Source organism: Pedobacter sp. UC225_61 (assembly GCF_044452285.1).
Lineage (GTDB): Bacteria > Bacteroidota > Bacteroidia > Sphingobacteriales > Sphingobacteriaceae > Pedobacter.
The window spans coordinates 173015-230685 of record NZ_JBIOAL010000001.1; the positions used below are offsets into that span (position 1 = coordinate 173015).

A 57671-nucleotide genomic window follows, 5' to 3' on the forward strand; every position below is an offset into this window, starting at 1 on the left:
TGCGATCAATCTATCCGCGTTGCAGGAGATAATTTCGATAGTGATATTGTGAATTATATTCGTCGTCAACACAACATTATGATTGGTGATCGTACTGCGGAAAAAATCAAGATTGAAGTTGGTGCAGCTTTACCAGAATTAGCTGATCCACCTGCAGATTTCGCTGTACAAGGAAGAGATTTAATGACAGGTGTGCCAAAACAAATTACGGTTTCTTACACTGAAATTGCGCATTGTTTAGATAAATCAATCTCAAAAATTGAAGAAGCGATTTTAAAAGCGTTAGAGATTACACCCCCAGAACTTTCAGCTGATATTTATCAAACGGGTATATATTTAACCGGTGGTGGTGCATTGTTGCGTGGCTTAGACAAACGTGTTGCTGCTAAAACAAAATTACCCGTTCACGTTGCAGAAGATCCACTTCGTGCAGTTGTTCGTGGTACTGGTATCGCTCTGAAAAACATTGGTAATTTTAAATTTTTAATGCAATAATAATCACGGAAAATGGAAGATGTAAAATGGAAGGATGTTTTGACCCATTTTACATCTTACTTCTTCCATCTTACATCGAGATATGCGTAACCTTTGGATTTTCATAAGCAGATATAACGCATTTTTCTTTTTCATCATTTTCTTTACTGCTGGAATTATTATTACATTAAAAAATAATGTTTTTCAACGCAGTGTAACCTTAAATTCTACAAATGAAGTAGTAGGTAGTGCTTACGAGCGTTTAAATGTTTTAAAACGTTATTTAAATTTAGGGCAAGTTAACGATAGTCTTGCTATAGAAAACGCAAAGCTTAAAACAGAGCTACTTTCCTTAAAAAACATCGACAGTAGTAAAACAGTTATTGTAAGGGACACTGTAAATCAGCAACAATACACATTACTTTCAGCCAAAGTGATTAAAAATTCCGTTACTCAACGCAATAATATTATCACAATAAATAGAGGTAGTGATGATGGTATTGTAAAAGATATGGCAGTTATTTCTCCAAATAAAGGTGTTGTTGGCTTTATATTAAATGTTTCACCGCATTTGGCTACTATTAGATCTTTATTACACAAAGAAACTTTAATAAGCGTAAATCTTAAGAAAAATAATGCGTTTGGCTCTTTGGTTTGGGGCGATGGAAATTTCGATTTCAGAAAAGCGTACGTTAAAGAAATACCAAATCATTTTAAAGTTAGTATTGGTGATACTATTGTGACTTCCGGAGCTGGCGGCTTTCCTAAAGGGATAGAAGTTGGCAAAATAAGCAAAACACAAATTAGTACAGGAGATAGCTTTATGACGTTAGAAATTAATCTTTTTAACGATTTTAGCACTTTACAATATGTGTACATTATTAAAAACCGATTAGCGGAAGAACAGAAAGTTCTAGAAACTCAAACACCTAATGAACAGTAAAACTATTTTCATCAATATATTTAGATGGTTTGTACTTTTATTTGTACAGGTTTTCCTATTGCGGAATCTTAGTTTTTATAACCTCTCTACCCCTTTTATTTACGTATTATTTATTTTGGTTCTTCCTTTCGGGATACCAAATCTATTACTTTTTATTATCGCTTTTGGTACTGGTTTAACACTAGATTCCTTTTACGATACATTAGGTGTACACACCACAGCTTGTGTTGCGTTAGCATTTGTACGGATTTTATTTATTTCTGTCAGTGTAAACCGCGATGCTTTTGATGAACCAGAACCCTCACTTGGGAATATGGGTTTCAAATGGTTTTCCATTTATGCCATTCTTTGTATTTTTGTGCATCATTTTGTAGTATTCTTTTTAGAAGCATTTAAATTAAGCGAATTCTCTTACACTTTAGGACGATGTGTTTTAAGTGTTATTTTTACTCTTTTTTTAGTTTTATTGGTCGAATTTATCTTCCATAATAGAAAATCGAATTAATGGATCAATTGTTTAATAGAAAATATATTATTCAAGGTTTATTTGTTTTGATTGCCCTCATTCTTTTGGGCAAACTTTTTTATATGCAGGTGGTTAGCGATAAATATTTTTTAAGCGCTAACAGTAATGCACTTAGAAAATATTACGTTTACCCAGCTAGAGGTGTAATTTTAGATCGAAATAATCAGATTTTAGCTCAGAACCAACCTACTTATGATCTTCTAGTTACACCAAATGAGGTAAAACCGTTTGACACATTATCGCTTTGCCAGATTATTGGAATTGATATCGTCGATTTTAGAAAGAAATTTCATAAAGCCGTCGTACAGTCTAGGTATCAAGCTTCTATTCTCCAAAAACTGTTATCGGTACAAACGTATGCGGCTTTACAAGAGAAACTCTTCAATTACAAAGGTTTTTATGTTCAAAAAAGAACCATTAGGTATTATCCAGATAGTATTGCTAGTCAGTTTTTAGGATATATGAGGGAAGTAACCCCAAAGGATATAGAAAAACATGCGGGCTACTACAAATCAGGAGATTACATTGGTAAAAGTGGTATTGAAAGAGAATACGAAGCTGTATTGCGAGGTACAAAAGGTGTTACCAACATGCTTTATAATGCACATGGTGTAGCGCAAGGAAGTTATGCAAACGGAAAACTGGATTCATTGGCAGTTTCTGGAGACCAATTAACATCAACAATTGATAGTAGAATACAAAAACTAGGTGAACAATTATTGGCTAACAAAGTCGGAAGTATCGTTGCAATAGAACCAGGTACTGGAGAAATTTTAGCTTTCGTGAGTAGCCCTGGATATGACCCAAACAAATTAGTAGGAAATAACTTTAGTCCAAATTATAGGGAAATTTTTGCTAACCCTAATCGGCCTTTTGTTGTTAGACCAATACAGGGTGGATATAGTCCTGGTTCTGCTTTTAAACCATTAGATGCGTTAATTGCATTGAGTGAAGGAGTTGTAGACCCAAATACCACATTTAATTGCCCTGGGTATTACATAGCAGGAAATAGAAAGTTTAAATGTGAGCACGTTGATGGTAATATTAGCTTGCGCCGAGGAATTGCTCGTTCATGCAATACCTATTTCTATAACATTTTCGCAAAGCTGATGACAAAGAATGGCGGTTCTTATGCAAAACAACATAATACATATGAGACATGGCAGAATAAGGTTAGAAAGTTCGGCATTGGTGATACATTAGGGATAGATTTTCCTGGCGAAAAAGCATATAAATTGTTTAGAGCTGCCGATTATGATAAACTACATCGCGGCAAATATTGGGGTAACACTTCTATTATGTCAGTAGCTATTGGGCAAGGAGAAATTAATACTACACCTTTGCAAATGGCTAATATCATGGCAATTATTGCCAATAGAGGCTATTATTTAAAACCACATGTAGTTAAAGCTATTGGAAATGGAAAGAATATCGCACCTAGATATAAAGAAAAACATTTTGTAGGCATTGATGCTCGTTTTTTTGAGCCGGTAATTGATGGTATGGAAGATGCTGTAAATCAATCATGGGGTACTGCTACGGAGTCGAGATTGCAGAATATCATTATGTGCGGAAAAACTGGTACTGTACAAAACAGCCGAGGTAAAAATCACTCTGTATTTATCGGCTTTGCCCCAAGAGATAATCCAAAAATTGCCATTGCTGTAATTGTCGAAAATGGTGGTTATGGCGGTGCTTATGCAGCTCCAATTGCAAGTTATATAACCGAAAAGTATTTAACCGATTCCCTTTCAGGAAGAAGAATAAACGGCAGTACGATAGAAATGTATAAAGAAGCTAATTTATTACCTGTTTTTGTGACCAAACCATTAGTAAAACCACTTAGTAAGCCAGATAGTTTAAAAAAAACCGATAGTTTAAAAAAGGCTTTACCCGCAAAAGCAAGAGTTGCTCAAAATCAATTTAATAAATTAGCTATTAAACCAAAAAGCAATGCAACATCAAAGTAATCGGTTTTTCTTTAATGTAGATTGGATAACCATATTGATTTACATCGCTTTGTGTGCAATAGGAGTTGCAAATATTTATTCTACAGAATACAATCCTGATAAAACCACAGCTTTTAGTTTTAGTGCGAGTTATGGGAAACAACTCATATTTGCAGGAACTGGTTTAATTTTAGGCTTATCTATTTTACTATTCGACGCCAAATTTTTTAGTGTATTTGCTCCAATAATTTATGGAGTAACCATTTTTTTATTGCTCGTTGTATTAGTTGTTGGTAGAAATGTAGGCGGAAATCAAGCTTGGATTCCTATCGGTTCATTTAGATTACAACCTTCGGAGTTTGCTAAATTTGGTACAGCTCTGCTTTTAGCAAGATATATCAGTTCCTTTAACGTTAAGCTTAATTCTTTAAAGCCAATTGTTATTTCAGGAGCAATTATAATACTACCAATGATGTTAATCATATTGCAACCAGATGCAGGTTCCATGTTGGTATTTTTATCTTTTATGTTTCCTTTATATAGAGAAGGTTTACCTGGTAATCTATTAATTATATTTTGGGGAGCTGTTTTACTATTTATTCTGAATCTTTTCCTATCACCACTTATACTCATTTCCTCTATCTTACTAATTGGAGCTTTGTTTATTTATACGAATAGAAAGCGTCAACAAAAAATGATTAGTATAGGCGTAATCACACTAATTGCTATTGCTTATCTATTTGTTGCTAAATTTATGTTCAACAACGTTTTGCAACCGCACCAGCGCACACGCATAGAGTTGATACTGGGTTTAGCGAAAGATAATAAAGGTGCTGGCTATAATGTTATTCAATCTAAAATTGCTATAGGTTCTGGACAAGTAACAGGAAGGGGGTTTTTACAAGGAACACAAACAAAATTAAAATATGTTCCAGCACAAAGTACCGATTTTATTTTTTCAACAGTAGGTGAAGAATGGGGGTTTGTAGGTTGCTTTGTAGTAATTGGACTGTATATCTTTTTACTCTTAAGAATTGTAAATATTGCAGAGCGACAACGTTCTTCTTTTTCTAGAATTTATGGTTATTGCATTGCTTGCATTCTCTTCTTTCATGTATTTATTAATATAGGGATGGCTATTGGTTTAATGCCAGTAATTGGAATTCCATTACCATTTATTAGTTATGGCGGGTCATCTTTATGGAGCTTTACGATTTTGTTATTTATCTTCTTAAAACTCGATTCGAATAGAATGGGATTTATTTAAACCGTTGATTTAACAGTTCGTAAAATTTATCAACCGTCGTTTGTTTCTCTGCCCAATTATTTTTGACAGCATAATTCTTTTTAAAGAAATTATCTGCAGCTTCAAAATTTGGTAGTTTATTAGCTAAATCAATTGCTTCGGCATAAGCCAAATTATAACCATTAAAAAGATCTTTAATATAAAGTAATTTATCATTTAAGTTAATTGCTTGTTTTAAATCTGAAATACCTGCTGTTGAACTAGCATTTAGATTAGTTGCTGATCTATTTGCCAACAAATCATTTAAAGTTGGCTTATAGTTTGGATCTTCAACAGGTTCATTTTTGTCAACTTTAACTTCTAGAGTTGGAGCTTCTTCTAATTCAATATCTTTTGGCATTATTGGAAAATCTTCCTCTTTTCGAACTAAAAATGGTTCAGGGCCAATTTCATCTTCATCAGTCTCTATAATTTCTTCTATCAGATGCTCTCTTAATTTTCTTTTTTGTGCTAAAATACGTTCTTCTTCCTCGCTTAAAGGCCTATCAAAAATTTCATCAACGCTTTTTTCTTCAAAATCAAATTTCTCATGTTCAGAGTGGTCATTTAAAATAAACTCAAATTTTGAAGGTTCATTATCCAATTTAAAAACCTCTTCTTCTATTTCTGATAAATCTGGACTCTGTTTTTCTTCTATAGGAGATTCAAACTCTTCAGATTGATTTGCAAAAGCTATTTCTTCCATTTGTTGCTCATCCTGAATATCATCTATTACAGTTGTATTTTCAGATAGTTCTTGATTTTCATCAGCAGGTGCTAATGCAAGAGGAGTTTGCGGACTAAGGTTTATTTTCTTTATGATTTGAACATGGTCTGCTAAGAAATTTGCATTAGCATGAAAAAGCTCCAATTCTAACTCATTGAGTTGTTGTGGGTTTTGCGCCAAAAATTGATATTGTTCATTCAATTCATTTAATATCAATCCTAATTTCTTAAAGAGATCTTCTTGTTTCATCATAACTGTGTAACGAAAAAATGGGAGATTTATGTTAATAAATGACAATCAAAAGTACTATAAAATTCTTTTATATTTGGCTAAAATACCTTTACAAATGTTATTCAGCGAGCAAAACTTTAGAAGAGGAGAATTTTGTGGAAGCATCGAAGTAATTTGCGGCTCCATGTTCTCAGGCAAAACAGAAGAATTAATTAGACGGCTAAAAAGAGCGCAAATTGCAAAACTGAATGTAGAGATATTTAAACCTAAAACCGATACACGTTACGATGAAACCGCAGTAGTTTCTCATGATTTAAATTCTATACAATCAACTCCTGTTAATAGTTCATCGGCTATTTTATTATTAGGTGCCAACACGCAAGTTGTAGGTATAGATGAAGCACAATTTTTCGACGAAGACCTTCCTGAAGTGTGTAATAAACTTGCCTTGAAAGGAATTAGAGTTATTATTGCTGGCTTAGACATGGATTTTTTAGGCAAACCTTTTGGCCCAATGCCTGCTCTATTAGCTATTGCAGAGCATGTGACCAAAGTAAATGCAGTTTGTATGCGTTGTGGTAGTCCGGCGGTTTATTCATACCGTACCGTAGCTAATGATGCAAAGATTTTATTAGGAGAAAAAGACAGTTACGAGCCTCGTTGCAGAGCTTGTTACAATGCGCTTGGGTAAAATGTCGTCATTACACCTTTAAAATGTCTTATCCCACCTTCTTTTTTATGGATTAATTACTGAACTTTAGTTTGTTAACTAAAACGAAAAATTATGACAAAAGATATTTGGATTAATCTTCCAGTAAAGAACATTAATAAATCAGTCGCTTTCTTTACCCAAATGGGATTTACGCTTAATGAACATAATCCTATTACCAAAACAATGGCATCTTTTTTTATTGGTGATAGAAAATTAGTACTCATGTTATTTACAGATGACGTGCTTGCTGGTTTTAGCGGAAACAAAGTTGCTGATACGACTGTTGGCACTGAAGTACTTTTCTCTATCGATGCAGAAAGTCCTCAGGAAGTAGATCAAATGCTAAAAAGAGCCGAAGATGCTGGTGGTAAAATTTATGCCAATGGCGGAGAAAAAGATGGCTGGATGTATGGCGGCGGTTTTATCGATGTAGATGGACATAGATGGAATGTACTGTACATGGATTTTAGCAAAATGGGTAGATAGCTTTTATTATTACATATAACCAAAAACTTAAAACTCTTTTTATCATGGAATTTAAAATTGAAATTAATGCACCTAAAGAAAAAGTATGGAATGTACTTTGGGGTGAAAAAACGTATCCAATGTGGACTGCAGCTTTTAGTGAAGGATCTCGAGTAGAAACGGATTGGAAAAAAGGAAGTAAAGCCTTATTCTTAGGAGCTGAAAATAGCGGAATGGTTTCTAGAATTGTAGAAAACATCCCTTATGATTATATGTCAATTGAACATTTAGGAATGGTGATGAACGGGATCGAAGATTTCGAAAGCGATGAAGTAAAGAAATGGGCAGGAGCTAAAGAGAACTATACATTGATAGATTTAGATGGCAAAACAGAATTACACGTCTTTATGGAGATGGATGATACTGAAGATAATAAAGCAATGATTGAAATGTTTGCAGAAATTTGGCCTAAAGCCTTAGCAAATGTAAAATCACTAGCAGAACAGGATGCAATTATTCCTCCAGTAGTTGTTTAAGGGAATATATCATTAATAGTTTTTGCTATCAGTTTCTAACTAAATTTAATTTATTTACGTCTTGTTTACGACATCTTTACGACATACGTGTCAGCGATAAATTCTACGCCAAATTAGGCTCAAATCTTATTCAATATAAAAATTCTCCAAACGAAAAAACCCCAGATTTCTCTGAGGTTTTAAAGTGGTATGGGCCGGGATCGAACCGGCGACACATGGATTTTCAGTCCATTGCTCTACCGACTGAGCTACCGTACCTACTTCCCGTTTGGGATTGCAAATGTAGTGTCTTTTTTTAAAGCTACCAACATTTTTTCATTTTTCTTTTCTTGTAAAATATTTATAAGACTATTTTAACTCTAAATCAATCGTTTACAAACGATAAAAAACTAAAATTTATTCATATCCATTCTAAATTTTTAATTTTATGCATGCATAATAAATTTTTTAAAACTAAATATTTTAACTTAGCTAAACCATTACAGCAAATTAACTATGGCATCACAACTAATATTCTTAATTCTTACGCTTGCGGGAATTGCGCTATTTACATTTAACGCCCGTAAAGTAATTCGTAATATTAAGCTAGGTAAACCACAAAATCGTACAGATCAGCCTGCAAAAAGATTATCGACCATGCTCAAAGTAGCTTTTGGTCAAACCAAAATGGCGGTTAGACCAATACCCTTTTTACTGCATCTAGTGGTGTACTTAGGTTTCGTTATTATCAATCTTGAGGTTTTAGAAATCATGATTGATGGTATTTTTGGTTCACACAGAGTATTTGCTGGCCTAGGTAGTTTTTACAACTTCCTAATTGGCTCATTTGAACTCTTAGCTTTAGGTGTATGGTTGGCTTGTGCCATTTTTCTTATCAGAAGAAATGTTTTAAAATTAAAACGCTTTAGTGGTGTTGAAATGAAATCTTGGCCAAAATCTGATGCGAATTATATTTTAATTACCGAAATTTTATTAATGACTGCGTTTTTATTCATGAATGCTTCGGATGCTAAATTGCAATCTTTAGGAGAAGGTCATTATATAAGTGCAGGCGCCTTTCCAGTAAGCGTTTATTTGCAAGGTTTATTACCAACATCAGCAAGTAGCTTAATATTAGTAGAAAGGGTATGTTGGTGGTTTCACATTGTGGGTATTTTTGCTTTCTTAAATTACCTTCCCTATTCAAAACATTTTCACATTCTTTTTGCATTTCCGAACACTTATTTTTCGAATTTGGAACCTAAAGGCGAATTTACAAATATGGCAAGCGTTACTAATGAGGTAAAAGCAATGCTTGATCCTTCTTTCGCACCTGCAGAAACTGCTCCTGGTAAATTTGGCGCTAAAGATGTGAATGATTTAACTTGGGTAAATTTGATGAACGCCTACACCTGCACAGAATGTGGTCGTTGTACTTCGGTATGTCCAGCTAATCTAACGGGAAAATTATTGTCACCCCGTAAAATTATGATGGACACCCGCGATCGTGTAGAAGAAGTAGGTAAAAACATAGATAAGCATGGTGTTGATCATCAAGATGGAAAATCTCTATTAGATGATTACATCAGCCGAGAAGAAATTTGGGCATGCACAAGTTGTAATGCTTGTACCGAAGCTTGTCCTATTAATATTGATCCATTAGCTATAATTGTAGAGTTACGTAGATTTGCTGTAATGGAAGAATCTATTGCTCCAACAAGCATTAATGCGATGTTAGGGAACGTAGAAAATAACGGCGCACCTTGGAAATATTCTCCATCGGATCGTTTTAATTGGGCGCAAGAAGGATAAGATAAAGATTAAGGAAGTTTCAAGTCTACTACTTGATGCGAACTACTAAATACTAAAAAATGGAATTTAAAGTACCAACAATGGCCGAATTAATGGCTATGGGCGAAGAGCCTGAAATATTATTCTGGGTGGGATGTGCTGGTAGTTATGACGAAAGAGCTCAGAAAATTACTAGGGATATTTGCAAAATTCTACATCATGTAGGCATTAAATATGCTGTATTAGGCACAGAAGAAAGCTGCACTGGAGATCCGGCTAAAAGAGCTGGAAACGAATTCCTCTTCCAAATGCAGGCAATGACAAATATTGAGGTGTTGAATGGTTATAATATCAAAAAAATTGTAACGGGTTGTCCACATTGCTTCAATACCATCAAAAATGAATATCCTGGTTTAGGTGGCACATATGAGGTGATACATCATACTCAATTAATACAAGATTTGATTAATGAAGGTAAACTTAAAGCTGAAGGTGGCGAAAGCTTTAAAGGTCGTAAAATTACCTTTCATGATCCATGTTATTTAGGCAGAGGAAATGGAGTTTATGAAGCTCCACGTAAGGCACTTGAAGTTCTAGATGCACAATTGGTAGAGATGAAACGTTGCAAAAGTAACGGACTTTGTTGTGGAGCTGGTGGTGCACAAATGTTTAAAGAACCTGAAAGAGGAAATAAAGACATCAATATAGAAAGAATTGAAGAGGCATTAGAAACTGAACCACAAATTATTGCTGCTGGTTGTCCTTTTTGCATGACAATGTTAAGTGATGGCGTTAAATTGAAGGATAAAGACCAAGAAGTTAAAGTTTTGGATATTGCAGAAATTACAGTTAAAGCGAACGGGTTGTAAATTTTTATTTACTGCTTGCTAATAGCGTTTGATTTATTTTTTTAAAATTCTCTGCCAAAGCATTTAATTCTGCTACATCAATATTTTTTAAAGGAATAACTACATAAGTCCCCATCGAATCGATCTCCCCTTTGCTATCGTTACGTGTTTGAATTATTACGTCATCATTTTTTGTACGCAAATATAAATCACCTTTGGTGGATGTACCGTAATAATCCATTGTTTTAAAACGAGATAAATTAAAGGCAAAATATTCTTCCTTTCCATTCGTATAAACTCTCCTATAACGACAAAAACCAGTGTTAGTAACATTAATTTCATACCGCTTAATTTCTTGATTTTGCCCCTCCTTGTCGTAATATTTTGTGAGCATATTTTGGATGAAAACTGTATTCTCTTCAGGTAAGTCAAATCCTGAAAAAACACAAAAAGCTAGGCATACAAGAATGAAAACACACTTTTTTAAGTTCAATGTAAACTTTTTCATTAGAAGGGAGTTTTTAGAGAAGTAAATTAAATAAAATGATAAATTTGAAATATGATTTTTTCTCCACATTCTAAAGTTTGGATTTACCAAAGTAACCGTGAGTTTACAGCTGCAGAGGCTGAAGAAATACAGCAAAAATTGGATGCTTTTACTATGCAATGGAAAGCCCATGGCCATCAGCTCAAAGCAAAAGCAGAAATACGTTACAATTTTTTTATTGTTTTAATTGTAGATCAGGATTCAGCATCGGCTACAGGCTGTTCTATAGATTCATCGGTTCGTGTAATTAAAGAAATTGAAACTACGTATGGCATTGATTTATTTGATCGATTTAATATGGCTTATAAATTAGATGGCCATATTTATGTAAATACAAAAGAAGATTTCGAGACTTTAATTACCATCAAAAAAATTGGTCCACAAACTATCGTATTTAATAATATGGTACAAACCTTGGCAGAATATGAGCAAAAATGGGAAGTACCATTAGAAAACAGTTGGCATCAACATATTTTTGCAGAACAGTTAGGAATTTAATCACTATAATACATTTGGACATTCTTAACCATCTAAAAAACAGACTATTGAATTAATGATTCAATGGACGAGGAATCCTGTTGTCCTAATCAAACTTTAAAGGGTTTAATTTGTTATCTTTAATAACATCAAAACCCATCTATGTCTCGCTGGCTCAAAATTTCCATTAAAATACTTGCATCTTTTTTTGTTTTAATCCTATTAATTTGGTTAGGTGCGGCTTATTATATTAATCATAATAATAAAGCTATTTTAAGTACAATTCTCAATCAATTGAATGCCAATGTAAGTGGAAAAATAGATGTGGAGAGTATGGAAACTACATTGTTAAAAGGATTTCCAGGTGTTTCAGTTTCTTTAAAAAAAGTACAACTTAGAGATAGTTTGTGGGTAAAACACAAACATGATTTATTGAATGCAAATGATATAGATGTTTCTTTAAATATTTTTTCGCTTATTGCAGGAAGCATTAAAATCAATAAGATAGGAATAAATAATGCCGCTATTTACCTCTATACCGATAGTTCTGGCTATAGCAATACGAGCATGTTTAAATCTAAAAAAGACGCTAAACCTACAAATACAAAATCTTCAAATGATTTTGAAATTAAACGAGTTGATTTTAATAACGTTAATTTAATTGTAGATAACCAAAAACGATTTAAGCTTTTTCACTTTTTAGTAGATGATCTTAAAGGGAAAATAGATTATCCAGATTCTGGCTGGAATGGGAGTTTAAAACTCAACACCACAATTAAAAGTTTTGCTTTTAATACTAAAAAAGGAAGTTTTTTGAAGGATAGAACATTAACTGGGACTTTAATAGCGCATTACAATAACAAAAGCAAAGTAGTTACTATTGATCAGGAAAAACTAAATATCGGTGAGGATGAATTTTTTATTGGGGCTAAGATAGATCTAGCGAAAAACGATTTTGCATTTTCTATTGACATTAGGGCTGACAAGATCTTATACAAAAACATCGCTTTGTTATTGTCACCAAATATTTCATCCAAATTATTAAAATTTGCCATCGATAAACCCATTGCAGTAACTGGCCATATTATAGATGATGGTAATAAAAGCGGTAAAGATCCGCTTATTAATGTACGAATGATTGTTAAAGATAATACAGTAACCATTCCCTCTGGTCAATTGACTAAATGTAATTTCACTGGAACATTTACTAACAAAGACACACTAAACAAAGCCATTGGTGATGAAAATTCGGCAATTAAATTTTATGCCTTAACTGGCAATTATTACAATGCGCCACTGAAAGTTGATACTTTTTTAATTAGCAATTTAGCTAGACCAGTTGCTGCTGGATTCGTAACTTCTCAATTCCCTTTAGAAAAATTAAATAGCTCCCTTGGCGGAGAAACTTTTAGATTTAAGAAAGGCACAGCAGATGTCAGATTATATTGCAAAGCAGATATTGATAATTTTAGATTTACCAAGCCTGTTTTAACCGGAAATGTTGCTATTAAAGATGCAGACATTACCTATTTGCCTCGCAATATGAACTTGGTAAATAGCTCTTTGATGCTCAATTTTAATCAAAAAGATTTAAACATTACAGGCAGTAGATTTCAATTGGGGAAGAGCATCTTGAACATGAATTGTTCTATTGAAAATTTCCTTAATTTCTACTATACGGCTCCTGAGAAGATATTGGTTAACTTAAAATTAAGCAGTCCACAATTATATTTAAGTGAATTTATGCCACTTTTAGGTGTAAGAAAATCTGTAAAAAGAAAACCTGCTATTAACAATTCTATAAAAGAAGTTTCAGACCAACTAAGTGCGGTATTAGAAGCAGCTAAAATCCAAATTCAACTCAATGTTAACAAAGCAATTTATAATCGCTTTGTCGCTAATAATTTGAGTGCTAACATTTCCATGGTAGGTGATGGAATTTATTTTAACAAAATTAATGTCAGTCATGCAGGCGGAAATTTGAATTTAACAGGAAACGTTAAACAATCTGGAGCTATAAATAAATTTACCATCAACTCTATAATTAGCAAAGTAAATGTGAAAGATTTCTTTTATGCATTTGAGAATTTTGGGCAGACTTCCATTACTAATCAAAATATAAAAGGTTATCTTTCCGCAAAAGTAAACGCTGTTGGCAGTATAACTGATAAAGGAAACGTAGTTTCCAGATCTATGTACGGTCAAGTGATTTTCAGCTTAAATAATGCAGCGCTTATTGGTTTTCAACCTTTAGAAAAGGTACAAAAACTTGCTTTTGCAAACAGAGATTTTTCTAATATAGCTATTGATAATTTAGATGGCACTTTAACTTTAAACGGAGATAAAATTATAATTAGTCCTATGCAGTTTAATACCAGCGTATTAAATTTTAACATGAAAGGAATATACGGCTTGGGCCTAGGAACTGATATTGCGATGGATATTCCATTAAGAAACCCTAAAAAAGATGAGAATATAACAGATAAAGCAGCTAAAGAACAAGCTCGTATGAAAGGTATTGTTTTACACCTTAAAGCAGTTGACGATGGTAAAGGGGGAATAAAAGTGCGCTGGAATAAAGATCACGATTAATGTAAGATATGAAGTGTAAAATTGAATGTAGCACAGCCATCCATCTTACCTCTTATATTTCCATCAAAAGTCAAGCGGCCCTAACCTTCTCATATTTCGCATAATTAAATACTGACGGTGTCTAATATATCCTGTTGGTCTTTTAGGTGTCCATCGTAATGGATTAGGAAAACAAGCAGCAATTAAAGATGCCTCACTCCTACTTAAACTACTACATGATTTGCCATAATATGCCTGTGATGCAGCTTCAGCTCCGTAAATACCATCGCCCATTTCTATTACATTCAGATACACTTCTAAAATTCGTTCTTTGCTCCACAACAATTCGATTAATAAGGTGAAATAAGCCTCAAAACCTTTCCTAATGTATGATCTTCCTGGCCATAGAAATACATTTTTAGCAGTTTGTTGTGAAATAGTACTTCCGCCTTTTACCTTTTTGCCTTTTGCGTTACTCGCATATGCCTTTTCGATAGCTTTAATATCAAAACCCATGTGCTGTAAAAAGAGCTGATCTTCTGCAGAAACAGCAGCACGTTTCATATTATCGGAAATATCTTCGAACTTAACCCATTTCTGAGCCATTTTCCTTGGTTTGTCATCCGCTTTGCGCTCCCAATTACGTTGCACCATTAACAAAGTTATTGGTGGGTTGATAAAACGATAAGCTAATACCCAAATCACACTAAATAGAAAAAACCATATTAAGACTTTACCTGCAATTATGCTGATGCGTTTTAGTAAAGATTGCTTTTTTTTGCTAGTAGGTTTTGCTCTTTTTGTCATTAAAAGTAAAGGTATATAATTATTTAAATTTTAACATTCTCTTAGTTACCAGCAAGAAGTTAAGGAACATAAGCTTTAATTCCTTAATGTTAAAATTGATACATAAAAAAACCGCTCCGACATTAATCGGAACGGTCTATACTATCTGTGTAGATAAATTACTCAGCTACAACTTCGAAAGGAACTTTCACTTTCACTTCTTTGTGTAAGTTTAAGTTAGCTACGTATTCGCCAACCATTTTAGGTTCAGTTTCGAAAGTAATACGACGACGATCTACATCAAAACCTTGAGCTTTTAATGCATCAGCAATCATGATAGTGTTTACAGCACCGAAAATCTTACCTGTTTCGCCAGCTTTAGCACCAATCGTTAATTTAACATCAGTTAAACGAGTAGCGATACCCTCAGCATCTTTTTTAATTTTATCTTGTTTAAAAGCAGCTTGCTTTAAGTTTTCTGCCAATACTTTCTTAGCAGATGGTGTAGCCAATTGACCAAATCCTTGAGGGATTAAGTAATTACGACCGTAACCTGGTTTTACCGTAACGATATCATCTTTCTCACCTAGTGATTTGATATCTTGCTTTAAAATAATTTCCATTTCTCTGCGCTTATTTTAATTGGTCAGTAACGAAAGGCAACAAACCGATGTGACGTGCACGTTTAACCGCTTGAGCCACTTTACGTTGAAATTTCAATGAAGTACCAGTTAAGCGGCGAGGTAAAATTTTACCTTGATCATTGATGAATTTTAACAAGAAGTTTGCGTCTTTGTAATCGATATACTTAATACCATTTTTTCTGAAACGGCAGTATTTTTTTCTGTTATCATCCACTTTTGGAGCGGTAACATATTGTATTTGATCCTTTGCCATTATGCTCCAGCCTCCTCTTTCTTAGGTTTTTTGTTAAAAGCTCCACTGCGTTTTTTCTCGCTATAAGCAATCGCATGGCGATCTAATCTTACAGTTAAGAAACGTAAAACACGCTCGTCGCGTTTCAATTCTAACTCTAACTTGTTAATTAATTCTCCTTCAGCTTTGTATTCTGTAAGGTGGAAAAATCCGCTTGCTTTTTTTTCAATCGGATACGCTAATTTTCTCAAACCCCAATTATCTTCTGCGATAATTTCGGCTCCGCTATCAGTAATAATGCCTTTAAATTTAGCTAAAGCCTCTTTTGCAACATCTTCTGACAACAACGGGGTAAGAACGATAACAGTTTCGTACTGATTCATCATTGTTTTTTAAAGTGATTTATAATTTATTTCCGCTATTAAAACGGGTTGCAAATGTAGTGAGATTATTCTTAAAATCAAAATGTTAGAGAGAAAAACATGTAGTCCTCAAATCTAAAAAGTTAGAAATCTAGATCTGAATGTTTTCGGACTTAATACTGCAATACTTTAACTCTGTATTTACCCTTAAAATATTCTTTCATTTTAATCACTTCTTTATTCTTTTCGGTTAACCAAAATGTGGCATAACTATCTGGCGTATAATTAATTTTAAGCAACCAACATTTTGTTTTTACCTCATTATTTAGCACTAAATCTTCCTTACCAACTACCTCATATCTGTGGTAACTTGGTTTGGCTTCATTTGGATCAAAAAATGAGATATCGAATTTTTGCCCTACTTTTTTAATGGGCAATAAAGCATACGTTTCTAAATCTAACTCCCAGCTTATTATCGGAATATTTAATTGAACCTTTCCCTTTTTAATTGCCAAATTATTTTTTACAGTATCCGTAGGCAACATGAAATCATCTTTATAATCATAAGCAAAAATCCCCCTGCCCTTGTAATTTCCATGCCTATAAATTGGCGCCAATGTTTTACTATCACAGATATTAATGATCGTAGCTAACAAAGTATCAGCATGCATCCATTCCCACCTAAACTCTATTACCGGTTGCTGATGAAATGTAGTTAATTTGGTTGTTCTTTTCCAAATGTCTCCAATACTTCTCTTCGCCATTAAAGAATCTGTCATATAAACCAAATAAGTATTGGTTCCTTCTTTTAAATTCTGAAGCAACAACTTGTTGTTTTTAGCATTTATGGTGTCAATTTGAGCATTTACACCTAAACTAAATACTAAGAGTGGCAGAGCCAATAGTAATTTTCTTTTCATGTTTTAGGGATTTTACTTTTTAGACATAAAAGTTATACCCATAGTTACAATAATGACCAAAATTAGATGTAATTAATACAGTCAATATATATCCGAAATTAGATTAATTATTTAGCTAATTTATAGAGGTAAACAACAAACCCACCTATTAATTTTAAAAATGCAATTAGTTTTTCCATAGGAGATGATATTTACTACAAAAATCGACATCTATTCTCACTAATTTATCCGTAGTACTACGCATTTTTTAAAAAATACCTAAAACTAGGTACTAAATTTTCAATCAACCACTTGTAATTTCCACCCTCTCTTAGCAATTTTTCAACATTTCAATTTTTCAATCTCTACAACAATTAAAAAATTCCTATTTTCGTTGCGATGGAAAATTTTATTGTTTCGGCACGTAAATATCGTCCAGCTACGTTCGAAACCGTAGTTGGCCAACAGCATATTACGGGCACTTTACAAAATGCCATTAAGAATAATCAGCTGGCACAAGCATTTTTGTTTTGTGGACCACGTGGTGTAGGGAAAACTACTTGCGCTCGTATTTTAGCAAAAACCATTAATTGCACTAATCTTACACCCGAACAAGAAGCGTGTGGAACTTGTGAAAGTTGTGTTTCTTTTCAAACTGGCCATTCTTTTAACTTCCATGAATTAGATGCAGCTTCCAACAACTCTGTTGATGACATTAGAAGTTTAATTGAGCAAGTACGCATACCGCCACAAGCTGGCAAATACAAAATCTATATTATTGATGAGGTTCACATGCTTTCTGCGAATGCGTTTAATGCGTTTCTTAAAACATTAGAAGAACCTCCTTCTTACGCTATCTTTATTTTAGCAACTACTGAGAAACATAAGATTTTGCCAACTATTTTATCTCGTTGTCAGATTTTTGATTTTAATCGTATACAAGTAGAAGACATAGCTAACCATTTAAACAAAATTGCTACAAGAGAAAATATCTCGGTAGATAGCGATGGTTTACACATTATTGCTCAAAAAGCAGATGGTGGTTTACGCGATGCGCTTTCTATGTTTGATCAAATTGTAAGCTACACCAACAAAAATTTAACTTACAAGGCAGTAATTGATAACCTTAATATTTTAGACTACGACTACTATTTTAAGTTAGTTGATTTTTTAAGCAATGGCGATGTAAGTCAAACCTTATTGTTATTTAATGAAGTTTTAAATAATGGTTTCGATGGCAATAACTTCATCAATGGTTTGGCCAGTCACTTCAGGAATTTATTAGTGGGCAAGGATAGTCAAACGTTGCAATTGCTGGAAGTAAGTGAAAATATCAAACAAAAATATTTAGCTCAAAGTAAATTAACTGATCTTGGTTTTATCTTAACTGCCTTAAACTTAGCTAACCAATGCGATTTGATTTACAAAAACAGTAAAAATCAGCGTTTGCAAGTCGAATTAGCCCTAATTAAAATGTGTCACATTCCATCGGTGATACAATTAGCGCAACAACCTAAAGCAACTGACCTAGATCAGGATAAAAAAAAAACTTTAATTAGTTCTGACGTAAAGAAACCAGAGAACTCAAAAATTGAGGAACAATTAAAGGTGCCTACAGCAGTTGAGGAACCCAAAAACCTTAAAGTCGAAAATGCTAGCATAGCTGATCTTAAAGATTTTCTTGACCAAGAAGACTTACAAGATTTACCAGATCACTTAGATGTTGCTTTACCGACAGAGATTCCTGTTCAAATTCCGAAAACACCTTCGGTAAATAGACCATCTTCTGGTTCGATTAAGATTCAGCCACTTCATACCACTAAAATAACCTCTCTAATTCCATCACTTACAGATTTAGAGCGTGTTGCCAATGGCGAAGAAGATAAGGGCCCACAATATGTTACTGGCAATGAAAAGCAGGAATTTACCGCAGAACAATTTTTAGAGTTTTGGAAAATCTATACACAAAAGGCAAAAGATGCAGATAAAATTCATCTGTATACTTTAATGAATAATGATCCGATTATAAATGGGACAGAAATCACCGTATTAGTTGAAAATTTAGCCTTAGAAAGCACACTTCAAGATGAAAAAATTGAATTACTAAACTTTCTTCGCACAGCATTAAAAAACTTCGATTTACAAATAGTATCGAAACGAGCAGAAAACACACAAAAGAAACGCATTTATACCAATAAGGATAAATATAGCTACATGGTAGAGAAAAATCCTCAACTAGAAGAAATGCGTAAACGTTTTAATTTAGATATTAATCCGTAGTCAGTTCTCAACTCATAATTCTCATCTTTCAAAACTATCAACTGAAAATTGCAACCCGCTAATTGCTATTCGGCGCATCATTTTTAGGATACCCTTCTTCGTCCAAATCGTCTCTTTCATCCTCTTCTGTACGAGCCAAAATTTCATCTTCAGGACTTAACAATACGCTATCTCCAGTATTGTCAACATGCATACCAAGTTCTTCTAATTTATCGCTTACCTTTTCTTGGTCAGTCGCGTATTCATCGCCCACATAAGGATTAGCCTCATCGAAAGTAGAATTATCATCTACAGAACCTGTAGCAACTGTTTCATAAGGCATTGGGTGATCATAATCTTTGTCCTCCCCTTTTACATCTAGTTCATAACTTTGCTTCTCTTCATCAAAAGATAAGTCGTTAAAATCTTTCGTTTCCCCAAGATCACTTGGATGCAATTTATCTGTGGCTTTTTGCGGATTGTTGTTTGAATTTTCGCTCATAATCTTTTCATTTACTATATAAATATAACGAAATGAGCAGAGTAATTGTTTGAAATTAATACAATACCATCATTCTCATTTTACGCTCCTGCTTTTCAATTTTTAATCCAAGTGCTTCGATAGACTTTATCACATTGGCTTGCGTTCGCATTTCTATAGCAGTTTTAATATCAAATTTACCTTTTAAGTTAGTTTCATTTACAACAGGAAGAGATAACTCATTGCTCAAATAATCGTTAGCAAAATCATCAATAGTAACCGCTTCGCCCTCATAGCCTCGCCCACTAAAGCCATAACTTGTTTCTTTAGTTGACAATGGTTGTTTAAACCCATTATCCATTAATACATACACAGGGATAGTTTTGTATTCAATTCGAGCTTTAACAGGCAAAATAGCATTCAATTTTTGTTGCAAAATAACATTCAAACTATCTTTTTCTTCTGGTTTAACCAAAATATCTACACAATATAAATTACTTCTATCTTCATAATTATCAAGTTTTTTCTCATCAACCTCGTATATAATTTGATTACTCGATACAATATTATAAGCATCTTTATACATAGAAATTATACCTGTATTGACAAAACTTCGTCTTCTTTTTGCAAAAACACTTTTTCCCCCGTATCTCTTTCCCATCGATCGTTGACCAATCATATAACTACGGACAGTAAAATTTGAAGAAAGTGTAGAATCTACCGCAAAAATATCTGCCGATGTATTTGCAGGTTTTTCCTTAACGTTAGCATTAGATACAATTTTTTTGCCTGCATATAAACTATCTAATAAACCTTGTGTAATGGAATGTGTTTTCATTACTGCAACAATTTGTTTATCAGCGTTTACAATTGCACACTGACTTACAGAAGCCAAATTAAATAAAGTGTATAAAAGATAACTCGTATCAGTTGATAGCCAAATTGAAGTGGGTTTATTTTTAAGGTATTTTTGGAGTTTTAATGGGTCGTCATCAGAAATTGCAATGACCTGTATTCTATCAGCATTAGCCTTTTGCAGTTTAGTCAACTCATCCATTTCGGGTATGCAAGGGCTACACCAGGTGCCCCAGAAATTTAAGATGTAAAATTTTTTATCCTTGCTTTCATTTAGATTAACACGCTTAACAGGTGCATTTATAATCTGATTAATCGGAATGTTTGGAAATTGGTCGCCAGCTTTAAGTACCATACCTTGTCCAAACGCAAAAATTGGAGACAGGAAAAACAAATAAGTAAGTATTTTTTTCATCAGTATATAGTTTATTTTCTTCGATACAAATGTGATTATTGTTAAGCTAAAACAGAGTTAACAGCATGTTATGCAATGTTATATTATGTTAACAGCAAAATAATAATGGGCTTTATGATTAGATTTGAACATGCGTCAAAAACACCAATTACTTCCGGCACTCTGCTTTATAGCCATGCTTATTCTTTTAGGCTTACAAGTTTATTGGATTAGCAAATACTATAACATTACCAAGCAAAACTTTGAAAAAGAAGTAAATCTTGCTTTCGAAGATGCCTTTAAAAAGGAATTTAGCCTTCGGGCTGATAGCATTCAGCACATTTTAAAAAGGAGGTTGTTAGATACCACTTTATTTACCATTACAAGCAAGTTCGACAAAAAAGAAAAAAAAGTTATTTATACAGTTGGCGAAACCAAAAGACCAAAAGATAAGTTCTCCAGTTCTTTCTCTCTTCATGATATTGATGTTCTAATTAACAAAGAAAATAAAAAACAGATTACTACTCTTATTGCCCAGCGATTTTCTGAATTGCTTAGAAATGAAGACCTAAACAATCATATTGTATATTACAGAACGCAGGAGTTAGGTAAATACATGGTAGAGCTTACTAACAAAATAGAATTTGATACGACGAATTTGCGGCCAATTTTAAACAAATATCTTTCCAAGAGATCAATTTTTGTAAAGTATAATTTTTACGCAAAACAAAAAGACAGCACTACTAATAGTAGCACTTTTAATCAAGCGCTATTAAAAAAGTATCCTATTATTACGCATTCACTTCCTACCTACAAGCACAATCCTGGACAAAATTATGTAAGGGTCATGTTTAAAGATCCATTTCCCTATATCCTATCAAATATGTGGTTAATTCTGTTTAGCTCTATATTTTTGGTATTCTTAATTGCTTTTTGTTTGTATTATTTATTAAAAAGCCTAAGAAAAGAGAAAAAGCTATCCTTGATAAAAAATGACTTCATCAGTAACATTACGCATGAATTTAAAACCCCAATCGCCACAACTATGCTTGCTGTTGAGGAGCTAACTAATAAAACGGTACGACAAGATGAGGAAAAAGCAACACGTTATTTAAAACATGCGAAAAATGAACTAAAACGCATTAGTGAACTCACTGATAAAATATTAAAAATCTCGTTGTACGATACAGAGAACTATAAGATTAAAAAAGAGAAAATCGAGATTGAAGCAATACTCAAAGAAATTATTGATATCTACAGTCTTTCTGAAAAAGATGTGAAAATTACGTTAAAAAATAACACTGGAATTGTAGAGATACTTGCAGATAAATCTCAATTTCAACATGCAGTAGCTAACATTATAGATAATGCCATTAAATATGGGCGAGATGAGGTAGAAATTGATGTTAATGTATTGGGAGATTCAGGCTATCTCATTACCGCTTTTAAAGACAATGGGCCAGGCATTGTTAAATCTGACTTACCTTTTGTTTTTGAAAAATTCTATAGAGCTAAGCAGAATCAATCCACAGTAGTAAAAGGATATGGATTAGGCTTAAATTACGTGAAGCAAATTATGGATCAACACCATGGCTGGTACACCATCATCAGCAATCAAAATGGAACTGAATTAAAATTAGGTTGGCCTTTATGAGTACAGTAAAAATTCTCTTTGTAGAAGATGAGCCAGCTCTTGCGGAGATTATCAAAGAAAGTTTAGAAAGCAAAGGCTTTGAGGTAACTCATGTAACTACAGTAGCTGCAAGTTTGCAAGCACATGCTTCAACTCCCTTTGATTTACTCATTCTCGATGTCATGTTACCAGATGGCGATGGATTTTCATTATTAAAGAGAATACGTTTAAAAGATTTGATCACCCCAGCATTATTTTTAACTTCAAAATCACTGGCTACAGATGTAGTGAATGGATTTGAAAGTGGTGCTAACGATTACCTTAAAAAACCTTTTAGTATAGAGGAATTAGTGATTAGAATAAAATCACTATTGGGAATGGTAAACACTAGACCTATTGATATTAAAAAAACAGGCCCATTTACCATTGGAGAGTATGTATTCCATTATCCTGAAGGAGTTTTAGTGTATAAGGGCGCAAAGAAGCAGCTTACTTTTCGTGAAGCAGAAATATTAAATGTACTCCAAACTCGTCACGAACAAATGGTTCCACGTCAAGAGCTACTTTTAACGCACTGGGGAAATGATGATTATTTCTCAGGGAGAAGTCTAGATGTATTTATCACAAAGCTGAGGAAATACCTGAAGCAAGATCCTTCCATTGCTATTTTAAACTTTAGAGGACAAGGGTATAAGTTAATTTTTTAACAGCCCATAAAAAACCCATTTGCTTAGCATTTGGGCTTCTTAATTCATAGGTAGAATGTTTTAAACTCGTTAATACTTAATAACTTTCATAGGTATAAGTGGTTTTAACAACGCTTTGAGTAATGGAATTATTTAATGTTGCTGCTAATACAGTTTTTATTCTACCCATATCGTCCAAATCATAAGTTTGGATGAAACTATTCTTGTTCTGACTTGATGTAGCATTTTTAAGCAAAAATTTACTTTCACTTATAGAATAGTTAAGAAAATAAGATGTTGGATCTAAGACATTATTATAATATTCATTTGACCCACTGTATGCAGGAGTAGCTGGCGCACCATTAACTGCTTGTGGAACATTATCAGTGGTTACAACAGGATTTGTACCATTTAAACTATAATTGAAGGTACGAATACTGAAAACTGTATTTTGGTCATCTTTTAACACCGATTTAATAACATTACCATTTAAATAATTATATTCTTGGTTGAATTTTGAAGTTACTACTGGCTGCGCTGTATTTTGATAATTAGTAGCGGTAAAAGTTGTACTCTCAATAAGATCTGTATTACCTTGATATTTATAGTCGGTAACATATTTCATTGAATTGGCGCTTTCAGAAACCATCTGCACAAGTTTACCATTCAAGTACGAATATGTTTGTGTGCTGTAAACCACTCCAGGTTTTTTAAAATACTCTACTTTTGAAAGCTGATTTGCGGTATTATAAGAATATTTATATAAAGTACCATCATCACTGCTCGCTTCAACAAGACGAGAATGCTTGTATGGATCAGGTGGAACCGTTACAATTGGTTTTATAGGTTCCTTTTTGCAGGCTGTAAATAATGCCATCAAGGCAATTAAACTGTAGATAATAATTTTTTTCATTTTGCTAGGGATTATATTCACTGGCAAACCTAGCTATTCCTAAAACCTCAAAAAATCATCTTTTAGGGGCGTTCAAAAATAAACTAAGGATTTAAATAGCGATAAATAAAAAAGAATAACCTTAAAAGACGAGGTGACTAAAAAGGTTAAGAAAAGTGTGACAACAAAAAAGCCCAAATGCGAATGCAAATGGGCTTGTTATATTTTAAAACATTAGACTTATAAACTTGCCAAGGTAGTATTCAAGGTTTCACTTGGGCGCATGGCTTTACTTGCCAAGTCATCATTTGGATGATAGTAACCACCAATATTTTGCGGTTTACCTTGTGCGCCAATTAACTCGTCCACTATTTTACTTTCATTTTCTGTTAATGCTTTTGCTAGCGGCGTAAATCTCGCTTTTAAATCTGCATCTTTTGTTTGATTGGCTAAAGCCTCTGCCCAATACAAAGCCAAGTAAAAATGAGAACCACGATTGTCAATTGTACCTAGTTTTCTACCAGGAGATTTATCTGTTGCTAAGAATTTCGCATTTGCTTCATCCAATGCATCTGCTAAAACTTGTGCTTTTGTATTATTTTGGGTTTGCGATAAATGCTCTAACGAAGCTTGTAAAGCTAAGAACTCACCTAATGAATCCCAACGCAAATACCCTTCTTCTATAAACTGCTCAATGTGTTTTGGAGCAGAACCACCAGCACCAGTTTCAAACAAACCACCGCCATTCATTAACGGAACAATAGATAACATTTTTGCAGAAGTTCCTAATTCTAAAATTGGGAATAAATCTGTTAAATAATCACGCAATACGTTTCCGGTAACCGAGATGGTGTCTTGTCCTTTTCTAATTCTTTCTAAGGTGTATTTAGTCGCTTCTATTGGCGCAAGGATTTGAATATCCAATCCGTTTGTATCATGATCAGCTAAATATTTTTTCACTTTCGCAATGATTTCTCTATCGTGTGCTCTGTTTTCATCTAACCAAAAAACTGCTGGCGTAGCAGATAAACGAGCTCTATTTACAGCTAATTTTACCCAATCTTGAATTGGTGCATCTTTAGTTTGGCACATTCTAAAAATATCGCCAGTTGAAACTTTCTGATCAAAGAAAACTTTACCGTTTGCATCTGTTACACGGATAGTACCGTTTGCTTTTGCTTGGAAAGTTTTATCATGAGAACCATATTCTTCAGCTTTTTGAGCCATTAAACCCACATTAGGTACAGAGCCCATCGTAGTTACGTCAAAAGCACCATGTTTTTTACAATCTTCTATTGTAGCAGTATATACACCAGCATAACAACGATCTGGAATTAACGCTGTCGTATCTTGAGGCTTTCCGTCTTTGTTCCACATCTGCCCAGAAGTACGGATCATAGCAGGCATCGAAGCATCTACAATCACATCCGATGGTACATGAAGGTTGGTAATTCCTTTATCAGAATTCACCATCGCCAATGCCGGCCCGTTTGCAATCGCCGCAGCTAAATCTGCTTCCACTTCAGCTTGTTTTGGGTGGCCAGCAATTTTCGCATATACATCACCCAAACCGTTACTGGTATCCACATTCAATTCCTTAAATAAATCTGCGTATTTTGTAAATACATCTGCAAAGTACACTTCTACTATTGCACCAAAAATAAGCGGATCTGAAACTTTCATCATCGTTGCTTTTAAGTGTGCAGACAATAACGTTCCAGCTGCTCTTGTTGCAACAATTTCTTTTGCTACAAATGCTTTCAATGCAGAAAGACTTAATGCAGAGCTATCAATTACTTCACCAGCTTTTAAATTAGCTAAACCTTTTAATTCGGTTACCGCACCATCTTCCGCTACAAATTCTATTTTAAATTGCGTAGGTTCTGCAACTGTTAAAGATTTCTCTGAACCGTAAAAATCGCCTTCAGTCATGCTTGCCACTCTAGTTTTAGAATCTGCAGACCAAGCACCCATCGAGTGTGGATTTACTTTTGCATAATTCTTAACCGCTTTTGGCGCTCTTCTATCTGAGTTACCTTCACGTAAAACCGGATTTACGGCAGATCCTAATACTTTACCATATTTCGCTTTAATGGCTTTTCCTTCCTCACTTTGTGCATTATCAGGATAGTTTGGTAAGGCATAACCTTGCGCTTGTAATTCTGTAATCGCATCCACCAATTGCGGAATTGACGCAGAGATATTTGGTAATTTGATAATATTTGCCTCAGGTGTGGTTGCTAATGCGCCTAATTCAGCTAAGGCATCGCCTATTTTTTGATCGTCTTTTAAAAACTCTGGGAAGTTGGCTAAAATTCTTCCTGCCAATGAAATATCTCTAGTTTCTACATCAATACCTGCCGAAGCAGTAAAAGCCTGAACAATAGGTAATAAGGAATACGTAGCCAACATTGGCGCCTCGTCTGTTTTGGTGTAGATGATCTTAGATGTATTTGACATAATTTTAGTATTTGTTTAGGTGGATTGGGCCTTGAAATTAACCCTTTTCTTAAAATCGCCTAAAGATAAAATAATCAGATGAATTTAAAGACATTGAATTGTTAATAAAGGATTTTGAGTAAAAGCTATGATATTTTAACCCATATTATGAATAAGAAAAGCTAATGAATGTAACCTCATTCTAAAATTAAGCGTCACAAGAGCTATCAAATCTATTTTATGTGTTATAAATATCTTTTTGCATTCCTTTTTTTTTGTTTACGGAGTAAGTCACGCTCAACAAAAGTCCGTATCAAGAAATGAATTGTATCCATATGAAGGAACCTATGAGTTTGAAAATGGCTACAGAATTACTCTTGGCATTTTTGACGAACTCAATCAGAGCTTGGTTTATTTAAATCTTAACACGTTAAAACTTGGTGCATTGATTCCTGTTGCGGCAAATAAGTTTAGAGATATGAACGACAGCACCAAAATATTTTCTTTTAAATTTAAAAACAATAAAATTGATCGTTTAGAGATAGGTTATAACACTGTAAAATCCACTGGTAAAAAAGTGGCTCCTCATCAAGTAAAGCAGGTGTCTTTTCAAAGTGGTACTAACTTAATCAAAGGTGATCTTTACCTACCTGCAGGCGAAGGGAAACATCCTGTTGTTATATTTGCCCATGGCTCTGGTCCATCAACTAGAGGGGTTGGTTTTTTTACTACTTTTTTCCTGCAGTTGGGAATTGGTGTACTTACGTTTGATAAACAAGGCGCAGGAGAATCTACCTGGCGATTGGGAAACCGCAAGTTTTGATGAATTGGCTAACGACTTAATATCGGGTGTTAATTTTTTAAAATCCCAACCAAATGTTAACCCTAATAAAATAGGCATTATGGGAAATAGCCAAGGTGGATGGACCGGAAGCATTGCGGCATCTAAAATCAAAGATTTAGCCTTTTTTATAGTTAGAGTTGGAGCTGGTGAAAATGTTTTAAATACGATTAGCCATGAATATAAATGTTCTTTAATGGCTGATGGTTTTACGACTGCAGAAACAAATGAGATCATGGAGATGTACAATGCAAACTGGAATATGGCAAAAAGCAATACTTGGGAAGAAGGAAACAACCAAGTATTGAGTTATAAAACTAAGGATTGGTTTAAAAAAGTATATCCACAAGAACCAACCAAAACTTTGAGTGCTCAACAATGGTGGACTTGGCTAAGCAAAAATTTAAGTTACGATAGCTACGATTATTTAAAACGCATTAAAACACCAACCTTGTGGCTAATGGGCGAAAAAGATGGAAATGTTAATTCTCAGAAAGGCTATCCTAGAATTAAATCTGCTCTTCAATTAGCTCGTAATTCTGATTTCATTGTTGCTATTATTCCGAATATGGCACACAATGGTATGATTGCTAAAAATGGGTTTTATAACGAGCCTTTAAGCTTTGAATATGCTGCAGGTTTTTGGGAAAGACTTGAGAAATGGCTAATTGATAGAAAAATTGGTAAAAAGTTAAACTAATTTTGCAAATCCTACTTTGGTTCAATATCATACGGAACCAAAATGCTTAATTGTATTCAAAACCATTCTTTTATTTGCATTATGTTTTTTAATCGCAGGTTTGGTTCAAGATTATTTAATTGAAACTTTCTAAAACAAAAGCCTGCTTAACTAGGTCTCATACAAGTCTATCCTACATAATTTTAAGAAAAGACCTACCTTTAATGCAAATTGTAAAAAGATGTCAATAAACAATGCCGAAGAGCTTGCAGGAATGCAAAAAATAAGTGATGCCGTAGCCATTACACTCAAAGAAATGAGAGCGTATGTAAAACCAGGCATGACTGCTAAACAATTAGATGATTTTGGCGGTGCTATTTTAAATGATTTAGGTGCAAAATCTGCCCCACGTTTAACCTACGACTTCCCTGGTTGGACCTGCATTAGTGTGAATAATGAAATTGCACATGGCATACCGAGCGAACAAAAGATATTTAAAGAAGGCGATTTAATCAATATTGATGTTTCTGCAGAATTAGATGGTTTTTGGTCAGACAATGGCGGTTCTTTTGTATTGGGCGAAGATATTTACCACTACCAAAAATTAGTTACTGCTTCTAAAAACATTTTAAAGAAAGCCATCAACCAAATAAAAGGAGGTGTTAAAATCTCTGAAATTGGAAAACTGATTGAAACGGAAGCAAAGAAATCTGGTTATACCGTAATTAAGAATTTAACCGGACATGGTGTGGGCAGAAGTTTACACGAAGAACCCCATGAAATTGCCAACTTTCAAGACCGCTATAACTTTGAACGCTTTAGAAAAAACACCACCGTTGCTGTGGAAACCTTTATCTCCACCAAATCTACTATAGCCAATACCGAAAAAGATGGCTGGACATTAGTGGGCAACAGAGGTGGATTTGTAGCGCAACACGAACACACCATTATGGTTACAGACGGAATACCATTAATTCTAACAAGTCAAAACGAAATTTGGAACTAAACACTATGATCGAAAGCAAACGCCTCATCCTACAACCCCTCACTCACGACCAATTAGTAAAATACATTAAAAATGATAATTCGTTAGAGGCAGAGTTAAAGTTAAATCCTACTCACAAAATAATTAGTCCAGCGCTCAAAGAAGCTTTAGAAGAAACCATTTTACCCAATGTAGCCGATACCGGTAAAAACCATTTATTCTCTACCCTTTGAACTCTATTCTAAAGGCCGAAAACAAAATGATTGGCGATGTATGCTTTGTAGGTGAACCCGATGAAAATGGAGAAATTGAAATTGGGTATGGCACTTACGAAGAGTTTAGGGGCCAAGGCTATATGACCGAAGCCGTCGCCTGTATTATTGGGTGGGCAAAAAGCCAAGAAAACGTGAAATCTATATTTGCCCAAACCGCAAAAGATAATCCAGCCTCCTTTGAGATATTAGAAAGAAACCATTTCGAAAAAGTGGGCGAAGTTGAGAATGTGTTTAATTGGAGGTTGGTTTTTTAAGACAACCAACTTTGACAAGCTGCAAAACGTTACAATTGTGGGATAAATTTCAAAATCTGCAGGTCAATATTAGACTCCAAGATAAAATTGGTGGAGAAATTTCATCTTCGTACTTCCTATTGCATAGGAATTAATACAAGCAAATCACCTATAGCTAGCTGCTACATCATTGACACATAATATGGCTAACCCAAACAAAAACTTATGGGATTATTTGATTTTTTTAAAATAAACAAAAAACGAAATTATGAGCCAGAGAATATTGACGAAATATTTAATCTAGCTGCAAAAGATATTACTTATAGACCTCTTTTCTACAGAACAATTTTAGACACAAACCTTTACCTTTTGACGGTTACAGATGAAGAAGGTAATAATGAAACAAGCAAACTAAAAGTCAAAAATTGGGATGATGGAAAAATTCCCGTCTTTACTTCTACAGATAAGATTTTTGAGAATAATATTATTACTGAAGAAGAAAACTATATAATGGTGAAAGGAAGATCAGTATTTGAAAACTGTCCAGATGACACAACTTTTATCCTTAATCCTTACTCTATTCCATCCAAAGTGTTTACCCCTTCAGAAATAAAAAAACTAATTAATGGAGAACTCTTTAAACCTGATGAAGAAAGACAAATAAAGGCTGGGAAAAACATTCTGATATCTTCCCCCAAAGAAAGTACTACTGTAATTGCGGAAGCAATAAGAAAATATTGCTCCACAAGAAGAGAAATAAATGGAGCTTATTTAGCTTTAATGGAAGATACTTCAAGCACGGAACTTCCACATTTGATAGTTGGTTTAGAAGTCAAATCAAACATACATGAGATATTTGGAGAACTTACTGAAGTTATTAGACCAAATATTGCCAATGGAGAACCTGTTGATATGATTGATATTTCGAGAGACACAAAAATATCAAGGAAATTAAAAAAGTATATATTCAAAGTATATGAATTATGAAATATTCCTTTTGATTTAGTGAAATTAAAGGGTATAATAATTTTAGAAATATGCCTAGCTTCTTCGGAGCTTCTTCGGAGCTTCTTCGGAGTTTGTTCGGAGTTGATACGGATAGTGTCCGAAGAAACTCCGATTAATATACGTCTTAGATTCGGTTTTGTACATAAAATAACTTAGCTTTAATAAAGCGTTTCACTTTATTAATTGACAAATGGCACAAGCAAAGAATGGTATAAATGGTGGTTTTTCGGGAAAAGCGGGTTCTGTGATTGGTTACACCGTAAGAGGTAAGCAAGTGATGAGGAGTGTACCTCGTAAAATTAGCAAGAACCCTTCAGAAAAACAGTTAGCTGCGAGAGCTAGGTTCGGGTTATTACAGCAATGGCGTTCGCCCCTCACCTCTTTTTTTGCTATTACGTTTAAAAACCACACGCACGAGCGTTCAGCACAAAATGCTGCACACCATTTTAATTCGGGAATTGTAAAAGGGGAATACCCAAATTATGTGATAGACTACAGTTCGATAGTCATTAGCAGCGGAAACCTTCCGTTTCTTCCCAACTTACAACTTGATGCAAGTGATAAGCAAAACATACACCTAACTTGGGAACATAACTTTGAGCATGATGCAGCCACAAATGATTTGGTTGCTTATGTGATTTTGTACGAACAGCACGATTACTTTGATGGCGATCTAAATGTTGCAGAAAGAGTAGCCGGGAAATGTACGTTAAAGTTGAATTATCCAGAGGGCTGTAAAACTGCGCACATCTATGTTACAGTATTGTCTAACGATAGAGAAAGGGCGGCAAACAGCAAATATTTAGGCGAAATTGAATTGCCGTAACAGCATAGCTTTAATCGCTGTTTGTAGCTATTATATGGTAACCAAATGAATAGAGGCATGCTTAAGTGACTTGTTATAAGTCATAACATCAAAAAAATTCACTTGCTAGTCTGTAGCAAGTGAATCTAAATTAAACTAACCTGCCACTTGTGTTTCTTTGAGTAGTATTTCTTCTACTACTATTTCTGTGGTGTACCGTTTTGTACCATCTTTAGCTTCGTAGTTATTGTTCTGTAATCTACCTTCTATGGAGAAACGTGTACCCTTTTTAATTTTTAATTCTGCGATGTCAGCCTTTGCGCCCCAAAAAGTTAAAGAAAACCAGTGTGTTTTTTTCACTTCTTCTCCTGCTGCGTTTTTATAACTCTCGTTTACCGCCATATTTACACGAGCCAATTTGCTGTTTCCGCTTACTGTTTTTAATTCTGCATCGTTGCCTGCAATACCACTTAATACTACTTTGTTCATTCCATTTTCCATCATCTTAAAATTTAAGTTTCTAACTATTTTAACGACCAATAGTCACCACGACTACCGACAGTACAAAGGTGCAAACACCCAAAAAATCTAGTCGGATTTTAAACAGTTATAAGCGTGTATAATCGTTTAAACACGACTAAGCAGCTTTTATTCCTAAGGAGAGGCTTCAACAAAAAAATCTTAAAATTCTTTGGTTTGATATTTTTCTGTAGCTTTAAACATCATCCCAGTAAAACAAAAACAGTATGGAACGTATATGTCTAGACTGCAATGCTGTTATTAATGGCAGGGCTGATAAAAAATTCTGCGACGATCAATGTCGCACACATTACAATAACCGGATAAGAACTGAAGACAACAGTTTTTTAAATGAGGTTAATCGGATTTTAAAAAAGAATAGAGCTATTCTTAACACAAAAAATCCTACTGGGAAAATTAAAGTGAAGCGAGAATCATTACTTCGTAAGGGTTTCGATTTTACTTACCATACCCACACCTACTCCACTCAAAAAGGTCAGGTTTATTTCTTTTGTTATGAGCAAGGATATCTCTTCTTAGAAAATGATGAAATTTTATTGGTAAAGAGAGATACAGAAATTACTCGGGCACAATAACAGTGAAATAACTGAAATTTACACTCATGTGAGCACGAAAAGCCTGCAACAAATTAAAAGTCCTTTTGATGATTTGTAGTTTTTTTCAATACTTTTATAGTAGAAAAGGATAACATTTATCAGAGCTATCTACTGAAAAATGGGTGGATAGATCTGATGACGTCAGACCTATATACAAGTTAGCTGCAACTCTGGGCTCATACCCCTCATAGCCCAAACCTTCCAGTTTTTATGCAAACTGCCGGCACCTTTATAAGTGTCGACAGCTCTGATGAATTACTATTCCGTTTCTAGGTTGATAATTATCTGTCCCTTCTTTTCTGAAACAATGACATGGTCTTTAACATTAAAACCAAGTTTACGTATCCATTCACCTTGTAGTAAAATTACAGGAATTGTTTCGGTCTGCCTTATAGTAAACTTTGAGCCTGCGCATTCCGCTAGGAAGTTTGGGCTTTCTTGGTTCACAAGCACCGCATTTACAGATTTTGTTGGGTTGGAGTTCTTGGATGAATTTTTGATTTTTCAGGTTTCGCATAATTGAAAATTTTTAAAAGCCTGGGTCGCTGCGAAACCTGTCGGTGACCGATAGAATGTGGTACTTTCAACCACTCGCCTAGGATATTGTAAATAAAGTAATAATTGTTGGATATTCACCAACTGGTTTCGCATTATAAAGATGGGTAATAGAAATTTATTAGTCGGATGTTATCCGTTTAAAATCGGGTAATTATACCTGCTATTTTCTCGAATGAAATTGCGTAATTTTACTGAATATCAATAATTTATAAAATGCTATTTAATAAATTGTTCCTGTAACATTAAACCTAATAATTTTTATCAATTAATTAAAAATCCTTTAAACTAGATAGATATGCCAAACTTAGACTTGTTAATTGTTGCAATAAAAAACAGAAAACCAATTTCTTTTGAATATAACAAAGAAGGTAAAATCCGAGGAACGAGAATAGGCAATCCTCATGCCGTGTTCATCTTTACCTCAAAAACGAATGTAACCAGTACAAAAATTCATATCGTTCAAACTGATGGCGTTTCTGATAGTAAAGAACTGAAGCCTTTCCCTGATTTTAGAATGTTTAATATCGAAGATCTAACCAGCATGGTTGTTTTAGAAGATAGTCTTTCATTCGAACCACATTATGAAAAATATAATCCGGAATGGGAAGGATATATAAATGCAATAGAAAAAATATAAATCACTCTAAAAAATGCCATGTCTATTCAAAATGCAATCACTAGACTTTTAAGGACTAAACAATTAAACCAAATTAATGGAGCTAACTATTACAAATTGCAATAATATTGACAGTGGTAAAATTGAAATCACAAACAATAAATTAAATATCAAATTTGGAATTAATGGTACCGGAAAAAGTACAATTACAAGAGCTATAAAATATGGTATCGATTCTCCTGAACTTTTAAAGGAATTAATTCCTTTTAAACATAGAAATTCAGAGATTGAAGTCGTCCCAGAGATTATAATGAATGAAGAAATTAAAAGTGTTCTGATTTTTAACGAGGAATATCTAAATCAATTTCTTTTTAAAGAAGATGAATTAATTTCAAATAGTTATGAGATTTTCATTAATACACCAGAGTATAAGGTTTCTACTGAACAGATCGAGCAACTATTATCTGAAATCAAGAAAGTTTTTTCAGAAAATGACGACCTAAATAAAACTATATTAGACTTTGAAAATTTATCAAAAAGTTTTGCCACAACACAAACAGGACTTTCAAAATCTTCTGCTTTATACAAAGGATTAAAAGAAGGAAATAAAATTCAACATATTCCTGATTCATTAAAAGGATATAGTAAATTAATCAAAGACAAAAGCTGTGTGAAATGGTTAGATTGGCAAAATAACGGGGAACAGTTTCTTGAGATATCTGACGATTGCCCGTATTGCACTTCTCCAACCACCGAAAATAAAGAGACAATTAAATCTATCTCAACGTTTTACGATAAAAATGTAATAAAAAATTTTACAGTTATTATTGAAGCACTCAAAAACCTAGGAGAATATTTTTCAGAAAACGCTAATTTGACTCTTCAAACAATAACAGAAAAACAAACCGGATTAGAAGAATCCGAAATGAACTATATTGTTGCAGTAAAACAACAAATTGATGATTTGTTATTGAAGCTTAAAGCTTTAAAAAATATATCTTCTGTAAGTTTTAGTGAAGATGATAAAGTAGAAGAAAAGTTAAAAAATCTCAAAATTAATATTGAGCTATTTGATAGGTTCAAAGCTGAAAAGACTATCACGATAATTGAATCACTGAATACTTCACTTGATACAGTTCTGGAAAAGGTTGGATTACTTCAAGGTGAAATTAATAAACAAAAGCGATTGGTTAAAATATTAATAGAAAAGCACAGAAAAAGTATAAACTCATTTCTTACTAATGCGGGTTATAAATATACTGTTGAAATAATAAATGATAATTCTAATAATTATAAACTTTTATTACGGCATATCGAATCAGACGGAATCATTAATGGAGGTAAACAACACCTAAGTTTTGGTGAAAAAAATGCATTTTCACTTGTCTTATTTATGTATGAAGCATTGTATAAAAAACCTGATTTAATAGTCCTTGACGATCCAATTTCTTCTTTTGACAAGAGCAAAAAATATGCAATTATGCATATGTTATTTAGAGGAAAGAGTGGAGAATGTTTTTTAAATAAGACTGTACTAATGCTAACTCACGATCTTGACCCTGTTGTTGACACAGTAAAAGTACTAAGAGAGTTTAATAATTTGTGTGAGGCAGATTTCTTAACTACAAAAAAAGGTGTACTTACAGAAACAAAAATTAAAAAACAAAATTTACTATCGTTTGCTCAAATTTGTAAAAGCGCATTAGAATCCGATTTAGACGAAATTGTAAAACTCATCTATTTAAGACGCCATTTCGAAATAATTGATGATTTGGGAAATGAATATCAAATTCTTTCAAATCTTTTTCACAAACGGAAAAGAGAAGAATGTACGGACCAAAGAAAAGAAATAGGAAACGATTTAATGTCGGAAACCGATTTTAACTCTGGAACAGATAAAATTAAAAGTCATGTTAATAGTTTCAATTATGGCACAAATTTAACCAAATTAGAAGATTTAAATACTTTAAAGGCCTTATACAATGAGGTAGAAAACAGTTATGCAAAGTTGAATATATTTAGACTTATCTATGATGATAGCCTTGCTGAAATACCAAGTGTTTTAAGGAAATTCATAAACGAAACCTTTCATATCGAAAATGAACTCATTTGCCAGTTAGACCCCAATGAATACGGCCTAATTCCTGATTTTATTTTGGAAGAATGTGACAAATTTATTTCAGAATAATAATTATCCTTTGTTTTGCTAAATATTTTAGTATTTTTACATTTCAAGAGCGTTAAAAATATTTATGTCACATTTTTTGGTTATTGTTTAATAATTTAAAAATGTTGAAAAAAACTAATGTCGTTATTAACAATGTTTTATGTTTAAAATATTGTTGTTAAAAGTTAGTATCGCCCTGAATTAAATATGATTAATTACATTTATAAATGATACCTGAACTATCAAGTTTAGCACCTAACAATTAAATTAATGGAGACAGTAGCAGTTGCGAATAGCGTATTTTCATCAGTAAGAAAAAAATCTAAGGAGTTAGAGACCCCAGTCCTCAAAAGTGATATCGCAAGAATTAATGATTACAATGTTATCGATGGGTTATCCTTATTAGAGAATATCCATGATGAAGTAATTACTGCGGCTTTTTTTGATCCTCAATATAGAGGAATAATGGATAAAATGAAATATGGTAATGAGGGTGATGGTAGGCAGAAAGCAAGAATTGAACTTTCGCAAATGAGCGATGAAATGATAAAACTTTTCATTGAAGAAATTGATCGCACACTTATTAAAAGTGGGCATTTATTTTTATGGATTGATAAATTTCATTTATGTGAGGGAACAAGTGCATGGTTCAAAAATACTTCATTAAATGTTGTTGACTTAATTACCTGGGACAAAGGGAAAATAGGAATGGGTTATCGTACTAGAAGAAAGAGCGAATATCTACTTGTTCTTCAGAAAAGTCCTTCAAGAGCTAAAGGTGTTTGGACACGTCATGATATTCCTGATGTTTGGACTGAAAAAATTGTAAACAAAAGGCATCCGCATCAAAAACCCGAACTCCTTCAAAAGAACCTTATAGATGCAGTATCATCAAAGGATGATTTTATTCTAGATCCTTGTTCGGGAAGTTATTCTGTTTTTGAGGCATGTTATTCAACTGGACGTAACTTTATTGGCTGCGACCTTAAACAAATAGAAGGTAATGGCTTTAATAGAGAAAAGTAAAGGCAGGGCTGAGGGAAGTGGTTATGAAAGATTGTTCGGTCATCAAGAACTAGGGCATCTTCTATCTAAAGTCCAAGCTACAGTTATTTCTTCCGGCACAGAGCTAGAAAAGATTATTGTTGGCTTGGCTGAAAACATAACAAACGTTGATGCTTTTTTGGATAACCAAATTTTGCAAAATGGTGTTTATTTGATAAGCAAAGGAGCTATAAAAAACTCTAGACTACGTAGTACCCGCGAACCTGATTTGATAGTTTTTCAAATTACGGACACTAAAAGGCATTGCTATATAATTGAACTAAAGGATGGTGATACTTTTGACACAAAAAAAGCGTCGGGTGAAGTTCAAAATCTAATAGACTTTCAATCTCATCTTTCAACCAAAATACAATTTACTACTTCTATTCATGTATGCTCTTTCAATCAATTAGATAAGGATAAAATCGTTTATGGTTTTAAGAAAAAGATAACTGTTGACATGGCAATGACTGGACTGGAATTATGCAATTTATTAGGTTTGAATTATAATGAGATAATTGGATCAAGAGTTCATGAGCAAGTACAAAATATAAGTCATTTTCTTGATGTCCTGCTAAGCATTGATAGTATTAAATCGTTAGTTGAAGCAAAATTAAGTAACATCAATTCTTAACTTTCCTTTTGAACATAGATTCAATAATTAGTTTAAACTTGTGCCTTTCTGAAGCATAGTGCTTTGAATATCTGTATCATAACTTTATGATGCTTATGACGGCATTTTTGCTGCAGCTAACAAAGGTTTGCCAAAATTGGTGGGAAATTCAACTTCAACCTGTTATATTGCATAGGAATTTAACGCAAGCCCACCAACTTCGGCAAGCCTCGGGGCGTTAGCGGTAAGCTTAAATAAAAATCTTTTAAACTGGACAGTATGAAATGGATATTCTCATTATTAGCGCTTTGCATTAGCATCACTTCATTAGCTCAAGTTGAAAACACTTCATACGTCAATAAGTCAAATGAGAAAGTACTTCAGCTTTCTATTGTTGTTCCATTGGAAGTGAAAGAGGTGTGGAAATACTTTTCGACAAATTCCAAACTTTCCGAATGGATAGCTCCTATTGCACATATTGAATTAAAGAACGGGGGCTACATTGTTACAAACTATGACAAGACGAAAACACTCTCTGACAGTAGCTCAATCAAACTAGGAATTATTAGCTACTTAGAAAATGAACTTTTGATTTTGAAAGTAGACTTAAATGGTAACTTTTCTAAAAAGTTGCAAGACGAAGATCAGAACCTGCAAGAGATAATTCAATTTGTCTCTATTGGCCGTGGAAAAACAAAAATTATCTCTTCAATGATTGGATGGGGGCAAGGAAAAGATTGGGATAAAACTTATGATTTCTTTTTGAAGGGCAATGAGTGGACTTACAAAGAACTTTTGAAAGTAATCAAATAATTAACTGTAAAAGCTATACCGCTAACAGGGGTTTTGCTCTACTGGGGGTTTACGAAATAACAATCGGCTGTAAAATCGCTACTGTACTGCATCTCAGCTTGATGGAATTTTGTTGTGCCTTTGGTTGTTTAACACTGACTCAGAATAGAGAAAAAAACTACAACTTATCGAAATAAGAGAAGCAATAGAAGTTCTTAATTTTGTTTCAATACTACTACTTGCAAGTTATCAAGAAATAATACAATGTCACCTCTTGTCAATTTTATAAACCCACTACATTACCGACAACCTACTTTCTTTATTGTACTTTGATTTATAATCTAAAGGTGATAAACCAGTTATACGATTAAAAACTTCTCGAAAAGCTTTTGCATCATTGTAGCCTACTTCATACATGATTTCATTCACAGTTTTTCGAGTGGTTTCACACATCTTTTTTGCAGCTTCAATCTTTACGCGTTGCAAATAATCAAGAGGCGTAAGACCAGTTGCTTTAATAAATCTACGGTCGAAATTCCTTCTGCCAATGTTTAAGTTGGAGGCTAATTTTTCAATGGAAATTTTAGTTTGATAGTTCTCTTCAATAAATTGTTGTGCCGTTAAAACTTCATCGTCACTATGTTTTTTATGGCCATTAAAAATTGAGAACTCAGCTTGAAAACTTCTGTCTAAATCGATCTGGAAATATTTGGCACAATGAATAACAGTTTGTCTTCCATAAAATTTTTCGACCAAATACAACAGCAAGTGCAAAAACGAATACGCACCACCATTGGTGTACATTCCGTTTTCATCAGTAATGAGCTTATCCGTTTGCAAGTTTACATCAGGATGCAATTCTCTAAAGTTTTCAGCTAAAGCCCAATGCGTAGAACAGGTTTTCCCTGCAAGCAATCCCGTAGAAGCAAGCATAAAACTCCCTGCGCACATACTTGCAATTTCTGCACCTTGTGTGTACTGTTTTGTGAGCCAATCGATTAATAGTTTATTATTTGTAGTAGCCGTATCATAACTCCGAATAGACGATGCAGGAATGAGAATAAGATCGGTCTTATCTATTTCATGGATGGCGAATTGGTGTTTAATGGAAAGTAAGTTGTTGTTTAAAAAGTCGTTGTTTGTAGCGCCAATCAACTCGATTTTGAAAACCGCCGCTTCACCCCTGCTAACTAGATAGTTATTGGCAGCACCAAATACTTGGAATGCGCCTATGATACAAGCAATTGTACTCATGGTGGTTTGCTCGTCAGGAACTACTATCGACAAATGTTTCATTCTCTTTTTTCAACAAAGTTAGCTAACTTAATTGTCCAAATCAACCCTTCGTAATGTCTATATCGCAACTTATGAATTTACATTTTGGACATTACCTTTGATCCTATAAAATTTAAAAGCTATGACAACAACTGATTTATGCGTAAAAATGGTGATCGATAGATGGAACGGATCGATTGATAATTTAAATAAACATTTAACTGCTTTAAGTGATGAGCAATTACAAAATGAGATTGCACCAGGCAAAAATAGAGGGATTTACCTGTTGGGGCATCTGATTGCAGTTCATGACGATATGCTAAGACTGATGAACATGGGCGAAAAAATGTTTCCAGAATTGTATGAGCCCTTTATTAAACAACCCGATAAAGTAGTTACTCAAATTCCTTCTGTGGCTGAACTTAGAGCAATGTGGGCAAAACAAAATGATATGCTTCAAGCAATATTTGCTAAAACAACTACAGATGAATGGTTTTCAAAACACACAGCCGTATCTGCAGAAGAATTTTCAAAAGAACCTCATCGCAACAAGTTAAATATCGTGATCACCAGAACCTCACATTTACAATACCATACCGGTCAATTGGTTTTACTTAATTAAAACGAAACAGTGATGGCTAAACAAAATTTTCAATATAGTTTTACAACGTCGAAAGAAATAAGCCAAGTATTTACACATTTAATGGATCCTAAAAATTGGTGGGTAGGTTTATTTGGCGAAACCATAGCAGGAAAAAGCCAGCTTATAAATGACGAGTTTTCTTTCAGGGCTGGTGATGGTGTGCATTATTCTAATCAGAAACTAATAGAACGTGTTGTAAACAAAAAAATTAGTTGGCTGGTGACCGAAAGCAATTTGTCGTTTTTAAAAAACACAAATGAATGGGCTGAGACAAAAATTTGCTTTGATCTCGAAAAAGAAGGCAACCACACCAAAGTAACACTTACACATGATGGGTTACTGCCGCAAATTGAATGTTACGAAAGTTGTTCGAGCGCATGGACACAGTATCTGCAAAATCTTAAAGCGTATCTCAAATGAAAAATTTAGTAGCGATTACTTTACTACTTGTATTAGTTTCTTGCAATGAAAGAAAAACATCTTCAAATCAAAACGTTAAAATAAGCACTATGAAAGATAAAAGTTTCACAACAACAATCACTGTTAATAAAGGTGTGACCAGCACATTCAATGCCATTACCAATTTTAGAGGTTGGTGGTCAGAGGATATTGAAGGTAACACCGACCAGCTAAACGATACATTTTTTTATCACTATAAAGATGTGCATTTATGCAAGCTCAAGCTTATAGAATTAATACCAGATAAAAAATTGGTGTATCAAGTTATTGCTAATGAATTCAATTTTACAAAAGATAAAACAGAATGGGTGAATACTCAACTTGTTTTTGATTTATCAACAGCAGACGGCAAAACTAAAGTTGTATTTACGCATGAAGGTTTAGTACCTGAATATGAATGCTACAAAGTTTGCAACGATGCTTGGACAAGCTATATACAGGGCAGTTTAAAAAATTACATTGAAACAGGTAAAGGAAAACCTAATGGTAAAGAAGGTGGACTTAATGCTGAATTAGTTGCAAAATGGGGCCTGCCAGATAAATAAATCAACAGGCTCTACTTGGGTAAATTGAATTGCCCAAACTAGTAACTCGAAAACAATTGTTATATTTGCAAACCAAAAATAGTCAAGAACACATGTAAAACATAATCTCTTTCACAAAATTAAAGACGGTCTAACTGCAAGCAGTTGATCATTTATTCATCTTTAACAGAAAGACATTATGCTTATTTTACAACATATATCCTATACCCTTCCTACTAAAAAGCTGTTGTTTGGTTCTATCGATCTAACAGTAAATCGTCACGATAAAATAGCGCTCATCGGCAATAATGGCTCGGGAAAATCGACTCTATTGAAAATTATTGCAAAGGAATTACAGCCTTTGGATGGGCAGTTTGTAGTGAATGCAGACCCCTATTATATTCCTCAAATTTTTGGGCAGTATAATCAGCTCACCATTGCACAAGCCTTAAAAGTTGATAACAAACTTCATGCATTGCAAGAAATTCTTAATGGTAACGTAACAGAAGAAAATTATACGGCACTGAATGACGATTGGACAATTGAAGAACGCTGCATAGAAGCGTTAAACTATTGGCAATTGGATAATTTGGATTTATCGCAAAAAATGGAAACCTTAAGTGGTGGACAAAAAACAAAAGTATTTTTAGCTGGAATAGCTATTCATCAACCTGAATTGATTTTGTTAGATGAACCCAGCAATCATTTAGATAGTGCAGGCCGAAAATTGTTGTACAATTTTATTCAATCTACAGCAAGTACGTTACTCATTGTAAGTCACGACAGAAAACTACTAAACCTTTTGGATAGGGTTGCTGAATTAAATAAACGCGGTATTACCATGTACGGTGGCAATTACGATTTTTGTGTTGCACAAAAGCATTTAGAAAACAATGCATTAAGTCAGGATGTGCAAAACAAGGAAAAGGCATTACGCAAAGCCAAAGAAAAAGAACGGGAAACACTAGAGCGACAACACAAATTAGATAGTCGTGGAAAAGGAAAACAAGAAAAGGCTGGCGTAGCGAGAATTATGATGAATACCTTACGGAACAATGCCGAAAATAGTTCCTCCAAGCTAAAAGGCATTCACGCAGAAAAAATAGGTGGCATAAAAGAAGAATTGCAACAGCTGCGTTCGGCTTTGCCAGATCTAGATAAGATGAAATTTGGCTTTGACGATGCTCCATTGCATCGAGGCAAAATTCTATGTAAAGTCACCGCCATTAATTACAGCTATACCCATCATTTCTTATGGAATAACGATTTGACTTTTCAAATTACAAGTGGCGAACGCCTGGTGCTAAAGGGCTTGAATGGTTCGGGCAAGACCACTTTAATCAAACTTATTTTAGGAACGTTAGCTCCACAAAAAGGTACGCTTTATCGAGCTGACCATAAAGCGGTGTATATCGATCAAGAGTACTCCTTGATTGACAATCAGCTCACAATTTATGAACAAGCCCAACAATTCAATGTTTCAGCCTTACAAGAACATGAAATTAAAATAAGGCTTAATCGGTTTTTATTTACCAAAGAGGAATGGGATAAACCGTGTAATGCTTTAAGTGGTGGCGAAAAAATGCGTTTAATTCTTTGTTGCTTAACTATTAATAATCAATCACCGGACATCATTGTACTAGACGAGCCAACAAACAATTTGGATCTTCAAAACATCGAAATTTTAACAGCGGCCCTCAACCAATACCAAGGAACATTGTTAGTGGTTTCTCATGATGAAGTATTTTTGGAGCAGATTAACATTGAACAGGTTATTCAACTTTGATAGAATGGAAAAATCGCTTCTAAACCTTCTAAATTTCCTGTAACTTTATTGAGCTATCAAACATAAAACTATGTCACAAAATAAATTACTACGAATGGATAATATGGGTATCGTTGTAGAATCTCTCGACGATGCTATTTCTTTTTTCTCAGAGATAGGATTGAAACTTGAAGGACGAGCCACGATTGAAGGAGAATGGGCAGGTAGCGTTACTGGGCTAGGTGATCAACGTGTAGAGATTGCAATGATGGTTACTCCAGATGGTCATAGTAGATTGGAGCTTTCGCGATTTCTCGCTCCGCAAACTATTTCAGATCACCGGACTGATCCTGTAAACTCTTTAGGTTATCTTCGAGTGATGTTTACGGTGCAAGACATTGACGAACTCGTAGCAAGATTGATCAAGAAAGGCGCTCAGCTTGTCGGCGAAGTGGTTAAATATGGAGAGTCGTATAAGCTCTGCTATATTCGTGGAACAGAAGGACTACTTGTGGGTTTAGCAGAAGAACTTGGGAAGAAATAAATTACCGAATAGCATATGAAAGACAACACTAACGGAATAGATGGGGCTGACGTTTTAGATAAAGGTCCCTTTTATCACGGAACAAAAGCAGATTTGAAACCTGGCGATTTGCTTACAGCAGGTTTCAACTCAAATTACTACACAGAGGTAATTATGAATCACATTTATTTTACCGCTTTACCTAACGGTGCTGGACTTGCTGCCGAATTAGCCAAAGGCGATGGAGATGGACGGGTTTACATTGTTGAACCTACTGGGAGTTTTGAGAACGATCCGAACGTTACAGATAAAAAATTTCCTGGCAATCCAACTCGTTCTTACCGCAGTAAAGCACCCTTAAAAATAGTTGGCGAAGTAACAGATTGGGTAAAGTTAACGCCAGAAGAATTACAACAATGGCGAGAAAGAATAGCCAATCTTAAAGCAGATTCAAGTGCAAAAATCATTAATTAAACTAACTTATGAATACTAAAAAAGGACTATCTTTTCCATTAATCATTGTAGCTATCGTTTTAGGAGCGACAATTTTCAAACAATTCGATTTTAAAACCTCTAAGTTTGAAAGCCCTGCCATGGCAGTGATCTATATTTTAACTTTTGTGATGACCGTTTATTTTATATTTAAAAACACCAAAGAAGAACAAGAATAGTTTGGCGAAGTGGAGCGTTACTGAATTTGCGATTGCAAGTATTCATCTTCCTTGTAGCGTTTAACAGATTACATGCGTATATACTGGAAACCAACCAAAAAACTCATCATGAAAAAAATTTTACTTACTGCATTCAGTCTATTTTCTTTATCCGGTGCATTTGCCCAAACCGAAGTTGCTGTTGCCTTCAATTCAGGCTTATTTTCTTTTGGGGGAAGCTCTGCTGCCAAAACTTCTTTTATAATTGTAGGTAGTGAGAATAATTACACCAACAATCCTTACGGAGAAAAAAACGGTTTTGTTTATGGTTTATCAGCCAATGCAAAACGTATTTTCGCTAATCATTTCTTAGTGGGATTAGATGTTGGTTACGAAGCGATGAGTAGTAAAATTGACATTCCTGTCGCTTCTACCTATGCTATAGGATCTTCATATGTGAAAGCAAGCGGGGAAACTAAGTTAACTACCCAATTTTTAAACCTTCACCCTAATTTCGGTTTTCGTTTTGGTAAATCTAAAACAACGCTCGACTTAACTGCCGGAATGGACGTAGGCTTTATTTTAAAAGCCCAAGAAAAAGGGGAAGCTAAAATAGCAGATGGAACAGTATATGCTACAGACGGAGATAGAAAAAACTTAAAAACAGATCTAAGACCACGTATTCAATTAACAGCAAATTATCAGACGTTTGGTGTGTACGCTGGTTATTCATATGGCTTAAGCAATTACCTGGAAGGAATGATTGGCGGTGGGCCATGGGATGCCAATTCAAGAGTAATCAGATTTGGCATAGCCTACCGAATTAACTAATTTTATGGTTAATTCATATCAACTGTAAACTTTGAAATCATCCCTTACCTTTTTACTTGCCCTATTTTCCTTTACAGTTACCGCTCAAATTAAGCCAATAGATAGCGTTAAAAAACTAAATGAAGTTACTGTAAAAGGATATTACAATCCGCAGCCCTTACTCAGATCTGTTGGCACAGTCAGCATTTTAGATAGCAATCAACTTCAAAACCAGCCAAACAGTTCGTTAGTCAGTAGTATGAACACGGCACCCGGCGTACGCATGGAAGAACGATCGCCAGGTAGTTATCGGTTATCTCTACGAGGAAGTTTATTGCGTTCACCTTTTGGCGTAAGGAACATTAAAATCTATATCGATGATTTTCCTTTAACTGATGCTAGTGGAAATACGTATCTCAACGCTTTAGATGTAGCAGGAATTGGCTCCATAGAAATCTACAAAGGACCAGAAGCAAGTATTTTTGGTGCAAATACTGGTGGAGTAGTGCTGCTAAATTCTCCTACCAAGCCCATTAACGAAGTTGAGCTTGGTCTAACTGCAGGATCATATGGATTATTGCATCAAACAGCAAGCCTACAACAACTAAATAAAAATTACAATTTTAGCATTATCCAAGGGTATCAGCAAAGCGATGGCTATAGAGAAAACAGCGCACTTAAAAGAAAGTATATTCAAACATCCCACCAATGGGGCTATAGTGCAAAAGGTTTAGTAAAGGCTTTTCTTTTTTACAGTGATTTAGGCTACGAAACTCCAGGGGGATTAACCGCAGCACAGTTAACAGCAAATCCAAGATCGGCTAGGCCAGCAACCCCAACTCTACCAAGCGCAGTACAACAACAAGCAGCCATTTATAATAAAACCTTTTTTGGAGGTTTAGCACATAGTTATAGGTTTAATGAACATTTTAAACATGTACTAGCCGTATTTACTTCTTTTACCGATTTCAAAAACCCTTTCATTACCAATTATGAAAAACGAAAAGAAAGCACCATCGGTTTAAGAACGTTTGTAGAATATGCAAAGGCAAGTCAGCATATAAATTATACCATTCAGGCAGGTTTAGAAAGTGCCAAAACCAAAAACGACATTACTAATTACGGCAACGATAAAGGAATGGCAACTGCATTAATGGCTGCAGACGATTTAACTGCTCATCAAGATTTTGGCTTTCTGCGTTTCAACTTCGACATTAATCAGAAACTGCTCATCGAATTGGGTTCAAGCTTAAACTTCTTTAATTATAGGTATTTAAGTAAGTTCCCTATGGCTATTGCAGAAAGGAAGAGAAGCTTTAAAACGAGATTGATGCCTAAATTTGCAGCATCCTATCTTATCAGTACTAATTTTACGGTAAGAGGATCCTTAAGTAAGGGATATTCTCCACCCACCTTAGCAGAAGTTCGATCATCCGATAATATCATTAATAACAATTTACAAGCCGAAGCAGGATGGAATTACGAAGGTGGTGTACGCTATTTAGCTAACAATAAACGCTTTTATGTAGATGGAAGCCTATTTTATTTCCATCTGCAAGATGCCATTGTAAGAAGATTGAATGAAAACGATATTGAATATTTTATAAATGCAGGTGGTACTAAACAACTAGGCACAGAAGTACAACTCTCAGGCTGGTTAGTACAAACGGATATAAATCGCTTTTTAAATGGCATACAACTACGAACTAGTTATACATACAGTCATTTTAGGTTCGAAGACTTTAAAAATGCAACACAAGATTTTTCTGGTAACAAATTAGCTGGAGTGCCCAATACTACTTTGCTAACTAGTTTGGAGTTTACGTTCAAAAAAGGATTTTATTTCTTTGCTCAACACAATTATACTTCAGCTATTCCATTAAACGATGCAAATACAGTATTTGCAACACAGTATCATTTAGCAGATGTGAAAACAGGACTTCGTAATTTACAGGTAGGCAAAAGTACACTGAGCATTTCAGCAGGCATTAACAATGTTTTAAATCAACGTTACAGTTTGGGAAATGATTTAAATGCCGCAAGCAATAGATATTTTAATGCTGCAGCAGGCATTAATTATTATTCTAGTTTAGCGGTTAAGTTTTAGGGGTTGCCACAGATTACACAGACTTTTATCATGCTTTTAACATCACGTCATTTCGAGAAACGAAGCAATCTTTCTTGCAAAGGCTCCCTACTAAAAACTTATATCCCTTATATGGTTTAAAATGATAACCATTTCTTTTATATTTGATTCAGCGGTAATTAGAAAACCATGAACTTGGAAATTCAAACCTACAACAACAAACAAACAGCTGTTGATAAAGAGATTTGTAATCTCTTGGCAACGATAATTAACCATGAACTCACTGAAGCTGAAAGTAAAATTTGGCATGCACATCCGGTTTGGTTTTTAAATGGCAACCCAATTGTTGGGTACAGCAAACAAAAAGCGGGTATTAGATTGATGTTTTGGAGTGGAGCTGATTTTGAAGAAGAAGAGTTAAACGTACTTGGTAAGAAATTTAAAGATGCTTCTATTTTTTACAGCACTACTTCCCAAGTTGAAGAAAGCAATTTAAAACGTTGGCTACAAAAATCAAAGGAAATTCAGTGGGATTATAAAAACATAGTAAAAAGAAAAGGACAATTAGACCGATTGAAATAACCGAATTTATACGTTATGAACAACACAAATAATCACGATGAGCGTATTCAAAAAATGACGTTCTCATCAGTTTACCCACATTACGTATCAAAAGTTGAAAGAAAAGGTAGAACTAAAGATGAATTGCACCAAGTAATTGAATGGCTTACTGGTTATGATGAAAAAAAGCTACAAGAGCTCATTGAAAAAAAAGTAACCTTTGAAGAGTTCTTTCAACAAGCTACTCTAAATCCTAATGCACACCTCATTACTGGTGTAATTTGTGGTTACCGAATAGAAGACATCGAAAACCCTTTAACACAACAGGTACGGTATTTAGACAAAATAATAGACGAATTAGCAAAGGGGCGTAAGATGGAAAAGATTTTACGAGTTTAATAAATACTACTTAATGGGCTCATATTATAATCCTATATATAAAATAACTTTCATTAATAGAATTGCACAACAAACACTTGGTAACGAAACTATAATTAGCGCTAAATAAGCTATTGTTTTTCTGCTTTGCTTTAATTTAAAAGCCACAAATAGTAATGCGCTATTCAAAATTAATAGAATTAAGAAATAAAAAGATTGAGTATTAGTCAATAAAAAATGTCCGAATGCAAGATAAAGCAGCGTAGCAAATAAACATGTTATCAACACATTTACAGACCATAGGCATTTGAAAATTGTTATCATTAAATCAGTAGTATATAAAAGATGTTGAAATTCAGTCAACCGAAAAAAAAGAAATCATCCCTAACTCTTTTCGCAGAACGCGAAAGTTGACCGAACGTTTCAACATTGACAAATGTAGGGTAAAGCACTTTTCTGTAAAATCATCTTTTAGGGGCTTTATTTTATCATAAAATCTAAAGAAAGGATTAGAAAACGTTATATTTAATCTTATTTATGCCAAAGGTTAATGTAGGTAACCTATTCCATCTTCAATAGAAATTAATTAATTGCGATAAACTATTTTTTATGATTGTCGAGAATTTAAAAACCATTTTCAATAGAGATTTAAACAAGCTAAAGGAAGAAATAGCAGCATATCAAGATGAAGCTAATCTTTGGAAAACCACTGGGGATATTAAAAATTCTGCTGGGAACTTGTGTCTACATTTAATAGGAAATTTAAATACTTATATTGGTGCAGCAATTGGCAATTCTGGATATATCAGAAATAGGGAATTAGAGTTTTCTTTAAAAGATATTCGAAAGTCGGCACTGATAGTAATGATTGAACAAACCATTACAACTGTAGAAGAAACATTAAATCAACTTAAAGAAGAAGAGCTACAAAAAGAATACGAACTAAAAGTTTTTGAAAATAAAACCACAACTGGTTTTTTTCTTATTCATTTAGCTACTCATTTAGGGTATCATTTAGGTCAGATCAATTACCATAGGCGACTTATTGATTAATGCTACCTGCATTTAACCACTACAAGAATTGTTTTTTTAACGTATCAAAATTATTATTAACTTTTAAAAAAAGTAGGCTTTAATACTAATCAAGTGCCAAAATATCATTTAATATGAATGCGGTTATACCGTAAAATCCCACACAAACACGAACTCACACTTAAAAATAAGTTATATAATAAGGTTTAATTCTGCTAATTTGGGTGTATCCAAATATATAGTAAAAATGAAAATCTTATCTGCCGTACCCCTAGCATTTGCCATAATTCTGGTTTCATGTGCTTGCAAAAAAGGAACTAAAACCACTACCGATAACGGAACCCCTATTATCCCTCCTATAACTACACCAGTAGTGAGCGATGTTAGCTTTTGGTTAACCACTGGAGATAAATCAGCGCTGCTACAAAAACAAAATGTAGCATTAAACTTTACAGCTACAAATAATAGCAACACTACAATAGAAGTAGATGAGGCACAAGTATTTCAATCTATTGATGGGTTTGGCTATACATTAACAGGGGGAAGTGCCACCTTATTAAATAGTTTGGGTACTACCGAAAAGGATGCATTACTAAAAGAATTATTTTCTACTGAAGATGGAGCAATTGGGGTAAGCTATTTGCGCATTAGCATTGGTGCATCAGATTTAAGTGCGAATGTTTTCACCTATAACGAAAGACCAGCAGGGCAAACGGATATCAATCAGGATAATTTCTCTATCGCTGCAGAAATGACAGATTTAGTTCCTATCCTTAAAAAGATTTTAGCAATAAATCCAAATATCAAAATTTTAGGCTCACCATGGACAGCACCAACCTGGATGAAAACAAACAATGCTTACAAAGGCGGAAGTTTAAAACCAGAATATTATCAGTCATATGCGACGTATTTCGTAAAGTACATTCAAGCAATGAAAGCGCAAGGCATTCCTATTGATGCTATTACAATACAAAATGAGCCTTTACATCCAGGCAATACGCCAAGTATGTATATGGAAGCGGCAGATCAAGCTATCTTTATTAAAACAGCATTAGGGCCAGCTTTTCAAACAGCAGGGATAACTACTAAAATAATTGTGTACGATCACAATGCAGATCGACCAGATTATCCAATGGCTATCTTAGCAGACCCTGCAGCCAATGCCTATGTAGATGGTTCTGCATTCCACTTATATGGTGGTAACATTTCTGCCCTTACTCAAGTTCATAATGCATACCCAACTAAAAATGTGTATTTCACGGAGCAATGGGTTGGTGGGCCTGGTAATTTTGGTGAAGATTTAAAATGGCATGTTTCTACCTTAATTATTGGTGCTACTCGTAATTGGAGCAGGAATGTATTAGAATGGAATTTAGCAGCAGATGCAAACTACAATCCACATACTCCAGATGGTGGTTGTACTACTTGTTTAGGAGCTTTAACTATTAGTCCAGCAGTAACCAGAAATGTGGCTTATTATATTATTGCTCATGCTTCTAAATTTGTTAGACCTGGATCTGTACGAATTGGATCTACCTTAAATAGCACATTAGCCAACGTAGCGTTTAAAACTACAGATGGTAAACGAGCATTAATTGTCACTAATACGAGTACTACAGCACAAACGTTTAACATTAAACACAACAGTAGAATAGTAACAACCACTTTACCAGGTGGTGCAGTAGGAACATATGTTTGGTAGTTAAAATCTTATACATAAGTTTGTTGATTTAGTTAGTCCCAGTTTTACTGGGATTTTCTATTTGGAGGAAATCTCATTAGCAAGCTCATCATTCCAAACTCGGTTAGGAATTTATGCAATAACTCTTTTATTCGCTTTATGATTCCCATTTTCATGGGAATCACACTATATGTAGTGTAGTTATAAGTAAATCCAAACTTTAATTCCTATTAATTGTTCCTATTTAAATTAAAAAATACAGTATGAAAAAAATAGCTTTTCTTTTAATCGGCTGTGCCGGATTAATCTTTGCTTGTCAGAATAATAAAACAGAGCAAAACGGGAATGATGTAGTTGCGTTAGATACGAATGTACAAGCTGGAACACAGCAGTTTTGTTATTCTTATATAAAAAACAAAGATACCGCAACCTTAAAAGTAATGACTAGTGGGACCATTACCACTGGAGAATTAAGCTATAACTTATACGAGAAAGATAAAAACAATGGTATTGTTGAAGGTGAACTTCATGGCGATACCTTATTGGCAGAATATACATTTAACTCCGAAGGAAAGGAATCTGTAAGACAAGTTGCTTTTCTAAAAAAAGGAGATCAACTATTAGAAGGTTTTGGTGATGTTGTTGAGGGTAAAAATGGTAAAATGATGTTTAAAGATACGTCTAAATTAACTTTTGGCCAGTCTATTGTTTTTACCAAAGTAGATTGTCAGTAAGACAATTAATAGTTGGTATTGGGTCTATTCCCCGAAAGCGGAAATCGTAATGCAATGGAAGGCTTTTATAGCATTACGATACCCAATCGAATTTGGTATCTTACGAACTTACTTTAAACCCTTCAAATCTTTCCCAAAAACCATCAACTGGTAATTTGGCAAATATTTTAATGGGCTCTTTTTGTACAGGATGGATAAATTCTAATTGTCGAGCATGTAAACAAATGCTTCCTTTTCTGCTACCCCTCGGATAACCATATTTATTATCGCCCACAATTGGGCAGTCCATAGTAGAAAGTTGCACTCTAATTTGATGCGAACGTCCGGTTAATGGATTTACTTGTAGCAAATAAAATCCACCAAGTTCTCCTATTAATTTATAATCCAATTCTGAACGTTGGCTATCGGGCACTTCTTTATTATACGCAGTTACGAGATTTTTTTGTGGGTTTTTAATCAACCAATGTACTAAATTCCCTTCCACTCGAGCGGGTTTGTTACGCACTACTGCAAAATACGTTTTTCGCACTTCACGGTTTTTGAAAATTGCGTTCATCCGTTCCAGAGCCTTGCTAGTTTTAGCAAATAAAATTACACCACTTACTGGCCTATCTAAACGATGAATAACCCCTAAAAAAGCACCGTTTGGTTTATTGTATTTAGTGGCAATGAATTTCTTAACCTGTTCGTCTAATGGTTCATCACCTGTTTCATCAACCTGTACAATATCACCAGCACGTTTATTAACTGCTATCAGGTGGTTATCTTCATATAAAATATCGGCTTCGGTAATTGGCATTTCTAGTATTGCTCCTTTTCGTTCGGAAAATCTTTTGCTTTTACATCTTTAATATAAGATTGAGCTGCACCTAAAATTCCATCGTATAAATTAACATATTGACGTAAGAAACGAGGTTTAAATCCTTTTGTTAAGCCAATCATATCGTTCACCACCAAAACCTGACCATCGCAACTTGGACCAGCGCCAATACCAATGGTTGGAATACTTACACTTTCCGTTACTTCTTTAGCCAACTTAGCGGGAATTTTTTCTAGCACAACCGCAAAACAACCTGCATTTTGCAAAGCGATAATATCGGTTTTTAATTTATTAGCTTCTTCTTCGTCTTTTGCCCTAACAGTATAGGTTCCAAACTTATAAATAGATTGTGGGGTTAAACCTAAATGTCCCATAACAGGAATACCTGCAGTTATAATTCTTTGAATAGATTCTACAACTTCCACCCCGCCTTCTAGTTTTACACCATGTGCGCCAGACTCTTTCATAATACGAATAGCTGAATTTAAAGCTTCTTTTGAGTTTCCTTGGTACGAACCAAAAGGTAAATCGACTACCACAAAAGCACGACTAGCTCCTCTCACTACTCCTTGCGCATGATAAATCATTTGATCTAAGGTAATTGGCAACGTAGTTTCGTGACCGGCCATTACATTAGATGCAGAGTCTCCTACCAATAAAACATCTAAACCGGCATCATCTAAAATGGTGGCCATAGAATAATCATAAGCAGTTAGCATCGCGATTTTTTCACCACGTTGTTTCATCTCTTGCAAAATGTGAGTGGTAATTCGCTTTATTTCTTTGTTTACAGACATGTTCTTTGTTTTGTAAAGCAAAATTAGGTTTTATTATTGTAAAAGGAACAGGGTAAAAAATTATTTAGAGATGATTAAAATTTGAAAAAATATATTGAAAAAACCATTGAAAAAACTACCTTTGTATCCTGAAATGAATGAGTTCGATCAGATTTCTTTACCTTCTTACAAAAACGGCATAACCGTTACGAAATTCCATTCTTTTTTCTCTTTTTTCACCTTCCATATTTATTGTACACATGACTAACTACACCAAGTTACCTGCGATTTTGTTATTAGCCGATGGCACCGTTTTTTATGGCAAAGCTGCCGGTAAAATAGGAACTACAACTGGCGAAATTTGTTTTAACACAGGCATGACAGGCTATCAAGAAGTATTTACCGATCCTTCTTATTTTGGTCAGATTATGGTAACTACCAATGCACATATTGGTAATTATGGAATGCACAAAGAAGAAATCGAGTCAGGGTCGATAAAAATTGCTGGTTTAGTTTGTAAAAACTACAACATTCTATATAGTAGAAAAGAAGCGTCAGAATCAATACAAGATAACTTCCAGAATGAAAACATTGTAGGTATTTCTGAAATTGATACCCGTGCTTTGGTTCGTCACATTCGTAATAAAGGAGCAATGAATGCCATCATTTCTTCAGAAATTACAGATTTACAGGAATTAAAAAAGAGATTAGCTGATGTACCAGATATGGATGGATTAGAGCTTTCATCTCAAGTTTCTACAACCGAGCCTTATTATTACGGCAATCCAGATGCTAATTATAAAATTGCTGCTCTAGATTTAGGTATCAAGAAAAACATCTTGCGTAATTTTGACGATAGAGATATTTACGTAAAAGTATACCCAGCTAAAACAACATTTGATGAAATGGACAAATGGGGCGCAAACGGATATTTCATTTCTAATGGCCCTGGAGATCCGGCAGCAATGGAGTATGCAATTGATACAGTTAAATCTATTTTAGCAGCCGACAAGCCGTTATTTGGGATTTGCTTAGGTCATCAGTTATTAGCAGAAGCAAATGGAATTGGTACTATGAAAATGTTTAACGGACACCGTGGATTAAATCACCCTGTTAAAAACATTATTAAAAACCACTGTGAAGTAACTTCTCAAAATCATGGTTTCGGTGTAATTCCGGAAGAAGTAAGAAAGTCTGATAAAGTAGAAATTACACACATTAACTTAAACGATCAATCAATAGAAGGTATTCGCGTAAAAGGCAAAAAAGCATTCTCGGTACAGTATCACCCTGAGTCTTCACCAGGCCCACATGATTCTCGTTATTTATTTGATGATTTTGTTGACTTGATAAAAGGCAATTTAGTTTGGTAGGTTTTTTTACCTGCACTAAATACTAAATATAACTAAAAGATGTTAGCATTAAAATCTAACATCTTTTTTGTTTTTATACAAGTTGGCACATTAAAAAACTTACTACATCAATTTAACCTTCTTAAAACATCATTTCACCGACATTTTTCTGTTTTTAATAAAAATTCATTTTCTATTCATATAAACCTTCTTACATTTATCCCCATGGAAAATAGAAATGCCATTATCAGTGTAAAAAACCTGGTAAAAAATTACGACGATTTTAAAGCAGTTCAAGGGTTAAGCTTTGATGTGTATGAAAATGAAATCTTTGGTTTACTTGGCCCCAACGGCGCTGGAAAAACAACTACCTTGGAGATTATTGAAACACTTCGTCCTAAAACTTCAGGCGAAGTAACTGTAGATGGTTTTTCTATTGATAAAGATCAAAATGCTATTAAACGAATTATTGGTGTGCAATTACAAGCTGCAGGTTATTATCCTAATTTAAACTTAGTAGAGTTGCTTGAATTATTTTCTGGTTTATATGGTGTAAGTATAAAACCAATGGAAATGCTAGAGAAAGTAAATTTACAAGATAAAGCCAAAGCAAAATATAAAGCTTTATCTGGCGGACAAAAACAACGGTTTTCTATTGCAACAACGCTTATCAATTCACCAAAAATTATCTTTTTGGATGAACCAACCACTGGTTTAGACCCGCAAGCTCGTAGAAACTTGTGGGATTTGATTACCGAAATTCGTAATAATGGAACAACAATAGTAATCACTACCCATTATATGGATGAAGCTGAGCAATTATGCGATCGTGTTGCTTTTGTAGAACGTGGACAAATTATCGCGTTAGATACACCAGACCAATTAATAGACAACTTAATTGCAGGTGGTTTTGAGCGCAAAAAAGAGGTAAAAAAAGCAAATTTAGAAGATGTTTTTATCAATTTAACAGGCAAAGAGTGGCGTGAAGATTAAATTAAACTCTTAAACATTCCAATTATTTTAACCTTTCAACCTTAAAAAATGCAAACATCATATAGTAATACCAAAGCCACTTTAGCATTAGCAAAAGCAAGTTTCAGATCAATTATGCGCAGCCCATCAGCAGTAGTTTTCACCTTAGCTTTCCCATTAATTTTTATTCTTGTATTCGGATTTTTAGGTGGTGGTGGCACTAAGATAGATGTTGCAGTAGCGCCAGGTTCAAATTTACAAAATCCAATTATAGCTGCTTTAGAAAAAATTCCAGTTATCAGATTAACCAAAAATGGTGATTTGGCAAGCATTAATAAAGGATTAGAAAAGGGCGATTACGATGCAGTGATTGATGTAGAACAAAATCCAGCACATGTACCAGCCTATTTTACAAATGTTAAATACACTTCAGCATCTTTAGATAAAGGCAATATTTTAAAATCGGTTTTAAATGAACTATCGTATAATCTAAACACACAGCATTTAAAACCAACAGTTACAGAAATTAGAGCAAGTACAGTAAATGGCCGGTTGTATCGTACTATAGATTTTATCTTACCAGGACAATTAGGTTTCTCTTTATTGAGTACAGGCGTATTTGGTACTGCTTTCGTGTTTTTTAGTTTACGTCAAAATTTAGTGATTAAGCGCTTCTTTGCTACGCCGGTTAAACGTTCGAGCATTGTATTGGGCGAAGGTATGGCTCGTATTGGTTTTGCTTTATTAGGTGCTTTATTTATTATTTTAATCGGGCACTTTGGCTTTAAATTCACTTTAATTAATGGTGCGGTCACGGTTATAAATATGCTCGTTTTAGCAATGATGGGTGTAATTGTATTTATGGGTTTTGGTTTCGTCGTTTCTGGATTAGCAAAAAGCGAGAGTACCATTCCGCCAATTTCTAATATCATTACGTTACCTCAATTCCTATTATCCGGCACTTTCTTTTCGATAGACGCTTTTCCGAACTGGCTACAACCAATTAGCAGGGCCTTGCCACTAACCTATTTAAATGATGCAATGCGTAAAGTAGCTTTTGAAGGCGCAAATCTTTGGGATGTAAAACACCAAATGCTGATTATGTTAATTTGGGGCATTGGGATTTATGCAGTAGCGGTTAAAACATTTAAATGGGAGTTTTGATTTTAAAAGCCTAATCGTATCTTAGGCCTTAAAAAAGTTATTCCCATGAAAAACATATCCATTTTATCCGCCAGTGTTAGAAATGGCCGAAATAGTCATCGCGTAGCACTTTATTTTAAGCAATATTTAGAAGCAAATAAATTAGCGAATGTTACCATCATCGATTTAAAAGAATATAATTTCCCAATTTTTGAAGAACGATTACGTTTCATTCCAAATCCTTCAGAAGCTATGCTTTCTTTCGCTAGCGAAGTAAACAAAGCAGATGGAATTATCTTAGTCACACCAGAATACAATGGCGGTTATCCTGCTAGTTTAAAAAATGCAATTGATTTATTGTACGCAGAGTGGAAACGCAAGCCTATTGCCATAGCATCAGTTTCAGCAGGAGCATTTGCTGGCACCCAAGTGCTTACATCTTTACAGTTTAGTTTATGGAAAATTGGCGCACTCACAATCCCAGCACTATTTCCAGTAGGTACTGTAGAGAAAACATTTGATGAAAACGGCATACCAAGTGATACAATAGCTACCGATAAAAGAGCGGCAGTATTTGTAAATGAGTTATTATATTGGATAGATGCCAAACATAAAATGGAAGCCGAATAAGTAGAATTTATTTCCCCTATATTACTGACTTTCTTTGATTTATTAAAAAATAAAGCAGATACCTCGGTATAATTTAAAAATTATTTTAACTTTGAAAACGCCCTAGGTAATTGTACTTTTTACACTAAGGGATTTTTTAATCAAAACCAAAATAAAATGAGTTTAATAATTGATGTCCACGCAAGACAAATCCTTGATTCTAGAGGAAACCCAACAATAGAAGTTGAAGTAGTTACAGAAAATGGCCAAATGGGTCGTGCAGCCGTTCCGTCAGGAGCAAGTACTGGCCAACATGAGGCAGTTGAATTACGTGATGGCGACAAGAAAACCTATATGGGTAAAGGTGTTTTAAAAGCTGTTGAAAATGTAAATACCAAAATTGCTCAAGCGTTACAAGGCGTTGATGTTTTTGAACAAAATTTAATTGACAAGTTAATGATTGACTTGGACGGAACTGAAAATAAAGGAAATTTAGGTGCAAA

Annotated in this window: 63 protein-coding genes and 1 tRNA gene (2 of these 64 running past the window's edge); 47 read left to right on the plus strand and 17 right to left on the minus strand. The window is 34.2% G+C overall.

Features of this window, described 5'->3' with window-relative positions; translation table 11 throughout:
• From ACHMWN_RS00830 to rodA, 5 genes are all read left to right on the plus strand, one after another.
• Nucleotides 1-495, plus strand: partial view of a rod shape-determining protein gene (locus ACHMWN_RS00830; protein ID WP_173272216.1) — the final stretch only. Its footprint begins 528 nt before the window's first position; 495 of the gene's 1023 nt are visible here — the last part of the coding sequence; the start codon falls outside the window, past its left edge; its stop codon occupies nt 493-495.
• A gap of 82 nt (nt 496-577) precedes the next feature.
• Nucleotides 578-1417 (plus strand): rod shape-determining protein MreC, encoded by an 840-nt coding sequence (gene mreC / locus ACHMWN_RS00835; RefSeq protein ID WP_397297000.1) that lies wholly within the window; start codon nt 578-580, stop codon nt 1415-1417.
• Complete coding sequence (locus ACHMWN_RS00840) at nt 1407-1922, plus strand: rod shape-determining protein MreD (RefSeq protein WP_397297003.1); 516 nt, start codon at nt 1407-1409, stop codon at nt 1920-1922. The genes mreC and ACHMWN_RS00840 overlap by 11 nt, the downstream gene beginning before the upstream one ends.
• The gene (mrdA, locus tag ACHMWN_RS00845) at nt 1922-3913 is read left to right on the plus strand and encodes a penicillin-binding protein 2 (protein WP_397297006.1); all 1992 of its coding nucleotides are present in this window, start codon (nt 1922-1924) and stop codon (nt 3911-3913) included. Before ACHMWN_RS00840 ends, mrdA begins: the two co-directional genes overlap by 1 nt.
• Complete coding sequence (gene rodA / locus ACHMWN_RS00850; protein ID WP_397297009.1) at nt 3897-5159, plus strand: rod shape-determining protein RodA; 1263 nt, start codon at nt 3897-3899, stop codon at nt 5157-5159. The genes mrdA and rodA overlap by 17 nt, the downstream gene beginning before the upstream one ends.
• Here the strand turns inward: rodA and ACHMWN_RS00855 are convergent.
• Nucleotides 5152-6120: a hypothetical protein gene (locus ACHMWN_RS00855; protein WP_397297012.1), complete on the minus strand. Its 969-nt coding sequence runs from the start codon at nt 6118-6120 to the stop codon at nt 5152-5154. The two genes, rodA and ACHMWN_RS00855, sit on opposite strands and share 8 nt — an antisense overlap.
• A gap of 130 nt (nt 6121-6250) precedes the next feature.
• On the opposite strand from ACHMWN_RS00855, the gene ACHMWN_RS00860 reads away from it, so the two are divergent.
• The 3 genes from ACHMWN_RS00860 to ACHMWN_RS00870 all read left to right on the plus strand — a co-directional run bounded on the left by ACHMWN_RS00860 (nt 6251) and on the right by ACHMWN_RS00870 (nt 7848).
• Nucleotides 6251-6826: a thymidine kinase gene (locus ACHMWN_RS00860; protein ID WP_397297015.1), complete on the plus strand. Its 576-nt coding sequence runs from the start codon at nt 6251-6253 to the stop codon at nt 6824-6826.
• A gap of 93 nt (nt 6827-6919) precedes the next feature.
• Nucleotides 6920-7333 carry a VOC family protein gene (locus ACHMWN_RS00865; protein ID WP_397297017.1) on the plus strand — a complete coding sequence of 138 codons (414 nt, stop codon included), beginning with the start codon at nt 6920-6922 and terminating at the stop codon, nt 7331-7333.
• Nucleotides 7334-7377: 44 nt separating this feature from the next.
• Nucleotides 7378-7848 carry an SRPBCC domain-containing protein gene (locus tag ACHMWN_RS00870; protein ID WP_397297019.1) on the plus strand — a complete coding sequence of 157 codons (471 nt, stop codon included), beginning with the start codon at nt 7378-7380 and terminating at the stop codon, nt 7846-7848.
• A gap of 185 nt (nt 7849-8033) precedes the next feature.
• Here ACHMWN_RS00870 and ACHMWN_RS00875 read toward each other — a convergent pair.
• A tRNA-Phe gene (locus ACHMWN_RS00875) sits at nt 8034-8106 on the minus strand.
• Between the two features lie 237 nt (nt 8107-8343).
• Here ACHMWN_RS00875 and ACHMWN_RS00880 point away from each other — a divergent pair.
• Both ACHMWN_RS00880 and ACHMWN_RS00885 read left to right on the plus strand, forming a co-directional pair.
• A complete protein-coding gene (locus ACHMWN_RS00880) occupies nt 8344-9639 on the plus strand; it encodes a 4Fe-4S dicluster domain-containing protein (protein ID WP_397297021.1) in 1296 nt (431 codons plus the stop codon).
• Nucleotides 9640-9698: 59 nt separating this feature from the next.
• Nucleotides 9699-10487 (plus strand): (Fe-S)-binding protein, encoded by a 789-nt coding sequence (locus ACHMWN_RS00885; RefSeq protein ID WP_397297022.1) that lies wholly within the window; start codon nt 9699-9701, stop codon nt 10485-10487.
• Nucleotides 10488-10491: 4 nt separating this feature from the next.
• Here ACHMWN_RS00885 and ACHMWN_RS00890 read toward each other — a convergent pair whose 3' ends face one another.
• On the minus strand, nt 10492-10974 hold the full coding sequence (locus ACHMWN_RS00890) for a hypothetical protein (protein ID WP_397297024.1): 483 nt from the start codon (nt 10972-10974) through the stop codon (nt 10492-10494).
• A 51-nt stretch (nt 10975-11025) separates the two neighbouring features.
• Between ACHMWN_RS00890 and ACHMWN_RS00895 the strand changes: the two genes are divergently transcribed.
• On the plus strand, nt 11026-11511 hold the full coding sequence (locus ACHMWN_RS00895; RefSeq protein ID WP_397297026.1) for an ABC transporter ATPase: 486 nt from the start codon (nt 11026-11028) through the stop codon (nt 11509-11511).
• Between the two features lie 141 nt (nt 11512-11652).
• On the plus strand, nt 11653-14082 hold the full coding sequence (locus ACHMWN_RS00900; RefSeq protein ID WP_397297028.1) for an AsmA family protein: 2430 nt from the start codon (nt 11653-11655) through the stop codon (nt 14080-14082).
• A gap of 63 nt (nt 14083-14145) precedes the next feature.
• Here ACHMWN_RS00900 and mtgA read toward each other — a convergent pair whose 3' ends face one another.
• The 5 genes from mtgA to ACHMWN_RS00925 all read right to left on the minus strand — a co-directional run bounded on the left by mtgA (nt 14146) and on the right by ACHMWN_RS00925 (nt 17005).
• A complete protein-coding gene (mtgA, locus tag ACHMWN_RS00905; RefSeq protein ID WP_397297030.1) occupies nt 14146-14868 on the minus strand; it encodes a monofunctional biosynthetic peptidoglycan transglycosylase in 723 nt (240 codons plus the stop codon).
• A gap of 158 nt (nt 14869-15026) precedes the next feature.
• Entirely contained in the window at nt 15027-15470 is a 444-nt protein-coding gene (gene rplI, locus ACHMWN_RS00910; RefSeq protein ID WP_372820547.1) for a 50S ribosomal protein L9, read from the minus strand.
• 10 nt (nt 15471-15480) lie between these two features.
• Nucleotides 15481-15744: a 30S ribosomal protein S18 gene (rpsR, locus tag ACHMWN_RS00915; protein ID WP_055132310.1), complete on the minus strand. Its 264-nt coding sequence runs from the start codon at nt 15742-15744 to the stop codon at nt 15481-15483.
• Nucleotides 15744-16106 (minus strand): 30S ribosomal protein S6, encoded by a 363-nt coding sequence (gene rpsF / locus ACHMWN_RS00920; RefSeq protein WP_173272592.1) that lies wholly within the window; start codon nt 16104-16106, stop codon nt 15744-15746. Before rpsF ends, rpsR begins: the two co-directional genes overlap by 1 nt.
• A gap of 152 nt (nt 16107-16258) precedes the next feature.
• The gene (locus ACHMWN_RS00925; RefSeq protein ID WP_397297033.1) at nt 16259-17005 is read right to left on the minus strand and encodes a hypothetical protein; all 747 of its coding nucleotides are present in this window, start codon (nt 17003-17005) and stop codon (nt 16259-16261) included.
• Between the two features lie 378 nt (nt 17006-17383).
• Between ACHMWN_RS00925 and ACHMWN_RS00930 the strand changes: the two genes are divergently transcribed.
• The gene (locus tag ACHMWN_RS00930) at nt 17384-19264 is read left to right on the plus strand and encodes a DNA polymerase III subunit gamma/tau (protein ID WP_397297034.1); all 1881 of its coding nucleotides are present in this window, start codon (nt 17384-17386) and stop codon (nt 19262-19264) included.
• 58 nt (nt 19265-19322) lie between these two features.
• Here ACHMWN_RS00930 and ACHMWN_RS00935 read toward each other — a convergent pair whose 3' ends face one another.
• A complete protein-coding gene (locus ACHMWN_RS00935) occupies nt 19323-19745 on the minus strand; it encodes a hypothetical protein (protein ID WP_397297035.1) in 423 nt (140 codons plus the stop codon).
• A gap of 55 nt (nt 19746-19800) precedes the next feature.
• Nucleotides 19801-20994 carry a redoxin domain-containing protein gene (locus ACHMWN_RS00940; protein ID WP_397297037.1) on the minus strand — a complete coding sequence of 398 codons (1194 nt, stop codon included), beginning with the start codon at nt 20992-20994 and terminating at the stop codon, nt 19801-19803.
• Nucleotides 20995-21124: 130 nt separating this feature from the next.
• Here ACHMWN_RS00940 and ACHMWN_RS00945 point away from each other — a divergent pair, with 130 nt between their 5' ends.
• Both ACHMWN_RS00945 and ACHMWN_RS00950 read left to right on the plus strand, forming a co-directional pair.
• Nucleotides 21125-22627 (plus strand): sensor histidine kinase, encoded by a 1503-nt coding sequence (locus tag ACHMWN_RS00945; RefSeq protein WP_397297038.1) that lies wholly within the window; start codon nt 21125-21127, stop codon nt 22625-22627.
• Nucleotides 22624-23313 carry a response regulator transcription factor gene (locus ACHMWN_RS00950; RefSeq protein ID WP_397297040.1) on the plus strand — a complete coding sequence of 230 codons (690 nt, stop codon included), beginning with the start codon at nt 22624-22626 and terminating at the stop codon, nt 23311-23313. Before ACHMWN_RS00945 ends, ACHMWN_RS00950 begins: the two co-directional genes overlap by 4 nt.
• Nucleotides 23314-23389: 76 nt before the next feature.
• Here the strand turns inward: ACHMWN_RS00950 and ACHMWN_RS00955 are convergent, their stop codons facing one another.
• Nucleotides 23390-24205 carry a hypothetical protein gene (locus ACHMWN_RS00955; RefSeq protein WP_397297042.1) on the minus strand — a complete coding sequence of 272 codons (816 nt, stop codon included), beginning with the start codon at nt 24203-24205 and terminating at the stop codon, nt 23390-23392.
• A gap of 219 nt (nt 24206-24424) precedes the next feature.
• Nucleotides 24425-26644 (minus strand): NADP-dependent isocitrate dehydrogenase, encoded by a 2220-nt coding sequence (locus tag ACHMWN_RS00960; protein WP_397297044.1) that lies wholly within the window; start codon nt 26642-26644, stop codon nt 24425-24427.
• A gap of 238 nt (nt 26645-26882) precedes the next feature.
• Between ACHMWN_RS00960 and ACHMWN_RS00965 the strand changes: the two genes are divergently transcribed.
• The 7 genes from ACHMWN_RS00965 to ACHMWN_RS00995 all read left to right on the plus strand — a co-directional run bounded on the left by ACHMWN_RS00965 (nt 26883) and on the right by ACHMWN_RS00995 (nt 31470).
• The gene (locus tag ACHMWN_RS00965) at nt 26883-27446 is read left to right on the plus strand and encodes an alpha/beta hydrolase family protein (RefSeq protein ID WP_397297045.1); all 564 of its coding nucleotides are present in this window, start codon (nt 26883-26885) and stop codon (nt 27444-27446) included.
• Nucleotides 27379-28164 carry an alpha/beta hydrolase family protein gene (locus tag ACHMWN_RS00970; protein ID WP_397303507.1) on the plus strand — a complete coding sequence of 262 codons (786 nt, stop codon included), beginning with the start codon at nt 27379-27381 and terminating at the stop codon, nt 28162-28164. Before ACHMWN_RS00965 ends, ACHMWN_RS00970 begins: the two co-directional genes overlap by 68 nt.
• Before the next feature lie 220 nt (nt 28165-28384).
• Complete coding sequence (map, locus tag ACHMWN_RS00975) at nt 28385-29149, plus strand: type I methionyl aminopeptidase (protein ID WP_397297046.1); 765 nt, start codon at nt 28385-28387, stop codon at nt 29147-29149.
• 5 nt (nt 29150-29154) lie between these two features.
• Complete coding sequence (locus tag ACHMWN_RS00980) at nt 29155-29361, plus strand: hypothetical protein (protein WP_397297048.1); 207 nt, start codon at nt 29155-29157, stop codon at nt 29359-29361.
• Complete coding sequence (locus ACHMWN_RS00985) at nt 29358-29657, plus strand: GNAT family N-acetyltransferase (protein ID WP_397297049.1); 300 nt, start codon at nt 29358-29360, stop codon at nt 29655-29657. Before ACHMWN_RS00980 ends, ACHMWN_RS00985 begins: the two co-directional genes overlap by 4 nt.
• A 204-nt stretch (nt 29658-29861) precedes the next feature.
• Complete coding sequence (locus ACHMWN_RS00990) at nt 29862-30623, plus strand: enhanced serine sensitivity protein SseB C-terminal domain-containing protein (protein ID WP_397297050.1); 762 nt, start codon at nt 29862-29864, stop codon at nt 30621-30623.
• A gap of 211 nt (nt 30624-30834) precedes the next feature.
• Nucleotides 30835-31470, plus strand: coding sequence for a DUF6266 family protein (locus ACHMWN_RS00995; RefSeq protein WP_397297051.1), 636 nt, complete (start codon nt 30835-30837; stop codon nt 31468-31470).
• Between the two features lie 135 nt (nt 31471-31605).
• Here the strand turns inward: ACHMWN_RS00995 and ACHMWN_RS01000 are convergent, their stop codons facing one another.
• Nucleotides 31606-31938, minus strand: coding sequence for a single-stranded DNA-binding protein (locus tag ACHMWN_RS01000; RefSeq protein ID WP_397297052.1), 333 nt, complete (start codon nt 31936-31938; stop codon nt 31606-31608).
• Between the two features lie 257 nt (nt 31939-32195).
• On the opposite strand from ACHMWN_RS01000, the gene ACHMWN_RS01005 reads away from it, so the two are divergent.
• On the plus strand, nt 32196-32564 hold the full coding sequence (locus ACHMWN_RS01005) for a hypothetical protein (RefSeq protein ID WP_397297053.1): 369 nt from the start codon (nt 32196-32198) through the stop codon (nt 32562-32564).
• A gap of 279 nt (nt 32565-32843) precedes the next feature.
• Here the strand turns inward: ACHMWN_RS01005 and ACHMWN_RS01010 are convergent, their stop codons facing one another.
• On the minus strand, nt 32844-33038 hold the full coding sequence (locus tag ACHMWN_RS01010; protein ID WP_397297055.1) for a SymE family type I addiction module toxin: 195 nt from the start codon (nt 33036-33038) through the stop codon (nt 32844-32846).
• A gap of 400 nt (nt 33039-33438) precedes the next feature.
• On the opposite strand from ACHMWN_RS01010, the gene ACHMWN_RS01015 reads away from it, so the two are divergent.
• From ACHMWN_RS01015 to ACHMWN_RS01035, 5 genes are all read left to right on the plus strand, one after another.
• Nucleotides 33439-33780 carry a hypothetical protein gene (locus ACHMWN_RS01015; RefSeq protein ID WP_397297056.1) on the plus strand — a complete coding sequence of 114 codons (342 nt, stop codon included), beginning with the start codon at nt 33439-33441 and terminating at the stop codon, nt 33778-33780.
• Nucleotides 33781-33856: 76 nt separating this feature from the next.
• The gene (locus ACHMWN_RS01020; RefSeq protein ID WP_397297057.1) at nt 33857-35947 is read left to right on the plus strand and encodes a hypothetical protein; all 2091 of its coding nucleotides are present in this window, start codon (nt 33857-33859) and stop codon (nt 35945-35947) included.
• Nucleotides 35948-36196: 249 nt separating this feature from the next.
• A complete protein-coding gene (locus tag ACHMWN_RS01025; RefSeq protein ID WP_397297059.1) occupies nt 36197-36952 on the plus strand; it encodes a DNA methyltransferase in 756 nt (251 codons plus the stop codon).
• A complete protein-coding gene (locus tag ACHMWN_RS01030; RefSeq protein WP_397297060.1) occupies nt 36930-37604 on the plus strand; it encodes a hypothetical protein in 675 nt (224 codons plus the stop codon). The genes ACHMWN_RS01025 and ACHMWN_RS01030 overlap by 23 nt, the downstream gene beginning before the upstream one ends.
• Nucleotides 37605-37862: 258 nt before the next feature.
• Nucleotides 37863-38396, plus strand: a complete 534-nt coding sequence (locus ACHMWN_RS01035; protein ID WP_397297061.1) for a hypothetical protein — start codon at nt 37863-37865, stop codon at nt 38394-38396.
• Between the two features lie 273 nt (nt 38397-38669).
• On the opposite strand, the gene ACHMWN_RS01040 is transcribed toward ACHMWN_RS01035, so the two are convergent.
• On the minus strand, nt 38670-39671 hold the full coding sequence (locus ACHMWN_RS01040; RefSeq protein ID WP_397297063.1) for a GlxA family transcriptional regulator: 1002 nt from the start codon (nt 39669-39671) through the stop codon (nt 38670-38672).
• A 121-nt stretch (nt 39672-39792) separates the two neighbouring features.
• Here ACHMWN_RS01040 and ACHMWN_RS01045 point away from each other — a divergent pair, with 121 nt between their 5' ends.
• The 14 genes from ACHMWN_RS01045 (at nt 39793) to ACHMWN_RS01110 (ending at nt 51496) form a co-directional block, all read left to right on the plus strand.
• Nucleotides 39793-40272: a DinB family protein gene (locus tag ACHMWN_RS01045; protein WP_397297065.1), complete on the plus strand. Its 480-nt coding sequence runs from the start codon at nt 39793-39795 to the stop codon at nt 40270-40272.
• A gap of 12 nt (nt 40273-40284) precedes the next feature.
• Complete coding sequence (locus tag ACHMWN_RS01050; RefSeq protein WP_397297067.1) at nt 40285-40713, plus strand: SRPBCC domain-containing protein; 429 nt, start codon at nt 40285-40287, stop codon at nt 40711-40713.
• On the plus strand, nt 40710-41297 hold the full coding sequence (locus tag ACHMWN_RS01055; protein ID WP_397297069.1) for an SRPBCC domain-containing protein: 588 nt from the start codon (nt 40710-40712) through the stop codon (nt 41295-41297). Before ACHMWN_RS01050 ends, ACHMWN_RS01055 begins: the two co-directional genes overlap by 4 nt.
• Nucleotides 41298-41475: 178 nt before the next feature.
• A complete protein-coding gene (locus ACHMWN_RS01060) occupies nt 41476-43062 on the plus strand; it encodes an ABC-F family ATP-binding cassette domain-containing protein (protein ID WP_397297071.1) in 1587 nt (528 codons plus the stop codon).
• A 70-nt stretch (nt 43063-43132) separates the two neighbouring features.
• Nucleotides 43133-43585, plus strand: coding sequence for a VOC family protein (locus ACHMWN_RS01065; RefSeq protein ID WP_397297072.1), 453 nt, complete (start codon nt 43133-43135; stop codon nt 43583-43585).
• Nucleotides 43586-43600: 15 nt separating this feature from the next.
• On the plus strand, nt 43601-44038 hold the full coding sequence (gene arr, locus ACHMWN_RS01070; RefSeq protein WP_397297073.1) for an NAD(+)--rifampin ADP-ribosyltransferase: 438 nt from the start codon (nt 43601-43603) through the stop codon (nt 44036-44038).
• 8 nt (nt 44039-44046) lie between these two features.
• Nucleotides 44047-44235: a hypothetical protein gene (locus ACHMWN_RS01075; protein ID WP_397297074.1), complete on the plus strand. Its 189-nt coding sequence runs from the start codon at nt 44047-44049 to the stop codon at nt 44233-44235.
• A gap of 108 nt (nt 44236-44343) precedes the next feature.
• The gene (locus ACHMWN_RS01080) at nt 44344-45045 is read left to right on the plus strand and encodes a hypothetical protein (RefSeq protein ID WP_397297075.1); all 702 of its coding nucleotides are present in this window, start codon (nt 44344-44346) and stop codon (nt 45043-45045) included.
• 31 nt (nt 45046-45076) lie between these two features.
• Entirely contained in the window at nt 45077-47131 is a 2055-nt protein-coding gene (locus tag ACHMWN_RS01085) for a TonB-dependent receptor (RefSeq protein ID WP_397297076.1), read from the plus strand.
• Nucleotides 47132-47299: 168 nt separating this feature from the next.
• Entirely contained in the window at nt 47300-47692 is a 393-nt protein-coding gene (locus ACHMWN_RS01090) for a DUF1801 domain-containing protein (protein WP_397297077.1), read from the plus strand.
• Between the two features lie 15 nt (nt 47693-47707).
• Complete coding sequence (locus ACHMWN_RS01095; RefSeq protein WP_397297078.1) at nt 47708-48070, plus strand: DUF2200 domain-containing protein; 363 nt, start codon at nt 47708-47710, stop codon at nt 48068-48070.
• A gap of 588 nt (nt 48071-48658) precedes the next feature.
• Complete coding sequence (locus ACHMWN_RS01100; RefSeq protein ID WP_397297079.1) at nt 48659-49102, plus strand: DinB family protein; 444 nt, start codon at nt 48659-48661, stop codon at nt 49100-49102.
• 226 nt (nt 49103-49328) lie between these two features.
• On the plus strand, nt 49329-50783 hold the full coding sequence (locus tag ACHMWN_RS01105) for a glycoside hydrolase family 30 beta sandwich domain-containing protein (protein ID WP_397297080.1): 1455 nt from the start codon (nt 49329-49331) through the stop codon (nt 50781-50783).
• A gap of 242 nt (nt 50784-51025) precedes the next feature.
• Entirely contained in the window at nt 51026-51496 is a 471-nt protein-coding gene (locus ACHMWN_RS01110; protein WP_397297082.1) for a hypothetical protein, read from the plus strand.
• Nucleotides 51497-51596: 100 nt separating this feature from the next.
• Here the strand turns inward: ACHMWN_RS01110 and ACHMWN_RS01115 are convergent, their stop codons facing one another.
• The gene (locus tag ACHMWN_RS01115) at nt 51597-52295 is read right to left on the minus strand and encodes an RluA family pseudouridine synthase (RefSeq protein WP_397297083.1); all 699 of its coding nucleotides are present in this window, start codon (nt 52293-52295) and stop codon (nt 51597-51599) included.
• Between the two features lie 2 nt (nt 52296-52297).
• Nucleotides 52298-53113, minus strand: a complete 816-nt coding sequence (gene panB, locus ACHMWN_RS01120; RefSeq protein WP_397297085.1) for a 3-methyl-2-oxobutanoate hydroxymethyltransferase — start codon at nt 53111-53113, stop codon at nt 52298-52300.
• Nucleotides 53114-53352: 239 nt separating this feature from the next.
• Between panB and carA the strand changes: the two genes are divergently transcribed.
• The 5 genes from carA to eno form a co-directional block, all read left to right on the plus strand.
• Entirely contained in the window at nt 53353-54465 is a 1113-nt protein-coding gene (gene carA / locus ACHMWN_RS01125; protein ID WP_397297087.1) for a glutamine-hydrolyzing carbamoyl-phosphate synthase small subunit, read from the plus strand.
• A 204-nt stretch (nt 54466-54669) separates the two neighbouring features.
• Nucleotides 54670-55437, plus strand: a complete 768-nt coding sequence (locus ACHMWN_RS01130) for an ABC transporter ATP-binding protein (RefSeq protein WP_397297088.1) — start codon at nt 54670-54672, stop codon at nt 55435-55437.
• Between the two features lie 48 nt (nt 55438-55485).
• Nucleotides 55486-56580, plus strand: a complete 1095-nt coding sequence (locus ACHMWN_RS01135) for an ABC transporter permease (RefSeq protein WP_397297090.1) — start codon at nt 55486-55488, stop codon at nt 56578-56580.
• Nucleotides 56581-56625: 45 nt separating this feature from the next.
• Nucleotides 56626-57189: an NADPH-dependent FMN reductase gene (locus ACHMWN_RS01140; protein WP_397297092.1), complete on the plus strand. Its 564-nt coding sequence runs from the start codon at nt 56626-56628 to the stop codon at nt 57187-57189.
• A gap of 156 nt (nt 57190-57345) precedes the next feature.
• Nucleotides 57346-57671 carry the beginning of a phosphopyruvate hydratase gene (gene eno / locus ACHMWN_RS01145; RefSeq protein WP_397297093.1) on the plus strand. 970 nt of this gene lie beyond the right edge of the window, so 326 of the gene's 1296 nt are visible here — the first part of the coding sequence; the start codon lies at nt 57346-57348; the stop codon falls past the right edge of the window.

Bases quoted from the DNA above. Each gene is read 5' to 3' on its own strand.
- mreC (WP_397297000.1), top strand. From the start codon at position 578: ATGCGTAACCTTTGGATTTTCATAAGCAGATATAACGCATTTTTCTTT.
- ACHMWN_RS00840 (WP_397297003.1), top strand. From the start codon at position 1,407: ATGAACAGTAAAACTATTTTCATCAATATATTTAGATGGTTTGTACTT.
- mrdA (WP_397297006.1), top strand. From the start codon at position 1,922: ATGGATCAATTGTTTAATAGAAAATATATTATTCAAGGTTTATTTGTT.
- rodA (WP_397297009.1), top strand. From the start codon at position 3,897: ATGCAACATCAAAGTAATCGGTTTTTCTTTAATGTAGATTGGATAACC.
- ACHMWN_RS00860 (WP_397297015.1), top strand. From the start codon at position 6,251: ATGTTATTCAGCGAGCAAAACTTTAGAAGAGGAGAATTTTGTGGAAGC.
- ACHMWN_RS00865 (WP_397297017.1), top strand. From the start codon at position 6,920: ATGACAAAAGATATTTGGATTAATCTTCCAGTAAAGAACATTAATAAA.
- ACHMWN_RS00870 (WP_397297019.1), top strand. From the start codon at position 7,378: ATGGAATTTAAAATTGAAATTAATGCACCTAAAGAAAAAGTATGGAAT.
- ACHMWN_RS00880 (WP_397297021.1), top strand. From the start codon at position 8,344: ATGGCATCACAACTAATATTCTTAATTCTTACGCTTGCGGGAATTGCG.
- ACHMWN_RS00885 (WP_397297022.1), top strand. From the start codon at position 9,699: ATGGAATTTAAAGTACCAACAATGGCCGAATTAATGGCTATGGGCGAA.
- ACHMWN_RS00890 (WP_397297024.1), bottom strand. From the start codon at position 10,974: ATGAAAAAGTTTACATTGAACTTAAAAAAGTGTGTTTTCATTCTTGTA.
- ACHMWN_RS00895 (WP_397297026.1), top strand. From the start codon at position 11,026: ATGATTTTTTCTCCACATTCTAAAGTTTGGATTTACCAAAGTAACCGT.
- ACHMWN_RS00900 (WP_397297028.1), top strand. From the start codon at position 11,653: ATGTCTCGCTGGCTCAAAATTTCCATTAAAATACTTGCATCTTTTTTT.
- mtgA (WP_397297030.1), bottom strand. From the start codon at position 14,868: ATGACAAAAAGAGCAAAACCTACTAGCAAAAAAAAGCAATCTTTACTA.
- rplI (WP_372820547.1), bottom strand. From the start codon at position 15,470: ATGGAAATTATTTTAAAGCAAGATATCAAATCACTAGGTGAGAAAGAT.
- rpsR (WP_055132310.1), bottom strand. From the start codon at position 15,744: ATGGCAAAGGATCAAATACAATATGTTACCGCTCCAAAAGTGGATGAT.
- rpsF (WP_173272592.1), bottom strand. From the start codon at position 16,106: ATGAATCAGTACGAAACTGTTATCGTTCTTACCCCGTTGTTGTCAGAA.
- ACHMWN_RS00925 (WP_397297033.1), bottom strand. From the start codon at position 17,005: ATGAAAAGAAAATTACTATTGGCTCTGCCACTCTTAGTATTTAGTTTA.
- ACHMWN_RS00930 (WP_397297034.1), top strand. From the start codon at position 17,384: ATGGAAAATTTTATTGTTTCGGCACGTAAATATCGTCCAGCTACGTTC.
- ACHMWN_RS00935 (WP_397297035.1), bottom strand. From the start codon at position 19,745: ATGAGCGAAAATTCAAACAACAATCCGCAAAAAGCCACAGATAAATTG.
- ACHMWN_RS00940 (WP_397297037.1), bottom strand. From the start codon at position 20,994: ATGAAAAAAATACTTACTTATTTGTTTTTCCTGTCTCCAATTTTTGCG.
- ACHMWN_RS00945 (WP_397297038.1), top strand. From the start codon at position 21,125: ATGCGTCAAAAACACCAATTACTTCCGGCACTCTGCTTTATAGCCATG.
- ACHMWN_RS00950 (WP_397297040.1), top strand. From the start codon at position 22,624: ATGAGTACAGTAAAAATTCTCTTTGTAGAAGATGAGCCAGCTCTTGCG.
- ACHMWN_RS00955 (WP_397297042.1), bottom strand. From the start codon at position 24,205: ATGAAAAAAATTATTATCTACAGTTTAATTGCCTTGATGGCATTATTT.
- ACHMWN_RS00960 (WP_397297044.1), bottom strand. From the start codon at position 26,644: ATGTCAAATACATCTAAGATCATCTACACCAAAACAGACGAGGCGCCA.
- map (WP_397297046.1), top strand. From the start codon at position 28,385: ATGTCAATAAACAATGCCGAAGAGCTTGCAGGAATGCAAAAAATAAGT.
- ACHMWN_RS00980 (WP_397297048.1), top strand. From the start codon at position 29,155: ATGATCGAAAGCAAACGCCTCATCCTACAACCCCTCACTCACGACCAA.
- ACHMWN_RS00990 (WP_397297050.1), top strand. From the start codon at position 29,862: ATGGGATTATTTGATTTTTTTAAAATAAACAAAAAACGAAATTATGAG.
- ACHMWN_RS00995 (WP_397297051.1), top strand. From the start codon at position 30,835: ATGGCACAAGCAAAGAATGGTATAAATGGTGGTTTTTCGGGAAAAGCG.
- ACHMWN_RS01000 (WP_397297052.1), bottom strand. From the start codon at position 31,938: ATGAACAAAGTAGTATTAAGTGGTATTGCAGGCAACGATGCAGAATTA.
- ACHMWN_RS01005 (WP_397297053.1), top strand. From the start codon at position 32,196: ATGGAACGTATATGTCTAGACTGCAATGCTGTTATTAATGGCAGGGCT.
- ACHMWN_RS01015 (WP_397297056.1), top strand. From the start codon at position 33,439: ATGCCAAACTTAGACTTGTTAATTGTTGCAATAAAAAACAGAAAACCA.
- ACHMWN_RS01020 (WP_397297057.1), top strand. From the start codon at position 33,857: ATGGAGCTAACTATTACAAATTGCAATAATATTGACAGTGGTAAAATT.
- ACHMWN_RS01025 (WP_397297059.1), top strand. From the start codon at position 36,197: ATGGAGACAGTAGCAGTTGCGAATAGCGTATTTTCATCAGTAAGAAAA.
- ACHMWN_RS01030 (WP_397297060.1), top strand. From the start codon at position 36,930: ATGGCTTTAATAGAGAAAAGTAAAGGCAGGGCTGAGGGAAGTGGTTAT.
- ACHMWN_RS01035 (WP_397297061.1), top strand. From the start codon at position 37,863: ATGAAATGGATATTCTCATTATTAGCGCTTTGCATTAGCATCACTTCA.
- ACHMWN_RS01040 (WP_397297063.1), bottom strand. From the start codon at position 39,671: ATGAAACATTTGTCGATAGTAGTTCCTGACGAGCAAACCACCATGAGT.
- ACHMWN_RS01045 (WP_397297065.1), top strand. From the start codon at position 39,793: ATGACAACAACTGATTTATGCGTAAAAATGGTGATCGATAGATGGAAC.
- ACHMWN_RS01050 (WP_397297067.1), top strand. From the start codon at position 40,285: ATGGCTAAACAAAATTTTCAATATAGTTTTACAACGTCGAAAGAAATA.
- ACHMWN_RS01055 (WP_397297069.1), top strand. From the start codon at position 40,710: ATGAAAAATTTAGTAGCGATTACTTTACTACTTGTATTAGTTTCTTGC.
- ACHMWN_RS01060 (WP_397297071.1), top strand. From the start codon at position 41,476: ATGCTTATTTTACAACATATATCCTATACCCTTCCTACTAAAAAGCTG.
- ACHMWN_RS01065 (WP_397297072.1), top strand. From the start codon at position 43,133: ATGTCACAAAATAAATTACTACGAATGGATAATATGGGTATCGTTGTA.
- arr (WP_397297073.1), top strand. From the start codon at position 43,601: ATGAAAGACAACACTAACGGAATAGATGGGGCTGACGTTTTAGATAAA.
- ACHMWN_RS01075 (WP_397297074.1), top strand. From the start codon at position 44,047: ATGAATACTAAAAAAGGACTATCTTTTCCATTAATCATTGTAGCTATC.
- ACHMWN_RS01080 (WP_397297075.1), top strand. From the start codon at position 44,344: ATGAAAAAAATTTTACTTACTGCATTCAGTCTATTTTCTTTATCCGGT.
- ACHMWN_RS01090 (WP_397297077.1), top strand. From the start codon at position 47,300: ATGAACTTGGAAATTCAAACCTACAACAACAAACAAACAGCTGTTGAT.
- ACHMWN_RS01095 (WP_397297078.1), top strand. From the start codon at position 47,708: ATGAACAACACAAATAATCACGATGAGCGTATTCAAAAAATGACGTTC.
- ACHMWN_RS01100 (WP_397297079.1), top strand. From the start codon at position 48,659: ATGATTGTCGAGAATTTAAAAACCATTTTCAATAGAGATTTAAACAAG.
- ACHMWN_RS01105 (WP_397297080.1), top strand. From the start codon at position 49,329: ATGAAAATCTTATCTGCCGTACCCCTAGCATTTGCCATAATTCTGGTT.
- ACHMWN_RS01110 (WP_397297082.1), top strand. From the start codon at position 51,026: ATGAAAAAAATAGCTTTTCTTTTAATCGGCTGTGCCGGATTAATCTTT.
- ACHMWN_RS01115 (WP_397297083.1), bottom strand. From the start codon at position 52,295: ATGCCAATTACCGAAGCCGATATTTTATATGAAGATAACCACCTGATA.
- panB (WP_397297085.1), bottom strand. From the start codon at position 53,113: ATGTCTGTAAACAAAGAAATAAAGCGAATTACCACTCACATTTTGCAA.
- carA (WP_397297087.1), top strand. From the start codon at position 53,353: ATGACTAACTACACCAAGTTACCTGCGATTTTGTTATTAGCCGATGGC.
- ACHMWN_RS01130 (WP_397297088.1), top strand. From the start codon at position 54,670: ATGGAAAATAGAAATGCCATTATCAGTGTAAAAAACCTGGTAAAAAAT.
- ACHMWN_RS01135 (WP_397297090.1), top strand. From the start codon at position 55,486: ATGCAAACATCATATAGTAATACCAAAGCCACTTTAGCATTAGCAAAA.
- ACHMWN_RS01140 (WP_397297092.1), top strand. From the start codon at position 56,626: ATGAAAAACATATCCATTTTATCCGCCAGTGTTAGAAATGGCCGAAAT.